Annotated in this window: 47 protein-coding genes (2 of these 47 running past the window's edge); 27 read left to right on the forward strand and 20 right to left on the reverse strand. The window is 43.7% G+C overall.

The window, feature by feature from the left end; genetic code table 11:
* The 5 genes from AC5EUN_RS14710 to AC5EUN_RS14730 all read right to left on the reverse strand — a co-directional run.
* On the reverse strand, positions 1–577 hold the 5' portion of the coding sequence (locus AC5EUN_RS14710; RefSeq protein WP_004978841.1) for an MBL fold metallo-hydrolase. 68 nt of this gene lie to the left of the window's left edge; the window shows 577 of its 645 coding nt (coding positions 1–577); the start codon lies at positions 575–577; its stop codon lies off the left edge, out of view.
* Between the two features lie 12 nt (positions 578–589).
* Positions 590–1,612, reverse strand: coding sequence for a ferrochelatase (gene hemH, locus AC5EUN_RS14715; protein WP_159152973.1), 1,023 nt, complete (start codon positions 1,610–1,612; stop codon positions 590–592).
* A 69-nt stretch (positions 1,613–1,681) separates the two neighbouring features.
* Positions 1,682–2,707, reverse strand: a complete 1,026-nt coding sequence (locus AC5EUN_RS14720) for a DUF4062 domain-containing protein (RefSeq protein ID WP_005400906.1) — start codon at positions 2,705–2,707, stop codon at positions 1,682–1,684.
* A 131-nt stretch (positions 2,708–2,838) separates the two neighbouring features.
* Positions 2,839–3,708, reverse strand: coding sequence for a glutamate racemase (gene murI / locus AC5EUN_RS14725; RefSeq protein WP_178895917.1), 870 nt, complete (start codon positions 3,706–3,708; stop codon positions 2,839–2,841).
* A gap of 47 nt (positions 3,709–3,755) precedes the next feature.
* Positions 3,756–4,367 (reverse strand): DUF1285 domain-containing protein, encoded by a 612-nt coding sequence (locus AC5EUN_RS14730; RefSeq protein WP_178895918.1) that lies wholly within the window; start codon positions 4,365–4,367, stop codon positions 3,756–3,758.
* Positions 4,368–4,558: 191 nt separating this feature from the next.
* Here AC5EUN_RS14730 and AC5EUN_RS14735 point away from each other — a divergent pair, with 191 nt between their 5' ends.
* Positions 4,559–6,271, forward strand: coding sequence for an electron transfer flavoprotein-ubiquinone oxidoreductase (locus tag AC5EUN_RS14735; RefSeq protein ID WP_004692627.1), 1,713 nt, complete (start codon positions 4,559–4,561; stop codon positions 6,269–6,271).
* A 152-nt stretch (positions 6,272–6,423) separates the two neighbouring features.
* Here the strand turns inward: AC5EUN_RS14735 and AC5EUN_RS14740 are convergent, their stop codons facing one another.
* Positions 6,424–6,951 (reverse strand): hypothetical protein, encoded by a 528-nt coding sequence (locus tag AC5EUN_RS14740; protein ID WP_159152970.1) that lies wholly within the window; start codon positions 6,949–6,951, stop codon positions 6,424–6,426.
* 72 nt (positions 6,952–7,023) lie between these two features.
* Complete coding sequence (gene tusA, locus AC5EUN_RS14745; protein WP_004692640.1) at positions 7,024–7,281, reverse strand: sulfurtransferase TusA; 258 nt, start codon at positions 7,279–7,281, stop codon at positions 7,024–7,026.
* A gap of 212 nt (positions 7,282–7,493) precedes the next feature.
* Between tusA and AC5EUN_RS14750 the strand changes: the two genes are divergently transcribed.
* Together AC5EUN_RS14750 and lnt are read left to right on the forward strand one after the other, a co-directional pair.
* Complete coding sequence (locus AC5EUN_RS14750) at positions 7,494–8,333, forward strand: CorC family transporter (protein WP_004978829.1); 840 nt, start codon at positions 7,494–7,496, stop codon at positions 8,331–8,333.
* On the forward strand, positions 8,330–9,889 hold the full coding sequence (gene lnt, locus AC5EUN_RS14755; RefSeq protein WP_125274167.1) for an apolipoprotein N-acyltransferase: 1,560 nt from the start codon (positions 8,330–8,332) through the stop codon (positions 9,887–9,889). The genes AC5EUN_RS14750 and lnt overlap by 4 nt, the downstream gene beginning before the upstream one ends.
* 66 nt (positions 9,890–9,955) lie before the next feature.
* On the opposite strand, the gene AC5EUN_RS14760 is transcribed toward lnt, so the two are convergent.
* From AC5EUN_RS14760 to gspF, 5 genes are all read right to left on the reverse strand, one after another.
* The gene (locus AC5EUN_RS14760; protein WP_062035119.1) at positions 9,956–10,294 is read right to left on the reverse strand and encodes a tRNA-binding protein; all 339 of its coding nucleotides are present in this window, start codon (positions 10,292–10,294) and stop codon (positions 9,956–9,958) included.
* Between the two features lie 198 nt (positions 10,295–10,492).
* Positions 10,493–11,425, reverse strand: coding sequence for an IS5-like element ISAjo1 family transposase (locus AC5EUN_RS14765; protein WP_125274168.1), 933 nt, complete (start codon positions 11,423–11,425; stop codon positions 10,493–10,495).
* Between the two features lie 77 nt (positions 11,426–11,502).
* Complete coding sequence (locus AC5EUN_RS14770) at positions 11,503–11,838, reverse strand: hypothetical protein (protein WP_125274169.1); 336 nt, start codon at positions 11,836–11,838, stop codon at positions 11,503–11,505.
* A gap of 283 nt (positions 11,839–12,121) precedes the next feature.
* The gene (gspG, locus tag AC5EUN_RS14775) at positions 12,122–12,559 is read right to left on the reverse strand and encodes a type II secretion system major pseudopilin GspG (RefSeq protein WP_125274170.1); all 438 of its coding nucleotides are present in this window, start codon (positions 12,557–12,559) and stop codon (positions 12,122–12,124) included.
* Between the two features lie 33 nt (positions 12,560–12,592).
* Positions 12,593–13,798, reverse strand: a complete 1,206-nt coding sequence (gene gspF / locus AC5EUN_RS14780; RefSeq protein WP_058868820.1) for a type II secretion system inner membrane protein GspF — start codon at positions 13,796–13,798, stop codon at positions 12,593–12,595.
* A gap of 152 nt (positions 13,799–13,950) precedes the next feature.
* On the opposite strand from gspF, the gene AC5EUN_RS14785 reads away from it, so the two are divergent.
* From AC5EUN_RS14785 to AC5EUN_RS14815, 7 genes are all read left to right on the forward strand, one after another.
* Positions 13,951–16,173: a primosomal protein N' gene (locus tag AC5EUN_RS14785; RefSeq protein WP_159152969.1), complete on the forward strand. Its 2,223-nt coding sequence runs from the start codon at positions 13,951–13,953 to the stop codon at positions 16,171–16,173.
* An 82-nt stretch (positions 16,174–16,255) separates the two neighbouring features.
* Complete coding sequence (locus AC5EUN_RS14790) at positions 16,256–18,097, forward strand: monovalent cation:proton antiporter-2 (CPA2) family protein (protein ID WP_159152968.1); 1,842 nt, start codon at positions 16,256–16,258, stop codon at positions 18,095–18,097.
* Between the two features lie 50 nt (positions 18,098–18,147).
* Positions 18,148–19,023: an Hsp33 family molecular chaperone HslO gene (hslO, locus tag AC5EUN_RS14795; protein ID WP_159152967.1), complete on the forward strand. Its 876-nt coding sequence runs from the start codon at positions 18,148–18,150 to the stop codon at positions 19,021–19,023.
* Positions 19,024–19,222: 199 nt separating this feature from the next.
* A complete protein-coding gene (locus AC5EUN_RS14800) occupies positions 19,223–19,675 on the forward strand; it encodes a DUF2147 domain-containing protein (protein WP_159152966.1) in 453 nt (150 codons plus the stop codon).
* A 144-nt stretch (positions 19,676–19,819) separates the two neighbouring features.
* Entirely contained in the window at positions 19,820–20,773 is a 954-nt protein-coding gene (locus AC5EUN_RS14805; protein WP_159152965.1) for a DnaJ C-terminal domain-containing protein, read from the forward strand.
* A gap of 10 nt (positions 20,774–20,783) precedes the next feature.
* Positions 20,784–21,140, forward strand: coding sequence for a chaperone modulator CbpM (locus AC5EUN_RS14810; RefSeq protein WP_159152964.1), 357 nt, complete (start codon positions 20,784–20,786; stop codon positions 21,138–21,140).
* Between the two features lie 72 nt (positions 21,141–21,212).
* Complete coding sequence (locus AC5EUN_RS14815) at positions 21,213–21,473, forward strand: HP1242/YdcH family protein (protein ID WP_004692664.1); 261 nt, start codon at positions 21,213–21,215, stop codon at positions 21,471–21,473.
* 120 nt (positions 21,474–21,593) lie between these two features.
* On the opposite strand, the gene AC5EUN_RS14820 is transcribed toward AC5EUN_RS14815, so the two are convergent.
* The 3 genes from AC5EUN_RS14820 to rpsO all read right to left on the reverse strand — a co-directional run bounded on the left by AC5EUN_RS14820 (position 21,594) and on the right by rpsO (position 25,589).
* Positions 21,594–22,829, reverse strand: a complete 1,236-nt coding sequence (locus AC5EUN_RS14820) for a magnesium transporter CorA family protein (RefSeq protein WP_493352407.1) — start codon at positions 22,827–22,829, stop codon at positions 21,594–21,596.
* A 142-nt stretch (positions 22,830–22,971) separates the two neighbouring features.
* On the reverse strand, positions 22,972–25,059 hold the full coding sequence (gene pnp, locus AC5EUN_RS14825; RefSeq protein ID WP_171054252.1) for a polyribonucleotide nucleotidyltransferase: 2,088 nt from the start codon (positions 25,057–25,059) through the stop codon (positions 22,972–22,974).
* 260 nt (positions 25,060–25,319) lie between these two features.
* On the reverse strand, positions 25,320–25,589 hold the full coding sequence (gene rpsO / locus AC5EUN_RS14830; RefSeq protein ID WP_004692669.1) for a 30S ribosomal protein S15: 270 nt from the start codon (positions 25,587–25,589) through the stop codon (positions 25,320–25,322).
* Positions 25,590–25,840: 251 nt separating this feature from the next.
* On the opposite strand from rpsO, the gene AC5EUN_RS14835 reads away from it, so the two are divergent.
* A complete protein-coding gene (locus AC5EUN_RS14835) occupies positions 25,841–27,139 on the forward strand; it encodes a serine hydrolase domain-containing protein (protein WP_159152962.1) in 1,299 nt (432 codons plus the stop codon).
* 698 nt (positions 27,140–27,837) lie between these two features.
* Here the strand turns inward: AC5EUN_RS14835 and recD are convergent.
* Genes recD through AC5EUN_RS14850 form a run of 3 tightly spaced genes read right to left on the reverse strand, consistent with a single transcriptional unit; the run spans position 27,838 to position 37,095 of the window.
* A complete protein-coding gene (gene recD, locus AC5EUN_RS14840) occupies positions 27,838–29,622 on the reverse strand; it encodes an exodeoxyribonuclease V subunit alpha (RefSeq protein WP_178895921.1) in 1,785 nt (594 codons plus the stop codon).
* A gap of 39 nt (positions 29,623–29,661) precedes the next feature.
* The gene (locus tag AC5EUN_RS14845) at positions 29,662–33,411 is read right to left on the reverse strand and encodes a UvrD-helicase domain-containing protein (RefSeq protein WP_178895922.1); all 3,750 of its coding nucleotides are present in this window, start codon (positions 33,409–33,411) and stop codon (positions 29,662–29,664) included.
* A 3-nt stretch (positions 33,412–33,414) separates the two neighbouring features.
* The gene (locus AC5EUN_RS14850; protein WP_493352408.1) at positions 33,415–37,095 is read right to left on the reverse strand and encodes an exodeoxyribonuclease V subunit gamma; all 3,681 of its coding nucleotides are present in this window, start codon (positions 37,093–37,095) and stop codon (positions 33,415–33,417) included.
* Positions 37,096–37,273: 178 nt separating this feature from the next.
* Between AC5EUN_RS14850 and AC5EUN_RS14855 the strand changes: the two genes are divergently transcribed.
* Complete coding sequence (locus AC5EUN_RS14855; RefSeq protein WP_004692676.1) at positions 37,274–37,816, forward strand: hypothetical protein; 543 nt, start codon at positions 37,274–37,276, stop codon at positions 37,814–37,816.
* 53 nt (positions 37,817–37,869) lie between these two features.
* Here the strand turns inward: AC5EUN_RS14855 and pap are convergent, their stop codons facing one another.
* Positions 37,870–39,297 (reverse strand): polyphosphate:AMP phosphotransferase, encoded by a 1,428-nt coding sequence (gene pap / locus AC5EUN_RS14860; RefSeq protein ID WP_078425732.1) that lies wholly within the window; start codon positions 39,295–39,297, stop codon positions 37,870–37,872.
* 195 nt (positions 39,298–39,492) lie between these two features.
* Here pap and AC5EUN_RS14865 point away from each other — a divergent pair, with 195 nt between their 5' ends.
* The 15 genes from AC5EUN_RS14865 (at position 39,493) to AC5EUN_RS14935 (ending at position 56,892) form a co-directional block, all read left to right on the forward strand.
* Positions 39,493–40,197 (forward strand): DUF8198 family protein, encoded by a 705-nt coding sequence (locus tag AC5EUN_RS14865; RefSeq protein ID WP_159152958.1) that lies wholly within the window; start codon positions 39,493–39,495, stop codon positions 40,195–40,197.
* 167 nt (positions 40,198–40,364) lie between these two features.
* Positions 40,365–41,309, forward strand: a complete 945-nt coding sequence (gene ubiE / locus AC5EUN_RS14870; protein ID WP_159152957.1) for a bifunctional demethylmenaquinone methyltransferase/2-methoxy-6-polyprenyl-1,4-benzoquinol methylase UbiE — start codon at positions 40,365–40,367, stop codon at positions 41,307–41,309.
* 23 nt (positions 41,310–41,332) lie between these two features.
* The gene (locus tag AC5EUN_RS14875; protein ID WP_159152956.1) at positions 41,333–42,004 is read left to right on the forward strand and encodes a ubiquinone biosynthesis accessory factor UbiJ; all 672 of its coding nucleotides are present in this window, start codon (positions 41,333–41,335) and stop codon (positions 42,002–42,004) included.
* A 12-nt stretch (positions 42,005–42,016) separates the two neighbouring features.
* Entirely contained in the window at positions 42,017–43,636 is a 1,620-nt protein-coding gene (locus tag AC5EUN_RS14880) for an ABC1 kinase family protein (protein WP_004692684.1), read from the forward strand.
* A 161-nt stretch (positions 43,637–43,797) separates the two neighbouring features.
* Positions 43,798–44,874: a patatin-like phospholipase family protein gene (locus AC5EUN_RS14885; RefSeq protein WP_178895924.1), complete on the forward strand. Its 1,077-nt coding sequence runs from the start codon at positions 43,798–43,800 to the stop codon at positions 44,872–44,874.
* Between the two features lie 259 nt (positions 44,875–45,133).
* Positions 45,134–46,420, forward strand: a complete 1,287-nt coding sequence (locus tag AC5EUN_RS14890; protein ID WP_493352409.1) for an FAD-dependent oxidoreductase — start codon at positions 45,134–45,136, stop codon at positions 46,418–46,420.
* A 189-nt stretch (positions 46,421–46,609) separates the two neighbouring features.
* Positions 46,610–47,392: a bifunctional phosphoribosyl-AMP cyclohydrolase/phosphoribosyl-ATP diphosphatase HisIE gene (hisIE, locus tag AC5EUN_RS14895; RefSeq protein WP_279689893.1), complete on the forward strand. Its 783-nt coding sequence runs from the start codon at positions 46,610–46,612 to the stop codon at positions 47,390–47,392.
* An 11-nt stretch (positions 47,393–47,403) separates the two neighbouring features.
* Positions 47,404–48,906 carry an AAA family ATPase gene (locus tag AC5EUN_RS14900; protein ID WP_078388536.1) on the forward strand — a complete coding sequence of 501 codons (1,503 nt, stop codon included), beginning with the start codon at positions 47,404–47,406 and terminating at the stop codon, positions 48,904–48,906.
* Positions 48,907–48,944: 38 nt separating this feature from the next.
* A complete protein-coding gene (locus AC5EUN_RS14905) occupies positions 48,945–50,309 on the forward strand; it encodes an ATP-binding protein (protein ID WP_159152953.1) in 1,365 nt (454 codons plus the stop codon).
* Between the two features lie 361 nt (positions 50,310–50,670).
* Positions 50,671–53,511: a monovalent cation/H+ antiporter subunit A gene (locus AC5EUN_RS14910; protein ID WP_159152952.1), complete on the forward strand. Its 2,841-nt coding sequence runs from the start codon at positions 50,671–50,673 to the stop codon at positions 53,509–53,511.
* A gap of 1 nt (position 53,512) precedes the next feature.
* The gene (locus AC5EUN_RS14915) at positions 53,513–53,878 is read left to right on the forward strand and encodes a Na+/H+ antiporter subunit C (RefSeq protein WP_159152951.1); all 366 of its coding nucleotides are present in this window, start codon (positions 53,513–53,515) and stop codon (positions 53,876–53,878) included.
* A complete protein-coding gene (locus AC5EUN_RS14920; RefSeq protein ID WP_493352410.1) occupies positions 53,878–55,686 on the forward strand; it encodes a monovalent cation/H+ antiporter subunit D in 1,809 nt (602 codons plus the stop codon). Before AC5EUN_RS14915 ends, AC5EUN_RS14920 begins: the two co-directional genes overlap by 1 nt.
* Before the next feature lie 2 nt (positions 55,687–55,688).
* A complete protein-coding gene (locus tag AC5EUN_RS14925; RefSeq protein ID WP_159152949.1) occupies positions 55,689–56,210 on the forward strand; it encodes a Na+/H+ antiporter subunit E in 522 nt (173 codons plus the stop codon).
* Positions 56,207–56,482, forward strand: coding sequence for a monovalent cation/H+ antiporter subunit F (locus tag AC5EUN_RS14930; RefSeq protein WP_004692700.1), 276 nt, complete (start codon positions 56,207–56,209; stop codon positions 56,480–56,482). Before AC5EUN_RS14925 ends, AC5EUN_RS14930 begins: the two co-directional genes overlap by 4 nt.
* Positions 56,483–56,493: 11 nt before the next feature.
* A complete protein-coding gene (locus AC5EUN_RS14935; RefSeq protein WP_004692702.1) occupies positions 56,494–56,892 on the forward strand; it encodes a Na+/H+ antiporter subunit G in 399 nt (132 codons plus the stop codon).
* Positions 56,893–57,292: 400 nt separating this feature from the next.
* On the opposite strand, the gene AC5EUN_RS14940 is transcribed toward AC5EUN_RS14935, so the two are convergent.
* On the reverse strand, positions 57,293–57,671 hold the 3' portion of the coding sequence (locus tag AC5EUN_RS14940; protein WP_108675601.1) for a ribosome-binding factor A. The gene runs 26 nt beyond the window's last position; the window shows 379 of its 405 coding nt (coding positions 27–405); the start codon falls outside the window, past its right edge — the gene reads right to left on this strand; the stop codon is at positions 57,293–57,295.

Genomic DNA, 57,671 nt, shown 5'->3' on the forward strand with positions numbered 1-57,671 from the left:
GTCCTGAAATGAACTGCGTCTCATCGGGTAAGCTAAAGCATTCACGCTGAATAGAGTCAATCAGCTGCTGATGATTGCCACGCGGAAAGTCAGTACGACCAATTGAGCCTTTAAACAACACGTCGCCAGTCCAAAGCAAACCATAGTTTTTGTTATAAAACATCACATGACCCGGAGTATGTCCAGGGGCAAAACGTACTTCAAACGCTTCATTGCCCAGTTTAAGTACTTCACCACCTTCTAGCCATGTCGTGACATCTACCTTTTCAGGAATGGGAAAACCATAACGCTGCGAGACTTCTTGGATCATATCCAACCAAAAGGCATCTTCTTTATGCGGGCCAATCACAGGGACATCCCACAGTTTTTTTAATGCCCCGACTGCTCCAGCATGATCTAAATGCCCGTGCGTCAACCACAGCGCTTTTACCGTCAAACCCAACGCTTCGATTTCTGCTTTAAGCTTCTCAGGCTCTCCACCTGCATCAATTAAAATTGCTTCTTTACTGTCACTGTCCCAAACAATGGAACAGTTCTGCTGAAATGCCGTTACAGGCACAATTTTAACTTGCAACATAGAGTGTCAACCTCAATTCGTTTTGCTGGCTAATGTCTGTTTTAAGGCATCAAGATTAGCCTGAACCAGCGTATTGAGCAATTGCAAATGATCTCCGCGGCTGTTCAAGGCTGGAATATATTGATACCGCTCTCCACCTTGAGACAAAAACAATTCAGCATTCTGAATCGCCAGTTCCTCTAAAGTTTCTAAGCAATCCGCTGAAAACGCTGGACTCATAATTTGCACCGATTTTACCCCCTGCGCCGCCCATTCGGTCAGTAAGGCATCGGTATAGGGTTTCACCCACTCTTGTTTCCCAAAGCGGGACTGGAAACTGATTGCCCATTCATTCTCCGCTAGGCCTAATTCGGCTGCCACCAACTGTCCTGTGATACGGCAACGGTCTGCGTAGGGATCACCTTTATCGGCATAAGGCTGTGGAATACCATGAAAAGACATTAACAGCTTCTCAGTCACCCCATGTTCAGCACGGAAATCACGCACACTTTGCGCCAAAGCCTGAATGTATAAAGGGTGCTGATAATAATCACGAATAATGCTCAGCCCCGGCAAATTACGCTGCTTTGGAATCCACTTCGCAAAAGCATCATATAAAGGCGCGCTGGATGTTGCCGAGTATTGCGGAAACAAAGGAAAAAGTACAATATGATCTTGCGGGTTTTGACTCAACTCAGCAAGCAAGGGCTGAATGCCTGGATTGCCATAGGTCATCGCAGGGACGATATTCAGCTCAAACTCAGGGTATTGCAAAATCAACTGCTGTTGTAACGCGGCCACTTGAGTCAGCAAAATTTCTCGCATTGGAGAATCGCTGCCCCACACCATCTCATACGCATGGGCAACGCGTTTTGGGCGAAACGGCAAAATAAATAAACGGAGAATAATCTGCCAAAGCGGTTTGGGAATTTCAATCACTCGCTGGTCTGACAAAAACTGATCCAAAAAGCGACGCACTGCTGAAGCTGTCGGTGCATCAGGCGTTCCCAAATTTGCCAAAATAACAGTAACTTTTGCTTTTGTTGCAGTAGACATTCAGCCCTCGTGGCTCGTTTTCGAATGTCTCTACTGTAACAGTTTTCAGTTCATTATCTAAATGGATAACTACGAAGATTGAAATTGAAAAGGCCGATCCTTTTCCAATAAATTACTATCCAAAAGTTTAGTCGCCTTCGGGGTCAACTGCCAAAGCATGCGCTGACGATCATCTCGACCCGACTGAACAATCCAATCATTTTGACGCATTTGCATTTTAATACTGTGCAAAGCACGAATATTAATTTGCGAGCGTGCAACAGCATGGGCACGAGGCATTTCTAGACGCGCATCATTCAAACCAGTTTCGTTTAAATACTCATTTATGCGTTTGGAGAAATACTCTTCAGGAGTGGGGTGAATAAAGGTTGTCCCCAAAACCGACAGTAATTGCGCCCAAGTCATCTGCTTTTGAATTTTTAACTCTTTGAAGTTGCCATCTTGATAGGCATGCATCCGATAATCAAAGGCAAAAAATTCATGCATAGCCACTTTGGGTAAAGACAAAAATGGATCGACTTCACGTTTACCCGCTTCAGTTTCCAGTTGCACCAATTTGGCTTTGAGTTTATCAATTTCGTCATGCAACACTTGGGTATTCTGCGGACGTACCCAACCGGACACAGGATAGCGCTCCAGCATCTGCGTCATATTCAAGCGAACGGCCATTTCCAAGTCACGCATGGTGCGATAAGTGAAAACCTGATCGACTTCGTTTTGGAGTAGTTTTCTAAACTCTTTGAATTTTTCACGCAGCTCAGCTTTGTCGTCATGTAAACATAACTCACGTGCATCAGGATCATCATGCATAAATACAATAATCGGCTTTTGTTTGGTGACCGCATAAATGTATTCAAGGTGCATATATCCCACCCCTGACACGGACTGTTCGCCATATTTGCTGCCCAGCAACAATATGACGTAGTCACAGTCATCAATCTGACGACGTGCAAAAGCCGTTGAAAGTGGTGTCCGTTGTTCTAATCCCCAAGAAAAAAATCCCATGCCCACTAAAGTTTGGGCCAAAATGATCCGCTCTGGTTGCATCTCGCTTCCAGACGTGGTTATAAACACTTGATAACGCTTATCGAGCATCGGTTATCCTCATTATTCTTCGCAGCATCCCATCCCCCAAATTCCATTAGATAGACACTGCGACTAACTCAAGCATATTAGGTTGCAATTTTTGACTATATATCAAAATACTCGATTTATTTGTTTAAAAATTAATCAGATATGTTTGAAATAGTCCAATTTAGTTCTGGTTCAAGCAAAAGTTGTAAGATAGGTCTCAAACTTTCTGCATTATTTCCACTGACATAACATTTAATTCGAACATCACCATCATGATTTTGTTCAAATAATAACTCATTTTTGATTAAAATACGGGCTGTTTGTCGTGCAACTGCCAGTCCAGAGTCAATTAATGTCAGTTTCTGACCAAAAATAGATTGTATCGCTATTTTCAAAAAAGGGTAATGGGTACAGCCTAAAACTAAGTAATCTGCACCCTGATCAACAACGGGTTGTAAAATATCTTTTAACGTGGCTAAACATGCCGCACTCATCTGCGCGCCGCTCTCAACAAAAGGCACTAAATCTAAGCAGGTCACTGGAATCACCGTGACTCCCGAAGGCTGTGCGAATTTATCAACGACGTCTTTAATCAACTGCCCGCGAAAGGTCGCAGGAGTGGCTAGAACAGCCACGGTTTTGGATTTGCTTTGCAATACCGCAGGTTTTAGGGCAGGAACAAGGCCGATAATCGGGAAGTTGTCGCCATAGTGCTCGCGTAAATAATCCAAACTAAAGGCTGAAGCGGTATTACAGGCCACAACTGCAACTTTACAGCCTTTGCGGTAAAGCCACTCAATCGCTTGCGCAGTCAATTCTCGAATATTTTGATCATCGCGCGGCCCATAAGGCACATGTGCGGTATCGGCAAAATAAATGAATCGTTCATGTGGTAAATGCTTGGCAATTTCTTGAGCGATGGATAAACCGCCTATTCCCGAATCAAATATCCCGATTGGCGCATCGGCTGTCGCTTTTGGCATGGGGTTGATCAGAGGAAATAAGGGCTGAATGGCACTCATGAGGACTCGTTGCAGTATAAAGTTAAAAGATCAATCAAGCTTAAACCTCAGGTGCCTAATTGCAATAGCAAATCACCACTTTGTAAGCTCAGTTTGGCTTGACCTTCCGCATCGTCCCTTAGCTCACCCATTTCCACCAAATGAAAAAAAGCAGCACGCTGAATCAGTGCATTGATGCCAAAACGAACATGCACATAAGGACGTAGCTCCCCTTGGAAGGCACGCATAAAAATGGGATGGTCTTCATCAACAATCACCACATCATGCGTGGTCGTGGTCAGTTGTAGGTAGATTTTTCCTGCAATTTCGACTTGATCGACCTGATTGACAAATAAAGGCTCATCTTCAACCTCGATTTCAATCTGCTCGACCGGAGTTTTGAGATAAAACTTATCTTCTTCTTTCCAAAGTACCGTTGCAAACAGCTCAATCATGGCTTGGCGTTTGATCAATTGACCTTCGTGCCACCATTCTCCATTGGCTAAAACCTTCAAATCCATTGTGCCACAATGCTTTGGGTGCCATTGATCTAAAGGGGGGATTGACCTTTTGTGACCGGACTGTCCACCTTTTATGTATTGTGCAATATCCGTTAAGTTTTTATTATCAGCAATAGCTACTTTTTTCGTCGGATTTGCTGAGTTGTGCTGCTTATCCATAAAATTCATGCCTGTCTGACGGAAAAATAATATGATTCAGCCAATTGGCTAGAACTCGGTTTAAACCTATACTAGCTCACAATATAAAAGACACGATGATAAATTTTGTGTCTGGGAACTAAGAACACTCATGGCAGCACCGTTCTTTGAGTCAAAACGGTTGCCACCTTTAACCATATGAGGAGTCCTACATGGAACACATCGAACGTGAATCGATGGAGTTTGACGTAGTCATCGTTGGCGCAGGCCCTGCTGGCCTTTCTGCTGCGATTAAAATTCGTCAACTTGCAATTGAAAACAACCTTAATGATCTGTCCGTTTGTGTCGTAGAAAAAGGCTCTGAAGTTGGTGCGCATATCCTTTCAGGTGCTGTGCTCGAACCGCGTGCGATCAATGAGTTGTTCCCTAACTGGAAAGAAGAAGGCGCGCCTTTAAATGTTCCAGTAACTGAAGATAAAACATATTTCTTAATGTCTGCTGAAAAGTCACAAGAAGCGCCACACTGGATGGTTCCTAAAACCATGCATAATGATGGCAACTATGTGATTTCACTCGGTAATGTGGTGCGTTGGTTAGGCCAAAAAGCTGAAGAATTAGAAGTTTCTATTTTCCCAGGTTTTGCTGCATCTGAAATTCTTTATCATGCCGATGGTACCGTTAAAGGCATCCAAACCGGTGATATGGGGATTGGTAAAGATGGTGAACCAACACATAACTTTACCCCGGGCTATGAACTACATGCCAAATACACGATTTTTGCGGAAGGCTGTCGTGGTCATTTAGGTAAGCGCCTGATTGCCAAGTTTGATCTCGATAAAGATGCAGACCCTCAACACTATGGTATCGGCATCAAAGAACTATGGGAAATTGACCCTGCAAAACACAAACCAGGTTTGGTGATGCACGGTGCAGGTTGGCCTCTAGCTGAAACCGGTTCTTCTGGTGGTTGGTGGTTATATCACGCTGAAAACAACCAAGTTACTTTGGGTATGATCGTAGATTTATCTTACGAAAACCCACACATGTATCCATTTGCAGAAATGCAACGCTGGAAAACGCATCCACTGATTAAGCAATATCTTGAAGGCGGTAAGCGTATTTCTTATGGCGCACGTGCTGTTGTCAAAGGCGGTTTCAACTCTCTGCCGAAGTTCACCTTCCCAGGTGGTTCTTTAATTGGTGATGATGCAGGCTTCCTAAACTTCGCTAAAATTAAAGGCTCTCACACTGCCATGAAATCTGGCATGTTGTGTGGCGAAGCGGTATTCGAAGCGATTCAAGCTGGCGTTGAAAAAGGTGGTGACCTTGCCATTGCACGTGTGCTTGAAGGTGAAGACTTCTTTGCAAAAGAGTTAACCGCTTACACAGACAAGTTCAACAACAGCTGGTTAAAAGAAGAGTTATATCGTTCTCGTAACTTTGGTCCAGCAATGCACAAATTTGGCACGTTCGGTGGTGGTGCATTTAACTTCATCGACCAAAATGTGTTTAAAGTCCCGTTTACACTGCATGACTTAGTGCCTGACTTCAGCACACTGAAAACTGTAGATGCAGCAACAGTGAAACCGAACTATCCAAAACCAGATGGTAAGTTGACCTTTGACCGTTTATCTTCAGTATTTGTATCGAATACCGTGCATGAAGAAAATCAGCCAGCACACTTGAAACTGACTGATGCTTCTATTCCTGTAAATGTAAACTTACCAAAATGGGACGAGCCAGCTCAGCGCTACTGCCCTGCTGGTGTTTATGAAATTATGGAAGAGAATGATGGTTCTAAGCGTTTCCAAATTAACGCGGCTAACTGTGTGCACTGTAAAACGTGTGATATTAAAGATCCATCTCAGAACATTACTTGGGTAACTCCTGAAGGTGGTGGTGGTCCGAATTACCCGAATATGTAATTCCTTACGACACGGCAAAGCGGTTGCTTTGCTAACCGTGTCTCATACCCGAATATGTAATGTTAAAACGGGCTTGCGCTGAGGCGCATTTTCGAGTAAGTGATCTCTTTTAGATTAAAAAAATCCCTTCAGCACTGAAGGGATTTTTTTAATTAATAGGCATCTGACTTTCTGCTAAAAACCATCACCGTTGGCCCTATCGCAGTATGCCCAACCCCATGATCTTGATAAATTTCAATCCGATAATCGTCACACTGATAGACATATTTATTTTCAGCTTGTTTCCAGCCGTTTTGCGCCACCTGAAAGCGTTTTAATACTCGACTTTTAAAAACATCTAAATCCGTTTCATACGTCGCAAGCGGCCCATCTAGAAAACTTAAACTGTATGAAATAATCATTTTAGAATGCGGATCGTAACGAATATGCTGAACCCAGCTCACACCTGCTTTTTTAATTTGTGTATCCACACCTTGTGCAAATTCAAACTGATAATTATCGCCCCCTAAAATAACCGTTTTTGCGGTGGGATGATGCTGTTGAAATTCACGAATATGCTGTCCAATTTTTAAACCTGCAACATTCATCGTGCCTACAGGAACTTCACAAGATTTTGCCCAAGAAATTGAACAAAATAATGCAAAAATATGAGCCCATAAGAACATATTTATTCTTTTCATTCTGATTTCCTTGGATGAACTTGATTTCTTTTTCTTTACTCAAGTACATTTTAAAAGGCTAAGACAAATGTCCTAACCCTTTTTAACTAAATAATGAAATTCTTTATTGCCATTTTCGTCTAAGCGCTCTTCTTGCAGCAAAAGTTCATGCCCAAGATGCATACAAAATTTAGGAATATCCCATGAAGTTGAATTGTCCGTTGCAAACACCTCCACTACATCTCCCGATTTAGACTTGCGAATGGCTTGATGCAACATCATCACAGGCTCTGGACAGCGTAAACCACGGGTGTTTAATTGGATGCTTGGGCTCACTTCCAAATCAGACATATATAAACTCAAAAATTTAAAAACTTGCCAATTTTAACACAACTGCCCATTTCGCATATCTGTTTGCATAGCTTGATGGCAGATGAACCTCGTATTTAAAAGTATTGATCTAATCATTCATGCAATCACTGCTTAATTACAATAGACAACTGTGTTTTCTACGGTATGATAAAATTAAGTTTTTTAGATATTAAGAGTCTTTAGGAAAGATCATGCACGAGGAATCAGGCCCGTCGTGGGGAATGCGTGGCTTACGCAAATGGTTAGGTACCGCGCCAGAAACTCGCGATGAACTGTTAAAGTTAGTTCAAGATTCACGTCGTTTTTTAGAACCCGACACTGTTGCGATGTTAGAAGGCGTATTAGACCTTCCAGCAACCAAAGTCCGCGAGGTCATGACACCGCGTACATCGATGATCAGCCTACAAGAAGATGATGAGTTACTCGACATTTTGCATACCTTGGTTGAGTCGGCACATTCACGTTTCCCTGTCTTTTCATCAGATCAACCAGACAATGTCGTTGGCATTTTATTGGCCAAAGACTTATTGCCTTTCTTGACTGAACCAAACAATAAAGTGGATATACGTGCGCTGATGCGCCAACCTTTATATGTACCTGAAAGCGCACGCTCAGACCAAGTGCTTCGCATGTTGAAAAACACCCAAACGCACATTGCGGTGGTGATTGATGAATATGGCACGACCTCAGGTTTAGTGACGTTAGAAGATATTTTGGAAGAGATCGTCGGTGAAATTGAAGATGAACACGACAAGATCGATGAAGAAGCGGAATATATTATTCCCGACAATGACCCTACGACAGCAAATACGTGGCTGGTTCAAGCACTTACACCAATCGAACACTTTAACAATCTTTTAGATGCAGACTTTTCTGATGATGAGGTTGAAACTGTGGGCGGTTTATTGCTTCAAGAAATTGGTTTAGTGAGTGATTTACAAGGTCAGGTGATTGATCTTGAAAATTGGGAATTTACCATTGTAGAAGCAGATGCACGTTCTATTCATCTGATTCGAGCCGTTCGTAAATGAGAGCTTACTTTGACAAACTGTTAACCCCCAATCCACAACAAAAACAGTTACCTTTAATTTATCCGCTTCTAATTGCCTTATTTTCAGGGGCTGTCTTTAGTTTTGCACTCGCCCCTTATCATTATTGGTGGTTGGCAATCTTATCCCCTGCACTGCTCTATGCGACTTTACGCAGGCGCAGTGCAAAGCAGGCCTTTGGTATTGGTTGGGCCTATGGTTTTGGCCTATGGTTCGTGGGGGCTTTTTGGCTCTACACTTCCATCCATGTCTATGGCGATACCAACAGTGCCTTAAGTGTCGGTATGATCGGCATTATGGCCTTGGTCATGGGCTTATTCACGGCTGTCCAAAGCTTTATTTACCGCCGTTTTTTCCCTGAAACGCCACTAACATTCGCTCCGCTTTGGGTGCTTTTTGAATGGGCAAAAACCTGGGTCTTCACAGGCTTCCCATGGCTGTTTGCAGGCTATGCCTTTACCGAACGTTTACTGGATAGTTATGCACCATTATTTGGTATCTTCGGGGTATCGTTTGTAGTCTTGGTGTTGGCCTGCGCACTGGTCGAAGTTTTAAACCGCCGCGTCTTCTGGATCATCCCCTCTGCTTTATTGGTCCTTGGCGCATGGGGCGCATCAAAAATTGAATTCGTCTCCGCAAAAAATACCCCACCATTATCGGTTTCTTTAATTCAGGGCAATATCCCACAAGACTTAAAATGGCTCACTGAGTATCAACTAAAAACACTTGGAATCTATGCTGATTTAACCAAAACAGAATGGGGACGAGACCTCATTGTTTGGCCTGAATCCTCTATTCCGATGTTCCAGAGTGATATCGAACCCTTTTTAGCTGCAATGACGGCACAAGCCAAGAAAACCAACACAGCATGGGTCACCGGTATTCCATACTGGGATATTTCAGGCTCTGAAGCGGCAGGTCGACCACTGTACTACAACAGTATTATGGCCAATGGTGCTGAATCCGAAGGACTCTATAAAAAGCAACGTTTAGTGCCTTTTGGTGAATATATTCCACTATCCGGTTTACTGAAATGGGTGTTGCCTGCCATGCAGAATGATCCGTCGATGAGTGGTTTTTCACGTGGTGAACAACAGCAACAACCGCTTTCTATTCATCAGCAGCATTTAGGCGCGGCCATTTGCTATGAAGTAGCTTATCCAAACTTAACACGTCGTAATGCCAGCCAAAGTGATTTCTTGGTGACAGTTTCCAACGATGCATGGTTTACGGGAACTGCAGGCCCTTTACAACATTTACAGATGGTTCAAATGCGTGCCAAAGAAAATGGACGCTGGTTTATCCGTGCCACCAATACAGGCGTGACGGCGTTTATTGACCATCAAGGGCATATCGTAAAACGTGCCCCACAAGATGTGGCAACCGTGCTTCGCGGCGAACTGCCTGCTATGCAAGGTCAAACGCTATATACCCGTTTAAGTGACTGGCCAATTTTAGGTTTCTCAGTTTTTTTACTGATCTTGGGCTGGATCTATCGTCCACGTAAAGTCGATGTATCGTTTAAGTCTCGTCGATAGTTGCTATTGTTGGATCAGACTGTTCCAAAGAAAAACCCAAGCTGAGCTTGGGTTTTTCTTTTTCAATTATAGTAGCTTGGTACCTACTGGAACATCTGTATCAGGCACACAAAGTACCACGCCTGCGTCTGAATCATGAAAGCCAGTCACTAAGCACTCAGACTGGATGGGACCAATTTGTTTGTTTGGAAAGTTAACCACTGCCACCACCAATTTACCCAATAACAGTTCAGGTTGATAACGCTCAGTAATCTGCGCACTCGATTTCTTAATGCCAATTTCATGACCAAAGTCGACATGTAAAATATAAGCGGGCTTACGTGCTTGCCCAAACACTTCGGCCTGAATAATACGCCCGACTCGGAGCTCGACTTTTAAAAAATCCGCCCAATCAATCTGTTCCATATTTCACTCTATATTTATATTTTCTACAGTATAGGGAGCGAACACGAGGATCACATACAACGAAACAGACAAGCGATCCTATCTTTCCGCCATTCTTCATGACGCAATAAAAAACCGAGCGTATGTGCTCGGTTTTTTATCACAACGGCTTTGTTGCATAAAGATTTAAAAGTTAAATTTACCCTGTTCTACTCAAATTCAAGTGACAACTTGGGTGAGAGGTCGACCTAACTCCCTAAATTTATTTAATACTGCCACACGTGCATGCATTTCATTGACTTGGCTTTGAAAGTTTCTCGCACTGAGTTTATCCCCCAATAATTTGATGCAATGCATCTTGGTTTCGACCAAACTCCGCCGATGATAGCCTGACCATTTTTTCCATAGTGTCCTGCCGAAACGTTTAACTGTTCGAAGTAATTCATTTCGCTCTCGCGAATGAACTTTGTTATCTTTCCAAGGCTTTGCATTTTTTCTGGGTGGAATCACTGCATACGCTTGCCGATCTGCAATGACCTGACGGCATTGTTTTGTGTCATAAGCCCCGTCTGTATAGACTGAATCAATCTGCTCATCCAATGGGATTTGATCAAGTAAATCTCCAAGGACTTGCGAATCACTGACATTATTTGTTGTCAGCTGTACAGCTCGTATTTGCAAGGTTCTAGCATCTATACCAATATGCAATTTACGCCATTGCCGACGATATTCAGGCTGATGTTTCTTACGTTTCCATTCACCTTCGCCTAAAAACTTAAGGCCAGTTGAGTCTATCAATAGATGTAATCCTTCATGACTTTTTTGATAGCTGATCGCAATATCAATCTGCTTTTGTCGTCTGCAAAGTGTGGAATAATCTGGTGCTGTCCAACTTAACCCACTGAGCTGAATTAGGCTTTGCACAAAGCCTGTGACCATACGCAAAGAAAGTCGAAAGATAGATTTGATCATCAAACAGCACTGAATTGCTATATCAGAATAAGTTTGATTTCTTCCATGCTTAGCCTGTGGCTGAGCATACCATTTAGTCTGAGGATCGAACCAAGTTGAAATATTTCCTCGCTTGATTAGAGCTTGGTTATAAGAGGACCAATTCGTTGTGCGATAAATTTTAGATGCAGGCTTCTTCATTTGGAAATTATATTGCTGAAGAAGCCTTTAAGAATAGCTTTGTGCAACAAAGCCTATCACAACTATAAATGTCAGTATTAAATTTGACCGACCAAATAGGACACCATACCGGCTAAAAAGAGCATCGGGGTATAACGGTAGAACATGACCACTTTTTGTTCTAATGCTGTAATCTGTACTTGATCGAGTGTGAGTACGGTTGCTTTTAACGCAGACCAAAAGCTCAAAACCGCCCATGTGCTGAACAGACTGATTGCAAAGAAACCCACCATAATTTGGCTGCTGCCTTCAGTCGACTGCCACACACTTAAAACACCTTGAGCAACAGGAAGCATACTCAAAATCAAAAGAACAGATTTGAGCATCGACCAATGGAATTGGCTCATTTCATCCAACAAGGTTAATGCTTTCATTCTATTCTCCTCAGGCAAATCAGTTGCCATTGAGAACATTATGCAAGGATTTAAATAAATAAAAAGCCTATTTTTATCCATAATTTACATTATTTGTAATCAACAAATATGGGAATAATTCTTATTATAAATCTCAGCTGATGCTTATTATATTTAATAATTTAAAATCATAATCTTAGATATTAATTTTAAATTAAGATGTATTATCATTACAGTCCACATTGACATAACCTATGCACTGTAATGATATATTCAATTAAACCCAATATATAATAATTCTCAATTAAGGTTGATACTGAATATCAGCATCGGCTTCTTCACCACCTTGCTGTCCATCTGCGCCAAAAGAATATAAATCAAATGGTCGTCCATCAGTCCCAGGTGCAACATATTGAATGTCATTATCCCAACTGTCTTTCGGATATCCACCTTTCACATAACCGCCTGGCAACCAATTTTTTGCAGACTCAGGCTTATTCACCAAAGCGTCGAGTCCACCCTCTTGCATCGAAGGATATTTACCATTGTCCAATTTATATTGATCCAATGCCGCAGCAACACCCTTGAGGGTTATGACAGTAGTATCAACTTTGGCTTTTTCACCGCGTCCCATCACATTGGGTACAATTAAGGCTGCCAACACACCTAAAATAACAATCACCACCATGACTTCAATTAAGGTAAAGCCTGAAGCTTGGCGTCTATAGATTTTTGATTGCATGTGAATTTTCTCTTCCATCTTATATTTTTAAAATTAAATCATGTTGTTCATGTTGACGATCGGTAGCATCACGGCGATCACAATCACCAAGACAATGCTTGCCATCAGAACCAACATCAGTGGCTCCAGTAAAGCCAGCAAGGTCGATATGAGCGTTGTCACTTCTCGGTCTTGCATGGTCGATGCGCGCTCCAACATCCGATCCAATTCACCCGATGTTTCACCACTTTTAATCATTTGTACCATCATCGGTGGGAAATAACCACTGCGCTCCAACTGGGTCGCAAGGTTTCCACCTTCGGTCACTTTTTCTGCGGCATGATTGACCGCATCGCGAATCACCCAGTTATTACTCACCGCCGCGCCAATTTTTAATGCATCCACCAAGGGCACACCCGACTGGGTCAAAATCGACAAGGTACTGGCAAAACGTGCGGCATTTATACCACGTGAAAGTTTACCGAATAATGGCAATTTGAGCGTTAAACGATCAAAGGCATAATGCCCTGCGGTGGTTCTTAAAAATCGCAGTAATAAGCCGATGCCGAGTACACTGCCTACCAATAAAAATGGCCATGCCACTCGAATAAAATCACTGGCTTTCATTAGTGCAACCGTAATCCATGGCAAGGCATCTTTGCTTTGGTCAAAGGTTTTGACAATGTCAGGCACCACATAGGTCATAAGTCCCATCACGATGGCAAAAGACATCAGCATTAAAATAATCGGATAAATCATCGCGCCTTGGATTTTCTTTTGCATCGCAAAGCGATTTTCGGTGTAATCTGCCAGCTGATCTAAAATTAAGTCTAAATGCCCTGAACGCTCACCAGCAGCAATCGTGGCAATGTACAACTCTGGAAAACGTCCAGATTGCTGTAAACCCTGCGCCAATGAGTGACCTTCCAATACTTTAGAACGTACTGACATCAATAGATTTTGTACATGTGTTTTTTCTGACTGCTTTCCAACCGCACGAATGGCTTCTTCCAACGGAATGGCTGCCGCCACAAGTACCGAAAGTTGACGTGTCAATAAAGCCAAATCATAGGCGGTAATTTGTTTTTGAAACCATGTTTTACTGCTGTGCTTATCTTTTTGTTCAACAGGATCAACCGAGACTGGAATCAGCGCTTTATCACGAAGTTGTTGCCGAATTTGACGCGCTGAATCCCCTTCGAGCACGCCTTTTTGCTGCTTTCCTGCGGCATCTAGTGCGGTAAATTGATATGCTGGCATGTTTACGCTTTCTAATTGTCCATTTAGTCATTTGGCGCTGTTGCATGTCGGCACCAAAATCATTCATATTCTAAGTTATAAATTATGTCATCACTCTAACACAACTCATTCATCGCACAACGACAATTTCATCAGGACATTTTGAGCTTTTTATGCCAGAAAATACACTTTCCACAACACCAAGCTACCGTATTCGTGTGGCTGTTCCCGTTTATCTATATGACTGTTTTGACTATAGTTTAACGGCTGAACAATACCACCAAGCTGAAGTGGGTGCACGTGTGGCTGTCTCATTTGGTCGCCAAAATGTGGTCGGTGTCATTGTTGAGAAGCTCACTGATGAGAAACCACTCGATTTAGGCTTTAAACTTAAAGCCATAACTGAGTTGCTCGATGACAGCGCTATTCTAGATGCTAAAGTTTTAAGTTTATTGACATGGTCAGCGCAATATTACCAATTTCCCATTGGTGAAGTGATGCATGCTGCTTTGCCCAGCTTTTTACGCCAAGGTAAACCCTATAATTTACTGGCGCGGATGTGGAAGCTGATTGATGATCATGCCGAAGACAAATTAAAGCGTTCTGAAAAACAACAAGATGCCTATAAAATTTTAAAGCTGCATCCCACAGGAACGTCTGAAAACATTTTAAATTTGGCTGGCATTGAAACTGCGACCTTAAAAGCCTTAGAAAAAAAGCAAATCACCCAGTGCATACTTGAAGCCCAAGACTTTAAACCGCAAACCATGACACTGGCGCAAATGCCTCTCACGCCCAATGATGAACAAAAGCGAGCCATTCAAAACATTCTCAAAGCTCGTCATAGCTATCACGCTTTCTTACTGGATGGTTTAACCGGTAGTGGCAAAACTGAAGTCTATTTGCAAGTCATGCAAGAGGTTTTAAAACAAGGCAAACAAGTCTTGGTATTAGTGCCTGAAATTGGTCTCACCCCACAAACAGTGAGCCGTTTTCAGTCACGTTTTCACTGTCATATTGCGCTACTACATTCAGGTTTAAATGATTCTAAGCGCCTGCAAGCCTGGCAAAGTGCACAAGCGGGAAAAGCTTCGATTGTGATTGGTACACGTTCTGCCATCTATACGCCCCTTCCGCATTTGGGTTTGATTGTCTTAGATGAAGAACATGACTTATCTTTCAAGCAACAAGAAGGCTTCCGCTACCACGCTCGTGATGTGGCTTTATACCGTGCGCACTTAGAAAACTGTCCGATTATCCTCGGTTCTGCAACGCCAAGTATCGACAGTTATGCATTGGTCGAACAAGGTAAAATGACTCGTTTGGAGTTGGACCAACGTGCAGGTGTGGCCGTGATGCCGAAAATGCATGTGATCGATCTGAAAGTAGCACAAAAACAAAATGGCATTAGCCAACAGCTGATTCATGAAGTACAAAAGCGCTTAGACAAAAAAGAACAAGTGCTGATTTTCTTAAACCGTCGCGGCTATGCGCCTGTGTTGATTTGTGAAAGTTGTGGATGGCAGGCCAAGTGCCCCCACTGCGATGCCAATTTTACCGTACATCGACAGCCCTATCAGCATTTGCACTGTCACCACTGCGGCACCATCCATCGCATGCCTGAACACTGCCCACAATGTCAGCATAGCGAACTAAAACCAATTGGTTTAGGCACCGCAAAAGTTGAAGAAAACCTACAAGAACTGTTCCCCAACTTTGACGTAATTCGGGTTGATCGTGACTCGACCAGTCGGGTCGGCAGCTGGCAAAAAATCTATAACAAGATTCAGAAAAGTGAACCCATCATTTTGCTCGGCACCCAAATGCTGGCCAAAGGACATCACTTTCCTTATGTGACTTTGGTGGCGATTTTAGACATTGACTCAGGCTTACTCAGTGTTGACTTTCGTGCCACAGAACGTACTGCACAGCTCATCATCCAAGTCGCTGGACGTGCTGGGCGTGGCGAGAAAAAAGGCGAAGTCTATTTACAAACTCTACGTCCAGATCATCCTTTGCTGAATACCCTGCTGGAATCGGGCTATCGCAGCTTTGCCAAGCAAACGTTGAAAGAGCGTAAAGCTGCATGGATGCCACCTTATCGCTATGCGGCTTTATTGCGCTGTGAATCCAAAGACCAAGAACTGAACCAAAGCTTTTTACAAGAGCATGCACAAGCACTGCGCCAAGCCTCAGAAAACAGTATTGATATTTGGGGGCCCATTCCTGCGCCGATGGAACGTAAAGCAGGACGCTATCAAGCACATATGGTGCTACTGTCCAAAGACCGTGCGCGTATGCATTTTTATATTCATCAGTGGTGGCAAAATGTCTGGCATAACAAACCACATGGTATGAAATTGAGCCTTGATATTGATCCACAAGAGTTAAGTTAAGACTTGACGTGAATAAGGTTTAGACCTGAGTCGCGTTCTCCCTTAAACTTCCAACATAAAGAAAAAAATTTAGGACAGGGCAATGTCTCTACTGCTTCAAATCACCCTCTTTTTGGCTGCGGCACTGATGATCGTTCCATTGGCCAAACGGCTGGGGATTGCCACGGTACTCGGCTATTTATTTACAGGCATCTTACTCGGCCCCAGTGTATTCAATGTCGTCCATGACCCTGAAGACATTCATAAACTCGCTGAATACGGCGTGATTTTCTTGATGTTCATTATTGGACTCGAACTTCGCCCACAACGCTTATGGGAAATGCGTAAATCCATTTTTGTGATGGGCAGTTTACAAGTGATGCTCTGCGGTGTGCTACTGGCGTGCATTGTCTTTTTTGCCCTGCAACAACAGATTGCAGCCAGTGTCGTGATTGGTTTTGCCCTTGCCCTTTCTTCTACCGCTTTTGTGCTACAGCTTTTAAGCGAAAAACAGCAGCTCAATACCACTTTTGGTCAGCAGTCCTTTTCCATTTTACTCTTTCAAGATATTGCCGCGATTCCGCTGATTGCGATCATTCCCCTTCTTGCAGGGACAAGCTCAACCCATCATGGCGTTGCCTACTTTGCAGCGATTGTTGCCACCTTTACAGGCTTGTTTTTATTTAGCCGCTATCTCATGCGCCCTTTTTTCCGCTTTGTGGCCAAAAGTGGCGCACATGAACTGATTACCGCAGTCGGTTTGTTTATTGTCTTAGGCGTGGTCGCTCTGATGGATGTCTTAGGCATCAGCACCACCTTGGGCGCATTTTTAACTGGGGTACTTCTAGCTGACTCTGAATTCCGTCATGAACTGGAAGCCAGTATTGCCCCATTTAAAGGTCTACTTCTCGGTCTATTTTTCATGACCGTCGGGATGAGTACGCAATTTTCGCTCCTGTGGGAAAGCCCAAGTCTGATTATTGGCGGTGCATTATTGCTGATGTTGGTCAAACTGCTGGCCTTAACGGCCATCGCTCGCTACTTCGAGTTTTCATGGCGCAATAGTTTGATGCTGGCCACCTGTTTGGCACAAGGCGGTGAGTTTGCTTTTGTGGTGCTCAATGTTGCCATGAGTGAACACGTGATTACGCAGGCCATTTTAGAGCCGATCAATTTAATCGTGACGTTGTCGATGATTCTGACGCCTATTCTATACTGGCTGATGAGTTCGTGGGTGGTACCACTATTCGAAAAAGAAACTACACCTGTCTATGATGAGATTCCTGAACAGCATAACCCGATGATCATTGCTGGCTTTGGCCGTGTCGGACAAATTGTGGCACGACTGGTTCACTTACAGCACCAAACCTTCACGGCGATTGACAGCAATATCGACAAGGTCGATTTCGTTCGCAACTATGGCGGCAAACTCTACTATGGTGATGCCACTCAACCCGATATCCTGCGTGCAGCCGGTATCGAACATGCCAAAGTGTTTGTACTAGCCATCGATGATATTGAAGACTCCATGAATGTGGCACGCCATATTCGACTCAATTATCCAGACTTAAACTTGCTGGTCCGTGCCCGTGATCGACATCATGTGCATTTGTTACGTGACTTGGGGGTGGAACATATTTGGCGTGAAACCTATTTATCGTCTTTAGGGATGGCCTATTTTGCCCTACGTAATTTAGGCATTGCAGAACAAGATGCTTATAAGAGCATTGAGTTATTTCGCGATTATGATGAAAAACTGCTCGCGCAGCAGCAAAGTATTTATAACGATGAACAGAAAGTGTATGAAACACATCGTAATGCTCTGGCCGAATTAGAGCACTTATTTGAAAGTGATACGCAGCTCCGTCAAAGTCCTGTCGGCGTTGACCTACAACGTGAGTTACAACATGACCGAATAGATGTCACACGGGATGAAGTAAAATGACTTGTGTTTTACAATATCGTCACCATTAAGACAGGATATTGGAGAAATTTATGTCTGATTTGCGTCAACGCTTTTATATTGAAGATAGTCCTGTTCGTGGTGAAGTGGTTCATCTAGAAGAAACCCTACAAACCATCTTGGCGCAGCGTGATTATGCACCTGCAGTCCAAGTGCTGTTAGGTGAAATGCTTAGTGCCACGGCATTACTTGCCAGTACTTTAAAAATTAAAGGCCGTATTAGTTTACAAATTCAGGCTTCAGGTAGTTTCAAATGGGCTATGGCTGAATGTAATCACCTTGGTGAAGTACGTGCCTTGGCGGATTATGAAGCAGATCCACGCTTTAATGCTGCCGACAGCAGCAGTACGGTATTGAGCACCCTCATTAGCCCTGTACTCTTTATTAATATTGAGCCCGAATTTGGTGAGCGTTATCAAGGGATTGTGGCTTTAGACAAGCCAAATCTTGCGGGTTGTTTAATGCAGTACTATGACCTGTCTGCCCAAATTCCAACGCGTATTGTTTTGGCCAGTTCATCCCAGCGTGCTGGCGGTTTACTCATTCAGCTGTTACCACGTAACAGTGAAGAAGAACAAGAACGTGTCGACCAAGACTTATGGCCACGTCTGACCATGTTGACTGAAACGCTCAAAATCGAAGAGTTAACCGATTTAGAGTCCAGTGAAATTCTTTACCGTTTGTACAACGAAGAAGAAGTACGCTTACCTGAAGTTGAAATGCTAAAATTTGGCTGTACCTGTTCGAAAGAACGTTGTGCTCAAGCACTTGAACAAATTGGCGCAGAAGCCGTTCGTGAAACGCTAGAACATCAAAACCCGATTACCATGGACTGCCAGTTCTGTAACACGCAATACAGCTTTAGTGCAGAAGAAGCCTTGGGTTTATTTGGTGAACACTTAAGCTAAGCGCATCATGTGCAATAAAAAAAGAGCAACTGAATTGCTCTTTTTTTATGCCTTTGTTCTCAAAAAAACAAGATAATTCAAATGATTCATCACTTTTATTCATAGATATTTCACTGGTCACACCGCTTAAATTTCGTTATAAATAAACCCATAATTTTTATATGTCTTTATTTTTCTCTTCCATTGGGGTTTTGCCATCATGAAATTTTCTTGCAGTCTTTTCGTACTCAGCAGTTTATGCGCCTTCTCCTGTTTTGCAGCTACCGATCCTTTGGTCGGAAAATGGAAAACTATCGATGATAAAACAGGATACTCTCTCAGTGACGTCTTGATTGAAAAAGACAAAAACAATAGCTATAAAGCAGTCATCGTAAGTACGCGCGAAATTCCAGGTGCGGTAAAAATAGAAAACTGTAGCAAGTGTGATGGTGTCAATAAAAATCAACCCATTGTCGGCATGACAACGCTCAGCCATTTGCAGTTAGACAATGCCAAAGATTCGACCTATAGCCATGGACAGCTCCTCGACCCTTTCACAGGGCTACGTTATGACGCACATGCACGACTCAGCAACAATGGTAAGCACTTACGAATTCGAGGAACTTCGACTGAAAATGGCGGTGGGCGCAACATCACATGGGTCAAATATTAAGTATCCCTCATCCATCAAAGCTCCTTTCATCGGGGGCTTTTTTCTTGTCATGTTTTGAAACAATAAGGAACATATCTTTACTGTTGAAATCTGCTGAAAGACTGAATAATGATTAAAACTTAATCATTTTATTTAATCTTATTTATGCCGAAGAACCATTATGAAATACTCGGTTTAACGCGAGATGCGACCGCCGAACAAATTAAAAAAGCCTATCGAAAATTGGCACGTAAGTATCATCCCGATGTCAGTAAGGAGCCTGATGCTGAAACGCGGATGCAAGAATTGAATGTCGCCTATGACACCTTAAGTGATGAAACAAAAAAAGCTGAATATGACTTTGAACTCGATCATCCACAAGGCTCACAGCAATTCAACCCCAATACAGGCTTTGGCGGTTTTGAAGAGGCATTTCGGAATGCCCAAGGCGGACAACAGGCACATGATTTTTCAGGGTTTGAAGACTTATTTGGGCGTTTTGGTTCAGGTTTTGGAGGATCAAACTATCAATATCAACGCCAAAATAGTACTCGCCATAAAGGCGAAGACCAACATGCGCGTTTAGAGGTCGATCTTGAGGTTGGATTCCACGGTACCACCCAAACCATTACCTTACAGATTCCCACTTTAAATGCCTATGGTGAAGCGGAAATTCAGCGCAAAACGCTGGAAGTTAAAATTCCCAAAGGCATGAAAGAAGGGCAACAAATTCGCTTAAGTGGTCAAGGACAGTCAGGTATTCAGGGCGGTGAAAATGGCGACCTGTATATCGAAATTTATTACAAAGATACGGAGACCACACGCGTTGAAGGAGTTGATGTCTATCACCAACTCAACATTAGTCCCTGGGAAGCCGCTTTGGGGCAAAGCATTACCGCCGCGCTACCCAATGGTCGGACATTACAAATTCAAATTCCGAAAAATGCCAAAACGGGACAGCAACTCCGTTTAAAAGATCAGGGGATTCCAGCCAAAACGGCAGGACATTTATATTTAATTTTAAACATTGTTCAACCTCCTGCGCAGAGTGAGCAAGAACAGCAAGCCTACCAAGCCTTTGCTGAAGCCTTCCCTCACTTTAAGCCGCGTCAGTCTTAAGGAGAAAATTATGACGACTATTCAATATCGTGAAATTATTTTAGACGGATGTCGACACGCTGAAATTGTTGATGAACAACATAGCTTTGATTTAAAGCATTTTGCTGAAGCCTGCGGACAAAGTCCTGAATGGATTTTACAGCTGTTGGAATATGACATTCTGCCTAACCGACCCGATAACCGCATTCACCAATTTTTTGGTGATGATGTCTCACGTGCACGGCGAGCCTATCGCTTACAACGTGACTTTGATGCCAGCTTTACTGCAGTCGCAATGATGCTGGATCTGATTGAGGAAGTTCAAAAACTTCGTCGTGAAGTAAAACATTTACATCTCACTGACCCAGTTCATACGACTCAACACTAGTTCTATAAAGAAAGATTGGCGCATGCCTTTCTTTCTTTTTTTATTTTTGAATAAGAGGATTAGACGGCAACCATGAAACTCAAAGTTTGTAATAAAAAGACTAAGCTCATGTTTCCTGAATACCGAGACATGATTCAACAGCTTAGAGAAGACAATCCGCATTTTTCTAAAATGTTTGACGACCATGAAGCTCTCGATCAGGAAATTTGTTTACTCGAACAAGACCCTGTCAGGATTCATCGTGGAGAGATTGAGCCCCTCAAACGCAAAAAGTTGTTCATTAAAGATCAGCTTTACCGGATTTTAAAAGGAGCCCAGTTAAAAACCTCTTAAATTAAATCTCCCTGCGACGCCCACATATCCGAATAATAAATTGAACAAGGATAGCGTCAGCATGTAAAGAAACACCTTAAAGCCCATTTGCTTTAATGGTCTATGTGGAAAATCACCGAATTATTTTAATTTGGTGATTTTCTCTAAATCTTTGATGGTGCCCTTCACAGTTTGCTTGATCGGCTCATAATCGATGAACCAAAATAAATTCATATGTTGATCCGCATGCTGCTGTGCCAACATATCAATGACACTTTTTTCGCCACGCCCGACCAAATGACGTCGATAAAAATAATACAGTAAGATCAATGTCGTCATTAACATGATGCCCAACATGATCCAAAACCCTGTTGGAGACTTCAGCCCCGGAATAAACTCGAAGTTCATACCATACACCCCTGTCAACAAGGTTAGCGGCGCAAAAATCGCGGTAATAATGGCTAAAATCCGCATGTTTTCATTAGTTTGATTGGCAATGGCTGAAAAATGTAGATCAATAGCTGCTTGCACTGCATTTCTCAAGCGAATGGTATGCTTTTGAATACGTTCAATATGACTGGTTAAATCATCGACACGTACCAGCATGATATCTTGTTTTTCGCTACGCTTTTTCCCTTTCAAGTGCGAATAATTATCGACAATTTCATCACGCAATTCCTGCAAAGTTTCGATTTGTTCTTCGCACAAATTTTCCACTTGTTGGAAAGCCATATTCTCTTGCAAAAGTTGATGCCACTTGGTAAAACGACGATGGCCTTGTAAAAGCTCTTGCTGCCAAAACTCCACTCGACGCGTAAGAGGAACACGTAAATCAAGATAACCATCCACCATGTTATTGAGCAGTCTCAAGGTCAAATCTAAAGGCGTTGCGGGTAGTTTTCGGGGTTTATTATGCTCTTCAATCGGACGGCTCAACACCGTTTCCATACGCTGAATATAGCTTTCAACTTCTTTATTGCCCTGCTCTCTAACCGTAATCAAGACTTGCGGCGTGAGCATAAAACTAATCGGAGTCGTCGCCAGACCAAAAACCCGTTCATGTTTTTCAGCCGCTTGAGTATCAAGCTTGATTTTATCATCAGGTGTGATCAGCTTACGAAAGATCAGCAAGTCGTAATCTTCCAAAGTGTCAAAGGCACAAGGATGTTCTAAATTTAGAATGTCACGCAGATGATATTCATTCATCCACAGTCCCGTTGCCGCATAAATGTCCTGCTGCCAATGTTCTGCCCGATTGACCACATCGTCACGGCTACACTCCACCCAAATAAACTCAGCTTCCTGCTCTGCAATTGGCTGTTTCCGCACATAAGTATGCTGCGCGGTGGGATGTTGATAGAAATAATAGCTTTGCATATCTCATTTATTATTGTCTGTCTTAGCCAGCATGATGCCATAAAAAAAGCCCTGAGCAAGCCAAAGTTTAAATTGGCCAAGCTCAAGGCTTTTCTAAGACAACTCAATTCACATGGCAAACACCATGTGAATTGACAAGAGATTAAACTTGTTCGATGTCTTTCATCGTCAATTTGATACGACCACGGTTGTCTACATCCGCAACTTGTACCTTAATTTCTTGACCTTCTTTCAACACGTCTGCCACGTTTGCAATACGCTCGTTCGAGATTTGTGAAATGTGAAGTAAGCCATCAGTACCTGGAAGGATGTTTACAAACGCACCGAATTCAACGATACGAATGACTTTACCGACGTAAATTGTACCCGGCTCAATTTCAGCAGTAAGTGCTTGGATTTTTGCAACCGCAGCAGCAGCAGCAGCTTTGGTTTCACCAAATACACGAACAGTACCGTTGTCTTCAATATCAATTGCAGCTTTGGTTTCTTCAGTGATTGCACGAATCGTCGCACCACCTTTACCGATTACATCACGGATCTTGTCTGGGTTGATGTTGATCACTTGGAATGTCGGTGCATGCATTGAAATTTCAGGGCGAGCACGTGAAATCACTTGGTTCATTTCGTTCAAGATATGCATACGACCCGCATACGCTTGGTTCAATGCCGCTTCCATGATTTCTTCAGTGATACCTTCAATCTTGATATCCATTTGAAGTGCAGTAATACCGTTCGCAGAACCGGCTACTTTAAAGTCCATGTCACCTAAGTGATCTTCGTCACCCAAGATGTCAGAAAGAACTGCGAAACGCTCGCCTTCTTTCACTAGACCCATTGCAATACCTGCAACTGGCGCTTTCAATGGAACACCTGCATCCATAAGTGATAATGAAGCACCACATACAGAAGCCATTGAAGATGAACCGTTTGATTCAGTAATATCCGATACGATACGAATCACGTACGGGAAGCGGTCAGCTGCAGGAAGAACCGCTTGAACACCACGACGCGCCAAACGACCGTGACCGATTTCACGACGCTTAGGACCAGATTCACGACCTGTTTCACCGACAGAGTATGCAGGGAAGTTGTAGTGCAACATGAAGTTGTCAGTTTTAGTACCAGCTAGGGTATCAACCATCAACGCATCACGGGTATTACCTAAAGTGGTAGTTACCAATGCTTGAGTTTCACCACGTGTGAATAATGCAGAACCGTGTGCACGGCCTAATACGCCCACTTGAACATCAATGGCACGAACAGTTTTCGTGTCACGACCATCAATACGTGGTTTACCAGACAAGATGTTGTCACGTACCGTACGGTATTTCAAATCTTCGAATAATTCGTCAACTTCAGCAGCAATGCCAGTTTCATCATTTTCAGGAACGAACTGAGCAACAGCTTCTACGTGAAGTGCATCTAATGCTGCGTAACGGTCTTGCTTAACAGCAATGGTATACGCTTCAGAGATTTTCGCTTCAAATGCATCTTTCAATTTGCCAAGAAGCTCTTCATTTTTAACTGGCGCAACCCAAGTTGATTCAACCGCACCCGCAGCAGCAGCAAATTCTTTAATCGCTTGAATTGCGATTTGCATTTCGTCATGACCGAAAAGTACAGCGCCTAACATTTGGTCTTCAGAAAGTTCTTTCGCTTCAGATTCAACCATCAATACAGCAGCTTCAGTACCTGCAACCACAAGGTCAAGATCAGATTCTTTAAGCTGTTCTAAAGTTGGGTTAAGGATGTATTCACCGTTGATTAAACCAACACGTGCGCCTGCGATTGGGCCTGCAAATGGAACACCAGCAATAGACATCGCAGCTGAAGCACCCAACATTGCAGCGATATCACCTTCCATGGTTTTGTCAGAAGAAATAACAGTCGCTGTTACTTGGATTTCGTTGTAGAAACCTTCTGGGAACAATGGACGGATTGGACGGTCAATAAGACGTGAAATTAAAGTTTCAGCTTCAGACTGACGACCTTCACGCTTACCGTAACCACCTGGGATACGACCTGCAGCATATTGTTTTTCTTGGTAGTTAACAGTCAACGGGAAGAAGTCTTGGCCTGCTTTTGCTTTTGGTTGAGCAACGATTGCAACAAGAACCTGTACACCACCCATGGTGATCACAACAGTGTTTGCTTGACGAGCAACACGACCAGTTTCTAAAACAACCGTGTGTTGACCATATTGGAATTCTTTACGAATAATATTAAACATAGACATGTATTTTTCTTTCCTGATTTTTATTCTAGTGGAGACCCCTAAGGTTTGGCATTCACATCGCCATTTCAGGCAACTGTATAAATGACAAAGCTTAGAAGCCGACCTCACCAGAGACTAAAAACATGATTTTAAGACACAAAGAAGGAGCGAAACATTCGCCCCTTCCCCATTACCTCACAGAAGCAAGGTAGACTTTCTTTTCCAGTAATAAAGCATTCAAAATGCGATAGTCCGAAAATAAAAGTTTAATCGAATTAACGACGTAAACCTAAAGCAGCAATCAAGTCGCTGTAACGAGTAGCGTCTTTACCTTTAAGGTAATCAAGAAGCTTACGACGTTGGTTAACCATACGGATAAGACCGCGACGGCTATGGTGGTCGTGTTTGTGCTCTTTGAAGTGACCTTGTAAATCATTGATTTGAGCAGTTAAAAGAGCTACTTGAACTTCTGGTGAACCAGTGTCGTTTTCAGCGCGAGCAAATTTAGCAATGATCTCTGCGCGATCTGCGTTTGTTAAAGCCATTCGATTTCTCCGAGATGCTTATAAGTTACATTTGATACAAATCAAATTGATTCTTCAAAACCAAGTTGACTGCCGTGCATCACTACAGCAAGGCATTATTTTAAGGGATCTAGCGCTATATTGCAAAAATGTTTTATGTTCGCAGTCAATTCGGCAACTGACGGCTTTGCACAAATCATGCACAATCATGACAATTCTGATTTTCAGTATCAGACTCAAATCCAATAAAAACGAAAAATAGAGAGAAATTTGTGAAAATTTTATCTGCCAATACCTGTTATGTCCCCCATGACCTCAACCACGTGATTCGTTCTAAGGATGAGGTCTCCGCTACCTTGGGTGGTATGAAGGACGCGCAAATTCAAAGCATTTGGGCCAGTGTAGAGTCCCTATATAAAACAGGAAACTACCCGTTCATCAGCCTCTGCTTACGTCGTCAGGGACAAATATTGTTAAACCGCAGCATTGGTTATGCGCAAGGTAACTCGCCCGATGGTTTAGCGGCAGATGCGAAAATTGGCACACCCGATACCCCAGTTTGTTTATTTTCCGCCTCTAAAATCGTTACAGCCATGCTGATTCATATGTTGGATGAACGCGGTGATCTGAATTTACTCGATCCGATTAGCCACTATATTCCCGAATATGGCGTAAACGGTAAACGTCGTGCCACCATTTTTCATTTACTCGCTCATCGTGGTGGCATTCCTCGCATTGACAGCAAAGTCACGCCTGAACTGTTGTTTAATCAAGATCAAATTTTAGAACATCTTTATGCGGCACAACCCGTTTCAGCTTCGGGCACGCATCTGGCGTATCATGCCGTGACGTCAGGTTATATTTTAGGGGAAATTATCAAACGGGTAACAGGTCAAACAGCCCGTGAATTTCTTGCCGAAAATATCGAAAAACCCATGGGCTTAGATTACTTTAACTATGGCCTAAAACCTGAGTATCGAGCGGATGTCGCTTTAAACTATGCCACAGGTCTACATCCACGTTTAGGCACAGACCATTATCTCAATCGGGTACTGGGTGGTGGTTTACAGTTGGCGGTCGATGTGACCAATGATGCGCGCTTTATGGACACGATTTGCCCAGCGGGCAACATTTATACCAGCGCCGAACAAGCTGGACGTTTCTTTGAAATGCTCTTGAGTGGTGGCGAATACCAAGGCAAACAAATCATGAGTGCCCAAACGGTATTTCGCTCGACATTGGCCACGTCAGGAGTCAGTTTAGATCGGACATTATTAGTCCCGATGCGTTATGCCTTAGGCCCAATGTTAGGGAGTAATCCTATTGGGTTATTTGGACCCATGACTGGGCAAGCCTTTGGACATCTCGGGTTTTCCAATATTCTCTGCTGGGCCGATCCAGAACGTGATATTAGCGTATCGCTATTAACCACAGGAAAATCTGTCGTCGGGACCCACTTACCTGCTTTAGCGAAAACGCTTTATCAAATCTCAAAGCATTGTCCCAAAATCTTAAAGCACCAACGTCGCTCATTATTTGCAACCGATCGAAGCGAAACAGACTTAGTCTGAGCATAAAAAAAAAGCCCAAGTAAACTTGGGCTTTTTTGCGCTGTAGTGTTCTTTTATTTTTGTTCTTGTTGTTTTGGTTATCATTATAATAATGCGCTTTTCCGCGTCTTGTATTAAACATTCCATGTTTAATCATTTACATCCTTATGTGACATATTTTGCCACATCACACAGAAGAAAAAAGTCGCATTTCACTCATCTTCATGTAAGCGATTGCTTACATAAACTCCTCATTTTCTCCATTATTCAACTTAAATTTCTCTAAAAAATGCAATAGTAAAAATTTAATTTATTAAAAACAAATACTTAAATACATAAGAGCTAAATTTAAAAAAGCATAAGCAGTGCAATACTGAGACAGTATCTCTTCAATATTTAATCTATAACTGTATTTATGCTTCGAGGAATGAATGGCTATTTTTTGTCACATTTTGCCAATTTATCAGATATAAAAAAGCCTTGTAGTCTCTCCCAAAACTACAAGGCTTAGCGGCTGTAAGTTTCCTCTTTCACCTACTTCACTGTAAGTTCGCTGTCTACTGACGTTATTATTATCTTTTTGCGATTATACTCAACATTCCGTGTTGAGCTCTTTATGTGAAGCCATCTTCTCAAAATCCTCAGCAAAGCTCTATGCGCAAATCTCCTGAATCCATGTAAGCCATTTCGTACAAAACTCCTATTTGTTTATTAAATCTTCACAATTGAATTTGTTGATTAATTTTTCTTGATAGACCACTTTCTCGGGTGGTTCGAGTCACCATAGCATGTACGAATGCATCAGCATCGACCAGTAAACTGACCACTTTTTTCGCCCGCGTAATTGCGGTATAAATCAACTCTTTACTGAGTAATTTTTCAGCCTGCCGATCTAAAACCACCGCGGTATGGGTGAACTCAGAGCCTTGAGATTTGTGAATGGTCAGTGCAAAAGCCGTTTCAATATTTTTGGGTAACCGTGTCGCGGCCACCCATTTATCCAAACTAGGGAAATACACCTCAAACTGCAACTTACCTTGTTGTATACGCTGTAAACACAGGCCAATATCGCCATTCGACACCCCCAACTGATAGTCGTTATAGGTCATCATCACAGGGCGTCCTAAATACCACTCACCCTGCTTGATTTGTTTTGATTGCTCTAATAGACGTTGCTCGATTTGCAGATTGAGCTGTTTTAAGCCGAAATGGCCGTGACGTATGGCGGCTAAAATACGGTAATCATCAAAATATTGAATCACTTTGGGTACGAGAGACTCATTAGGATTTTGCTGATATTGCTTTAAAGCCTCAACATAGCCCTGAAAGCCAAGCATCAGCAGATCATAATAATGCTGTAACTGCTCTACAGATAAAGCCTGCTCGGGCAACAATTCGAGCTGTAAATAATCGACCTTGACCTGATCCAACTCAACCGCCTTCAACGTCGTAGCATTTACCACTTGTTGTTGAAAAGTGTTCAATACGCTCTGTTTTTCGGCAGGATGCGTCATTGAGTCAAAACAAGTTTGCTGTTGAATAAATTGTGCCAACTTTCCAATCCGTGCATCTGAGTTGAAACGACGGCTATTGACCAAATTGACTCTATTTTCAGCCAAAGCTGGAACCTGTTGTAAATCGGCGAGCACAGAGCCAACATCGACAGAAGCCAACTGATCGGCATCTCCCAATAAAATCAAACGGGCTTGATTCGGCATGGCAGCAAAGAGCATCTGCGCCAAATTTAAATCCAGCATTGACGCTTCATCAACAACAATCACATCATAAGGTAAAGGTTGTCTGCTATGAAAACGCGGTTGCTGCGTATTCCCAAGACCCAAAAGTCGATGTAACGTCACAGGGTTTAAGTTTTTCAAATCTGGGGTAATGAAGTCTTGTAACTTTTCATCTTGAAAAGAGTTTTGCAGGGCTTCTTTCATGCGCTGCGCCGCCTTACCTGTCGGTGCAGCCATCGCAATACGAATATCAGGCAGACTTTGCTTGAGAACCGCAATAATACGCGCCAAGGTATAGGTTTTCCCTGTGCCCGGACCACCTGTAATGATCGAGAGCGCCTGCTCAGCCACCATAGCCAAAGCCTGTTTTTGGTGTGGATCTTCAAGTAAATGGGCATAAGCTGAAATATCAACTTGCGTTAAGTTTTGTAGTTTTAACCGCGCCACTTGCTGGGCCAAGGACTGCTCTAAAGCCCAATAACGATACAGATATAATTGCTGCTGATCGTAAACAAACGGCGCTTTTTGTTGCTGTGCCTGCTGTTCATCCATCACCAAATCATCTAAGACTGTGACGGCTTCAGCTGCAACCGAGATACAACTCTCACCGCGTAGCATTGCTTCAAGGACCTGTTGAATCATTTCACTTCGGGTTTCGGTGAACCCTGTTTTACTTAGCGGTGACTGTTGAATAAACTGACTCCAACGTGTTAACCATGTGTCTACCACGGTAGCCTGATCAATACTGGCTTGATGAACATTTTCCACACGGTTATCCTCAAAGTTATCCACAGCTTAATTGTTTGTTTATGAGTGACTAATTTCACTTAATTCAGAAGTTTTGCCTACATGATTTTCACTATAAGTATCCTCAGCAAAATAACCCAAAATCGCATCTAATCTTAAAATAAACTCTGGGCTAGCACGCCAACTTAAAACCCCTTGATCAGGCTGCCCATTCATCCCTCTCAAATAGAGATAACTCGCCTGTCCCAGATGTTTTTCAATGTCATAGTCCAGCAAATTCACTTTTAAATAGCGATGCAAAGCCACCAAATACAAACCCGCCTGCAACCAATAACTGGCATGTGACATATTCAATTGGATTGCGTCATAATTGTAGCTCTGCTGATCCGCCCCTAAGAAGTTACTTTTATAATCGGCAATGTGATAACGCTGACCATCAAAATAAACCAAGTCTATCGAACCTGTCAGATAACGAGCAGAATTGGCTTCATTTAAGTCGAGTAGATCAATGCCGTATTCTTGAAACAATGTCTGTATGCGTTTAATCGCCAGTACATGATCGGACAATGACAAATAAAAAGGAAATTCGGCCAAGTGTTCATCGGCTTTCAGTTGCTTCAACTGAAAACCTGCATGCAAAGGCGTTTCTAGTACATCTGCTAACCACGCTTGCATCCACAGCACCAATTGAGTTTCATCATCCTGTCCAAACTCATTTTGATATTTGCCCAATAACTCTTGCCACAGTAAGGGACTATCATTTTTAAAACGACGATGAATTTCCAGTCCCCAGTCACCCGAGTCCTGAAAGTCAATATGCTCGAAAATTTCGTGCAGGAAGGTTCCCGCAGTCGTCCCCATTGGAAACTGCCGTTTAATCCACGCCAAAGGCTGACTCAGCTCCACATCAAGCACAGGATGATTAATCTCGTCATCCGCACTACCCACTTTCTCGCTCAAAACCGCTAAGGCATCCATTGCCTCTTTGCGACTCAAATGCTGTGCCAACGCACTAAAACTGGTTTTGGAACGTGGATAAAAACGCTGTTCAGGAAAAGCCAAAGCTTGCAGTTGAATGATCTCTTGCTGCTTGGCTGGTTGTAAACGGATCGGCTTTTCAGTCAGCAGCTCCTCATTACCACTGGCAGGATGTTCAAACAGATTACCTGCTTGGCCACGCCAAAATGCCAATGCCGTATTTGATTTATATTCCTGATCTTGCAGTAAGGCATACACGCGGTGGCTGGCGCGGGTCAGTGCGACGTACCATAAGCGATGCTGTTCTGCTTCGGCTCGCTCATTGTGTTGATCAATCGCGGCTGGGTCTAACAGGTTGGCATCATTTACCGCTACGATGCGCTGTAACTCGCTCTGCCCTGTCGTCGGATTGATCTGTTCCAGCGTTGAAAAGTTTAAGGTTTTATTCATTTCCTTAAAGTCTTTGTCGGCACCCAGCAAGAACACAATTTTAAACTCTAAACCCTTGGATTGATGAATAGTCATCAGTTGTACACCTGTGGCGCTGGAAAGTTTACGCTCTAACTCCCATTCACGTTCTGCAGGCAAATGTAACTGTTTGAGATACCAATGATACAGTTTCTGCGCGCCTTGAAACTGTTCACTATGTTGGCTCAATAACTCAGTCAAATGCCGTAGATTGACCACAGTCCGTTCGTTGTCTCGGCTTTGGTAAGCCACCAAGTTTTTCCACACTTTAAACAGGTTTAAAGCGTATTGCCATGCACTTAAAAAGCCTTTATTGATCCACATGTCGCGGATGTCATCAAAATCCGCCATAAACTGGCTCAGACCGTTGGCTTGCTTTTCCAGTTCCAGTAATTGTTTTAAATCAATCGCCAACAGCCGGCTCAAAAGCGCGCGGCGAACTTTGGCTTCATCAAAAGGATGCATCATTGCAGTCAATAGCGCACCAACATCTTTCGCGACCTGACTTTCAAACACACTACGTTTAGACGGACGGTTGACCAAAATTCCCAAATGCTCTAGTTCAAACTGAACTTTGTCCAAGCCATCATGGTTTTTCGACAACACCGCGATATCATTTGCCCCCATAAACTGTGGCGGATCATCTGCCACATACAGCTGCTGTTGAATGCCTTGGTTGATTAAATCACGAATTTTCCATGCCACTTGTTGAGCTTCATTTTTCTTGTCTTCAAGTAACAGCCAACGCAGCGATACATGGTTTTCACCCTGTGCATCGACCAAAGCGGGATGTGGTCGAGTCCCTGCTTCTACAGGCTGGTAATAGACCTGCTCACCAAAGTCCTGTTGGCGTTGAAATAAAGCATCCACCACCTGTACCAGTTTTTGTACAGAACGATGATTATATTTCAAACTATACTGCCGACCTTGCTTTGCCAAAACATCTAAACGTGCCTTGTTATAGGTCAGCATGTCACCACCACGAAAGCCATAAATAGCTTGTTTTGGGTCACCGACCATAATCATACAGCCTTGGTGATAACGTTGTGCATCACGCCAAATTCGCGCCAACATATCATCTTGGTCTTGGTTGGTGTCTTGAAACTCATCCACTAAAATGAGTGGATAGCGTGCCTGCACAAACTGGGCAAAGCGCCGGCCTTGTTCGCCCTGTAAGGCTTCTGACAAGGTACGGATTTGCTGGGCAAAAGTCGTTTCACTCTTTTGCTGCAAGACTTGTGGTAATCGCTTTTTCACCTCAGAACTTAAGTGATATTTTAAATACGCATCCAGCACATCCAAATTGAGCTCTAGCTCTGCCAATGCGTCTAAGAAAATGCGGACCTGTCGCCACACAGGATGCTGCTCAAACTGTTCCAACACATCTACAGCACATTTGTTTAAGACTTTTTTCGTTGCAAGGTCAGTCAGGTGCTTTAAGGTTTTTTCAAAATGTGGCGCAAATAAGGCATAAGCCCGCTGCTCTTTCAGTGCAGTCAAAAAAGCAGGTAAGTCCTGACATAGAATGCGTTGCATCAAAGCATCGGTACGCCATTTTTTCCCCAGCACTGCATGGTATTGCCCTTCAGGGGCATAATAGTCTTTCAAGCGTTCAATCTGCGCCACATCCAGCGCGGTAAATTGATCAATGGCCTGCTCAAATTGCGTCAAATCAAGTGCAGGTTTTTCCACCTGTTGAAACTGTGCCGATGCAAAGTTCAAACTATTTTCAACAATCGGCACATAAGCCTGTTCAGTTTTTAATTTTTGTTTTAATAGTAAATAATTCACTACAGGCTGCGGCTGTGCCTGAATCCACTCGCGTAATACGTCATGAATAAGCTGTTGAGTATAACTCTGCGCATCATCGGTGATATCTGCACGCTCAATCTTGCCACTTTCAAAAGAAAACTCACGCAATAACTTTTGACTAAAACTGTCCAATGTCCCGACGAACAGCTCATCTAACTGATCAATCACCAACTTCAAACGCTCTTGGGCAAAACCGACCCGCTGTGCATAGTCTATGAGTACCTTGGTAAACAGCGGATCTTGTTCAACAGCTATTTTGGCCTGTATTTCTCGCTCGGTCAGACTCTGACAACCTTCAAAATAACGTAAAGTTTCAATCAAACGTGCCCGAACGCGACTTTTCAGCTCCGCAGCGGCAGCACGGGTGAAGGTGGTTGCAATGACCTGATTCGGCAAATAGGCCCCGAGAAAAATGCGTACCATCAAACTGGATAAAGTAAAAGTCTTGCCTGTGCCTGCTGAAGCTTCAATCCAATGTAAGCCCTGAAAACTCATATCGGCAATGGGTTGATAAGACATGTTCGATGTAGTGACCTGAGACTGTGCTTTCATGACTTAGTCCTCAAGGCTTTGCTGATGCAAAAATATCGGATGATATAGTTCATAAGAAAACTGCTCGCAGGCATGGGCAAGTAATGCTTTGGCATCCTGCTCTTGTAGAATAAACTGCCAGTCGCGGTGTGCTTTATTGGCTTCATTTTCAGTCATTGAAAAACCACTAAAGCGACCATCTTCTTCCCACACTTTATAAATGGCGTCCATGTCCGCAATCACCATCTGTTCCTGATCATTCAGTTGCCATTCATGCGTTTTATCTTTCTCTGCAATTTTCAGTAACAAGGCCGCAGGTAAAACCAAAGGCTGAGTTTGTGCATACTCCCATGCTTTCAACCAAGGTTTAAGCCATTCACGCGCCTGATTTGAACTCACACCAGTGCATAAAATGGTTCGGTCACTAAACACCACGATGCGTTGATACTGCTGTCCGCCCTCACCCAAATTGACATAAGCCAGCCACAGTAAATACTCTAACCAAACTTTGGCACGGCGCTTTGCTCTGGCACTGGATGCTTCTACACTGACCCATTTTTCAGCACTGTATTTAGCTAGGGTGATATTGATCTGTAAATGTTCATTCACTTTCCAGACTTGTTGGGTCGTGGCTGTAGCCTCGGGTGCATAGCGTTGTAAACGTGCCAGCAAGCGCTGCTGCTCAAGCACGCTCATTTGCCAGACCCCATCTTGCACTTTACCAATCGGCAGTTGATCCATCAGAAGATTGGCATCTGCCGCTGCCTCATGTTGTTGTAAAAAATGACGAATGGCATAACGTCCTAAACCATCGAGCAGTAACGGTTCTTGCGTTGCAGGAACCTCTTCTGGTTTTAAGTTTTCCACGCCTAAAGTCTTGAGATACAGCCTTGCAGGGAAAGTGATGTCCTGAATCCACTGCTGACTATCAAGAACTTGAATATCTTGCTCTAATTTTGGATAAGGCGTATTGACCCAACTGCTCCGTTGTCCCGATGCATGTTGCAATTGTTTCGCGACTTGAAACCATTGGTCTTGAAAACGGATACTGTGCTCAGACTCAAAACCACGCGGATCAAAAGGCAATAAAGGATGGACATGATACAGCGATGCCAACTGTGCAGGGACAGTCACACCATGCTGATCAACCGTTGCATTGGCACTCTTGGTCTGTGTGTCAGGCTGCACAATAAAGGCCATATGCTGAATCAGTTCTTGCAATACCGTAGACGGATCACGGACTTCACCATCGTTGATATCAAAGCCATTATAAAATAACCATAAGTTCTCTTGTGCCAACAACAACGCATCTAGAAAAGCCCCTTGATCATCTTCCAAACGGGAACGATCCCCCAGTTGTGGTTTCAGTAAATCCATTAGGTCAAAAGGCAAATGCGCACTACGGTTGGGAAACTTGCCACTGTCCAAGCCCAACATCACGATCAACTTATACGGCACAGGTCGAATCTGACCAATTTGACTAAACGTGATCTGCCCCGTGGGTTCTGCATAGTCCAGTTGCGCTTCTAAGGTCTTTTGGATTTCTTCTAATACATAAGGCAAAGGTAAACTTAAACTGCGCAGTGCATGATGGTCGTGTTCGTCATAGAAACTCGCCAAGGTCAGCATACGTTCTTGTTTTTTGACCATCTTATACACTGCGGCCAAAGACTCGACACCCGCAGCTTCAAACTCGCGAATATCTTCCATCAAACGATTCAGCCAAGTTTCCGCAGTTGTCCGTTGTCCAGTTTCATGCGCGATCATCCACTCGGAACGGTGTTTGAAATCCTGATAAATTTTAATTAAAACACCAATCAGCTCAAAATCACTCGACTGTACTTGGGCATAGCTCAAGGTCTCATGAAACAGCACATGCTCTGGTACAGCGACGCCTAAAGCCAAACGATCTAAGGCAAACTTCAGACTATAACGATAGTCTTCATCCCCTTCGGCCAAACTGCGTTTTAAATGTTCAGCATCCAATCCACGCTTAAAGCCCGCGTTGATCAACAGCTCCGTCATCCGCTCAATCATATTCATGTCTAAGCTGTAACGTTGCTGCGTTGCATTTAAACTGAGCCAATCGGCAAAGTCCTCAATACTGAAACGCCCCCGTACCAAGACCATCCGTCCCAGCACAGCACGCCATGCATTTAAGGCATCGAGCTGAGTCACGCCAGCTAGCTTAATCGGCAAATAAATACTGTCTTTACTCAGTTGATGGCCCTTTTGCAAAGCCTCACGCTCATGGGGAGGAGGTGCAAAAACACTGCGAATAAAAGGCTCTAACTCAGTCAAACTAGGTGTCAACACTAAAATATCACTTGGACGTCGCGGTGCATCAGCCGTGCCCTGAGCCAACCAATGCGTCAGTTGATCTTTGAGGACTTCAAGCTGTCTGAGGCTGGAGTGACAGACATGAATCTGTATCGAATCATCTTGTTCAGCCAAGGCATAATGATGCTGTTCAGGTTCTACCAAATAAAGGACATCAGACTGAATTTTACCAAGTAAAGTTTCTGGATATTCATCGACAAAGATATCGGCCCACACCCCATCCTCACCTGAAGAAAGACTGGAAAGTAAAGAGAAATGATCCCGTGCCTGTTTACCAAATCGGGTCAGTAAAGGATGGCGAGACTCTCGGGTTTCTGCATTAAAATGGAGGGTAAACTCATCAAAAAACTGCTGAATCTCTGCATCATTGGCATTTGGATTTTTTTCAATAAAACGCTGCTTTACCCGTGCGTCATAACGCGCTTTCCAATTGGGATCGACACTGTCCGCCCAATATTCTTGCGATGGGTTATAGTGAAAAATAAAGATCTCGAGGTATTGCCCCAATCGATGTAAAAACTCCAATTGCTTTGGCGGTAAATCTAAGACAGTAAACACCACCAACTGTGCAGGCAATTTTTTCAGTGCAGCATCTCGGGTCTCTGCTTGATCGAGTAAGTCCCAAAATGCAGTATCAATACGCTGAATTTGTTCAAAGTCAGCATGGAACACCACTTGCCAGAGCCAACGCTGCCACGCTTCCAGCTCATGCGCTTGATTGAGCTGAAAAGCACTGAGTTCTTGCTGAGTTTTAAAAAACATCTGCTCCAAATCGAGCGGCTGGTTTTTACCCCACGCTTGTAACCAATTGGTCTGGCAACGACAATTTTGCGGTGGACAACCTTTGGTGCAATGTCCACGATAATCCATATAAAAACTAAATAACCGTGAAACCTGCTCCGCGACCCAATACAACATGCTTTGCTTTTTCAGCTGTTTATCGATGCCTTGTTGCAAACGGTCAGCGCTGGCATAGATCCGCTGAATAATCGGATACAACGGATGGGCAACCTCTAAAGGATTCAGCTCGGCTTGTATAAATTCTTTTAAGGCTTGGAAGACGCGCCATTTAATAATCAATCGCGGAATATTCGCTTTACGGACTTCATCTTTTTGGTCGACCAAAACCCACTGATAAGCCGACCATTGAAAACCACGAATACGATGATGAAACTGCGTGTTAGCACTGATGCCCTGCTGCTCAGCCAACTTTTGCGTTAGCCACGCCTCAACCGCAGGTGAAGGTACAATAAAGTGCTGTGCTTGCAGCACTTGAAAGGGATTTTTGGCCGGTTTAAAGACGGTTTTTTGCATGGCTTGCAACAGAACATCAATACGCTGACTTTGTATTACGTGTATCGCCATGTTTCCCCTCAAATGACCGTCTTATGAAAAATCTACAAAAGCACACAGATTATTGACTATACTTCTGGTTCTGTCTATGTCACTTTGATGACATATTTCTATTTAAAATTTGCTTTAAAATACGCACTTTAAGCAAAACTAGAATCAATGTGAATCAGGATATTTTAGGGTTTAGAAGATGAAATTAGAGCATATTCCAGAAAAAATTGATCCCTCTTTAAATTTAGAACAAATCCGCGAAGAGTGTTTGGATTTAGTCAAAAAGCGCGCCTATTTTTCCGCAGGTGCTGCGGTTATTCCAGTCCCCTTCCTCGATGTGGTGATTGATGTGGGCATATTGTCGCAGTTGATTCCCGAAATTAACGCCCGCTTTGGCCTAACCCCTGAGCAAGTCAGTGTCTACGACCCAGAAACCAAGCAAATACATTGGTCAGAACTGCGTAAACGTGGCGTGGAGTTCTCTGGACTGGTGGTGGCACGTACAGCCGTGAAGAAATCCCTCAATAACATGGCAGCCAAATACATCACCAAACAAGTCACTAAATTCATTCCTCTTGGTGGGCAGATGATTGCGGCTAGCTTGGGTTATGTCGTGATGAAAAAAATTGCGGAAACTCATGTGGAAGAATCGTATAAGCTCGCCAAAGGCATTCAACTGAAACAAGCCGCTGAACAAGGTGTTCCTGTTGCAGCGCCAGTGACCCAAATTCCCTTAAGTTAAAGAACTAAATCCGCCTCTATAAAAAACGGTCAAATGACCGTTTTTTATGCTTTTTAATCTGTATCGCGATCCGCTTTGAGCTGTTTTAAAATTGCCCTTAAGACTTCAATTCTGGCCTGTTGTTTATCATTGGTAGAAATAATATACCAAGGCGCATAACCCGTATCGGTATGTGCAAACATATCCGCGGCTGCCTTTAAATAGTCATCCCATTTGTCGCGATTGCGCCAATCTTCTTCGGTAATTTTAAAGCGTTTATGCGGAGTACTTTCGCGGGCTTTAAAACGCGCTGCTTGTTCATCTTTATCAATCGCCAGCCAAAACTTAATCAGCACGGTTTGGCTGTTACTGAGGTTTTTTTCAAAACGATTGATTTCCGCATAAGCGCGTTGCCACTCCACCTCGGTTGCGAAGCCTTCTATCCTCTCTACCAAAACGCGTCCATACCATGTCCGATCAAAAATAGTGATGTCATCCGACTGCAATTTGCTCCAAAAACGCCACAGATAAGGACGGCGTAACTCATATTTTTCAGGTGCGGCAATGGTATGAATTTCATATTCTCGTGGGTCAAGCTTTTTCACAATACGCTTAATCGCCCCCCCTTTACCCGCAGCATCCATACCTTCAAAAGCGATCACCACTTTACGGTCATCACAGCGGATGGCATCGGCCACTTGTTTGGTGAGTTTTTTTAACTCTGCTTTATAGTTTGCATCCTCAGCTTGAGGGGCTTCAAACTGAGTCAGAATATCCGGTATCGGTGCTTGCTGCCATTTTAATGCGGCCTTTTTTTCATGCTCTGGACAGTGACGCAGCGCTGTTAAAATCGCTTGTGCAAAATTGTGATTACGCAAATCTTCATCTTCACCATCAATGATTTGCCAGTCGTCAGTGAAACGCGTACGCAGCTTTTGCAAGGTGTCATATTGTTTTTTATTGCGCCAGTCTAGCCCATGCAACTTATGCCAATGTACTTCGCTCGGGTCCATGTCATCCAAACGCTTTTGCAAAGACTTCCACGACAAATCGAACCAAACTTTTAAGACATCTACGTTGTTGTTTTTTAAGTCCTGTTCAAAAGCCCGCATATTGCTGACGTATTCATCAAACAAAGTGTCGTCCAAAGGCTTTGAAGCATGCATGGCCGTAGCCAACAAGTCCCCATACCAGTTACCAAACCACACCATAATTTGCCCTTCGGCAGGTACAAATCGAGTATAGGGCTGCCAAAAAGGCTGTTTTAGATTAAACAGGTGCGGTGGATCGGCTTTGACATATAAAAAACGTGGATCGACCCATTCGCGCAGCTGTTTCACCGCTTCACCTTTACCCGCAAGTTCAATTCCACTGACCAAAATCACTAAACTTTTTGCATTGCTCTGATCACGGGTATTCATCAATGCATATTGCGCTTCAATTAAGTCCAGTGAAAGCTGTTCTTCGTTCAGCACTGCACTGGCGATCGTTTCTGTATCCATTGCCCCTCCTTTTTTCTATTTAATCAAATCACTAGATCCTAAAAAATGATGATCTAGATGATTTTCACACGCGTCTTTTGACTACTTCTACATCAAACTGACCACAAATAAATAGTTTTTTTGTCACTTTGTCATAGCGAGTTCCGTCATCACGCACTAAGATTTAGCTATCTTTAAATAGAACTGAGACAGCAAATGTCCAAACTCGCCGCCCTCGATGAGCTTTTAGAACAGTATTACCAATTGCATTATCATCAAGATTCGGTGCTCTTCCAACGTTTACAAGATGTGCAATTCTGGCAAAAGCAACGGATGCAACGCACGCATAACCGTGCTTTCTCAGAAAAACAGAACCTCTTGATGGCCGAGTATTTTATCAACCGTTTATATGGTGGCCCAGATTTTGACGCTTTGGCAGGACAAATTGCACGCTTGAGCAAATATGCGCACAAAGCGGAGAAATTAATTCCTGAAAATGCCATTAAAACAGGTACCTCTGGGGTTGAGTTGGCGATTTTGGCGGTGCGACTTGATGAACAAGTGGCGATGCAATTACTGAAAGATCACCATCCCTCCGAAGCCTTAAGCGATGATTTGATGCGCCAAGCCTACTTAAAACTAGAACAAGGCGAAGAACGCTTGAAACAGTTGTATTTACTCGATCAATTGGGTAAGAATCTCGATAAATACATGCGCTCTTTTATGGTCTATACCGCTTTTAAGATGTGTAAAGGGACTGCCAACAAATATAACTTCAATGTCATGTATGAATTTATGCAGGATGGCTTTTTAGCCATGAAACCGCTAAAGTCGGCAGAGAAATTTGTGAAAGACTTTACTGCGGTGGAACGTCAAATTATTGATAAAGTCCATGCAGGGCATTTGTATCCTTTTCAGTAAATTTCAACGAATGACTTGATAAAAATAAGCCAGCAGCAGCTTTGCTCTGCTGTTTTTCTGTATATTATTCAGCACAATTGCATGATGGTTACTGTACAACGTCCTAGAATCTGTCATCATGCATGCACTGCAACATTTACCCTATTGCTATGTTAGGAGTGACTCCCATGTCGAATGAAAATCAAACGCCTACCGCTACTCAAGAGTCGGCACAAAACACAGACAAAGTGAGTCCATTTTTAACTGAACCATTACCCCAAGGCACAGCGCAAGGTCAGCAAAAATCATTACAACAACAGTTGACTGATAGCCCTATAACGGGTTCTGTACCCAAATACAATCTTCCTCGCGGTGCCAACACAGGTAACGTCGGCAGTACCACACACTTTGGTTACCAGACGGTAAGCAGTGATGACAAAGCCCAAAAAGTGGCGGAAGTTTTCCACTCGGTTGCCAGCAAATACGACATTATGAATGACTTGATGTCTTTTGGTATTCACCGTCTATGGAAACGTTTTGCGATCAACATGTCAGGGGTTCGTCGTGGTCAACGCGTATTAGATATTGCTGGTGGGACAGGCGACTTGGCTAAAGTGTTTAGCCGCGAAGTTGGCCCTACAGGTCATGTAGTACTTTCAGACATTAATGAATCGATGTTGAATGTGGGTCGAGATCGTTTAATTGATGCAGGCTGTACCAATGTTGACTTCGTATTAGCTAATGCTGAAACCCTCGAGCCATTTGAAGACAACAGCTTTGACCTACTTACGATCTCGTTTGGTCTACGTAATGTGACCGATAAAGATGCAGCACTTGCAGCGATGTACCGCGTGCTTAAGCCAGGTGGTCGCCTACTGGTATTAGAGTTTTCTAAACCTGTGTTTGAGCCTTTTTCAAAACTGTACGATCTATATTCGTTCACCGCACTGCCGATCATGGGCAAAATTATTGCCAATGACTCAGAAAGCTATAAATATTTAGCCGAGTCCATTCGTATGCACCCAGACCAACGCACGCTAAAAGGCATGATGGAAAATGCAGGCTTCCAAAACTGTGACTATCACAACCTGACAGGCGGTATCGTTGCTGTACACCGTGGTTTTAAACTTTAAAATTAAACGTTTAAGGGCAAATTATGTGGTCGATTCTGGCACTCGGTGCAATTGAACGATTAATTCATCATGTGATTAATTTGGATGCGATCACTCGCATCCAGCTCAATGAACTACAAGGCAAGATGTTACGTGTGGTGATCGCATCCCCGCAACTGTCTGTAGATGTGTTCTTTGACCAAGCCAAAGTGCGCTTAGAACCTACCGTTACAGGGCATAGTGAAACAGCGTCCATTTTCGAACAACGCCCTTTTGACCAAGCTCAATCTCACACCCCAGCAACCGCAACTTTAACGGTGGCCAATGTGGTTGAGCTGCTCAAGCTATTACTGGCGGATGATGTCGGCAATATCCCGCTCCAAGGTGATTATCACCTTCTACAGGATATTCAACGGATTATGCAACACGCTGAGCCTGACTTGGCTGCGCATTTAAGCCCATGGATTGGCCCAAGTTTGGCGCATGAATTGGCTAAAATTCAGCTGGCACCAAAACACATCAAACAGGCCTTACAAAGTCATTTGTTTTTTGCTGAAGATACCTTAAAAGAAGACAGTGGTCTATTTGCCCCACGTTGGCAAATGGATGATCTGCATCAAGACACCCGCATTTTTAATCAAAACTTAGATCGTGCCGAAGCCAAAATTCAACAGCTTCAAGCACAGATTGACACTCAAGACTCAACTCAAAACTAGGTATTTACATATATGATTCCGCACGTTTCACGTTTACTCGAACTTTGGCGCATTGCCGCGCACTATAGACTCGACACGTTGTTTCCTGCGGAAGAATTGCCTGAAAAAGCGCGCCATGCGTTGGGTGTAATTCGTATGCACCCTGCGGCATGGTCCAGTCGTGAACGTAAAAACCCACTGAAGCTCAAACAAGCTTTAGAGGAAATGGGACCACTGGCGATTAAAATGGGACAGTTGCTGTCTACTCGTCGTGACCTAATTCCACCTGAAGTACTACAACAACTGGTTCTACTCCAAGACCGTGTCAAACCCTTTGGTTCTGATGTCGCGAAAATGCGTATTCAAGACTCATTGAAAGCCGATGTAAATACGCTGTTTGCACGCTTCGACGAACAACCCTTGGCAGCAGCCTCAATTGCTCAAGTACATACAGCCGCTTTACATGATGGTCGCGAAGTGGTGGTGAAAGTCACCCGTCCCGCTATTCGTAGTCAAATTTTACAAGACTTTGAAATTTTAGAATGGTTGGGCGATTTTCTTGAAAAACGCCTAGAAGCCGCGCGTGCACTACACTTATCTGAAATTATTCAGGACTATCGTCAGGTCATCTTAAATGAACTGGATTTGACCTTAGAAGCCGACAATACCCGTCGTATGCGCCATTACTTTACAGGCTCAAGCATGATGTATGTGCCTGAAGTCTATATGGATAGCAAAGACGTGATGGTGGCTGAACGCATTACGGGCGTTCCCATTTCAGACATTGAAACCTTTGAAAAGCTGGGGATGGATCGTAAAGATCTGGCGGAAAAAGGCTTAACCATTTTCTTTACCCAAGTCTTCCGTGACAACTTTTTCCATGCCGACATGCATCCGGGCAATGTCTTCGTTGAAACCCTAAACCCAAGCCAACCCCGCTATATTGCACTAGACTGTGCCATTATGGGTGAGTTGTCGAAGCACGACCAAATGACCGTGGCACGTATGCTGCTTGCGGTCATGAACAGCGACTTTATGCAACTGATTCAAATCGTGCATCAAGCTGGTTGGATTCCACCGGGCACAGACCAAGATGCACTAGCACGTGAAATGCGTCGCACGGTCGGGCCAATGGTGTCCAAACCCATGCATGAATTGGACTTCGCGGGCATTTTGATTCAGGTAATGGATATTGCACGACGCTTCCATTTGGAAATTCCACCACAGCTGATGCTGCTGCTTAAAACCCTCGTGCATGTTGAGGGTTTAGGTACAGACCTTTACCCAGAGCTGGACATTTGGAGTTTGGCAAAGCCAATCCTGACCGATTGGATCAAAGCGCAAATGAATCCACAGAAGAACCTAAAAGAGCTGGGACAAAAAATTCCTGACTTACTTTTAGGGGCACAAGACTTCCCGACGCTGTTGGTCGATAGCTTAAATGGTCTCAAAAACCAATCAGCTTGGCATGCTAAACAGCTCAATGAACTACAAAGCATGCGCCTGCAAATGGAACATCAGCAAAAGCGCAGTTGGATTTTTGGCAGTCTCATGGCCATTTTGCTGTCGATTGCGATTATCTCGCCTTGGTTTATTTCAGTGATTTTAATTGTACTCACCAGCTTACTGGCGGTGTGGCGCGTGTTTAAATAGACGCTTTCTGCTGTATTAAAAGCCTGAGTCTCTCAGGCTTTTTTATGTTTAACGTCTATGTAGGAAGTGACTCCTAAGTCATTCTTGGATCACTTTTGCCAATGCACTCATTCACTCGCCAGTTAAAATGACAATACATATTGTCTTTTTGAATGATCACGATGACTCAAATCCTGCAGAAACACCCTCCCGCTTTAAGCATTCGTGCAGGTAAATTAGCACGTCAACTGATTCAAAGCGAAGGCTTACAAGCGGAACAGGTCGATATTGTACCCGGTGCCGCAGGTGGGCCCAAAGGCATCGGGATTCAAGGTTTAGACCAAGCCATTTTTGGTGAATTCTTTGCTCGTGCACCGCAAAGACGGACTTTGATTGGTTCGTCCATTGGCAGCTGGCGCTTTGCCAGCATCTTAGCGCACGGTGCAAAAGCAGGTACCGAACGTTTAGGTGAACTCTATACCAACCTCTATTTTGATAAAAAAATGCAACGCCAAGAAGTCAGTGATATTTGCAGGGGCATGCTGCTCGACTTGGTGCAAGGTAAGGAAGAGGAACTAGTAGATCATCCCGATTACCACCTCACGGTACTTTCGATTAAGGCTCAACACATCTTCCAAAGTGACCAAGTTCTGCCGCTCTTGGCCTCTGTGGCAGGTATCATCGGTACAACCGCTGTTTCGCGAAAGCATAGTCGCCACTTTATGCAACGGGTGATTAGTCAGCCCAGCAATGGTAAACAATTTAAAGTAGAAGATGATTTTCTCACTCATTATCACAGTCTCACCGCTGCAAACGTTCTGCCTTGGTTGATTGCCTCAGCCTCTATTCCAGGCGTGATGGCCGCAATTCGCGATATTCCAGATGCACCACAAGGCAGTTATCGCGATGGGGGTCTGATTGACTATCACATCGATCTGCCTTTTGAGAGTCAAGGCATTGTGCTTTATCCGCACTTTACGGACAGCATTACGCCAGGTTGGTTTGATAAACTGTTTAAACGTCGCGCCAATCCTGAAAATCAAGCCCGTACGCTGCTCCTGTCTCCATCCCAAGACTATTTACGGAGCTTACCTTTAGGACGCCTGCCCGATCGTAAAGATTTCACCCTCAAAGGGCTCGACCAAAAACAGCGCATTCAAATGTGGAACCAATGTATTTCTGAAAGTCAGCGCTTAGGTGATGAATTCTTGGAAATGTTGGAAAAACAGCATTTTGCACAGGCGATACAAGATTTATAAACAAAATTTGCGCATGAATGTAATCTTGTTTAATCTGACCAAATTAAGAAAAATCGAGATTACATTTTTTCTATGCTAACAATAATTTTAAGTGAACAAGAAATGTATGGTCAAATCATTGAATTACAAAATGAATCTTGCGAAAGAAATGTGATTGCAAGCTCGTTAGAGGATTTCATTCAAATCAACATCGACCAATTAAAAAACCTGACGATATTCGTTACGCATTCATTTAAACAATGGTTAAATCATTCGGTCTATGATTTCTAATCACTCCCCCCACTTCGCCATCATCGGTGCAGGAACCGCAGGATTAGCCACTGCGATTTTACTGGCTCGCCAAAATATGCAAGTCAGTATTTTAGAGAAAGCCACAGAACTTGAACCTGTCGGAGCAGGACTGTTACTACAGCCCTCTGGTTTAGCTGTTTTTGAGCATTTAGGCCTTTTAGATGAAGTTTTAAGACTGGGTGCAAAAGTCACTGGGCTCAAAGGTCAGTTACCGAGTGGAAATTTACTGGTCAATAGTCATTATCAACAAGCGCATCCTGATTTTTATGGTGTAGGTATCCATCGAGCAACGTTATGTCATGTTTTAGAAAATAAATGCCGTGAATATCCTGAACTCATTACGTGGTATATGAATACCGACATTCAAAAATTAGAAGAAACATCCAATCAAGTTCGGGTTTTGGGTAGTAAAGATGGTGAATCATTTGATCAAGCATTTGATGCTGTGATCATTGCCAATGGCGCACGCAGCCTTTTAAGACCGAAAGAATGGGTGAAGGTTGATCAAGCTTATCCTTGGGGAGCGAAATGGACAATTGTTCCCGAATGTCTTGAATTAGATACAGAAATTTTACATCAGTTCCATGATCGCTCTAAAATCATGATGGGAATCTTACCGACCGGTACAGTACCACATGAACCCAAGCAAAGGCTATCGAGTGTGTTTTGGAGTCTTCCCAGCCATCAGCTGAATAACTTTCTACACAATTCACAAGCTCACTCAGACTGGTTAAACCAAGTGTCTAAGCGTTGGAAACCTGCTGCGGATTGGTTAGAACAAGTCATTGCCCAGCCTGAACAAAAATCACAATGGTTGACTGCAAATTATCGTGATGTGGTACTGTCTAAGTTTGGTGAGGGTCGTATCGGTGTCATGGGTGATGCAGCACATGCGATGAGTCCACAACTTGGGCAAGGTGCAAATATGGCCCTTTTAGATGCATGGGCTTTGGGGCAAGCGGTTCAAAGTGCAAGAAAAAATGAAGCCATTGATTATGTTCAACTCTGGCAAACTTACCATCAACACCGTCAAAGTTCGACAGCTTTCTATCAATTTTTAAGTCGTTTACTCACACCACTTTACCAATCTGACCTATGGTGGGCAGGTGGTTTACGTGATTTTAGCTTTGCTTGGATGTATCGAATTCCCTATTTCCGTAAAGAAATGGCGGTGACGATTTCAGGTTTAAAATTAGGCATGTTCAGTCAAATGAACTATCGGGATATTGCAAAACAAAACAATCATTCTGTGTAGAATGCGACGACAATCATCGTCATCCGCTTTGGATGGGTGACTGATAGTTGAATTTCTAAAATACATCAATTAAGCCACTGTGAGATAACTGTAGAAAGTTTCTCCTCTATTCTGTTTAAATCACGTAGACTATAGCGCGCTACGTTAACATCGTAACACTCTCAATATTTATTCGCTTGGTGAAATCTTATGAACAATTTGCAATGGCTCGATGAAGTAAAATTTAACGAACAAGGTTTAGTCCCTGCCATTGCACAGCATCATCAAACGGGACGTGTCTTGATGGTTGCATGGATGAACCGTGAAGCTTTGGCTTTGACGGCTGAGAAAAACCAAGCCGTGTATTTCTCTCGTTCACGCAACAAGTTATGGCACAAAGGCGAAGAATCTGGGCATTTCCAGACCGTACACGAAATTCGTCTCGACTGCGATGCCGATGTAATCGTGCTACAAATTGAACAGCACGGCGGAATTGCTTGTCACACAGGTCGCGAATCATGCTTCTACCGTAAACTCACGCCAAATGGCTGGGAAATTGTGGATGCACAGCTCAAAGACCCGAGCGCGATTTATGGTGAAAAATCAATCAACCCACACACATTGGCGATGAATGCCTCAACGGCGCAGTCTGAGCAAGTTGAAGTTTTGTCCTACCTCGGTCAAATGATGGCTGAGCGTAAAGCAGCGGATCCAGACTCGTCTTATGTCGCGAAGCTGTATCACAAAGGTCTCAACAAAATTTTAGAAAAAGTCGGTGAAGAAGCGGTTGAAACCATTATCGCAGCTAAAGATTTTAAATCTGAAGCCAATGAAGACCATAAAAATGATTTGATCTATGAAGTGGCAGATCTTTGGTTCCATACGATTGTGGTTTTAGGTTATTTCGACTTAGACCCTCAAGTGGTTCTTAATGAATTGGCACGTCGTCAAGGGCTTTCTGGTTTGCTTGAAAAAGCCAACCGCAGCCACTAAGTTTATTGCCTGTGTCGAATATCATCAAACCGAGCGCGACTTATGAGCAAGCCATTGCCATTGATAACGCGCGTCTGGGCAAATCGTTTAAAGTAATTGCTTATGCAGGCACAGGTAAAACCACCACACTGCAAATGATTAGCGATGCCATGCCACAAAGACGTGGCATGTATTTAGCGTTCAACAAAGCCATTGCCAGCGAAGCGCAAACGAAGTTTCATGGCAATGTCGACTGCCGAACCTTCCACTCGCTTGCTTTTCGCAGTGTTCCACGTGGAGTGACGGACAAACTTCGTCTGCCTCGTTTAAGTCCGAGTTTTATTGCCAAAGAATATCGCCTAGAACCGATTACCTTAAGACGGATGATGGGTGGACGTTATGAAAAATATGTATTGATGCCATCACGCTTGGCCAGCCTTGTGGCGAATGCCGTGAGTCACTTCTGCTCAACCAGTTCTCAGTACCCAGCACCGCGACATTTACAAGCACCGAGCTGGTTACATCCCGATGATATCGATTCACTACAAAAGCACCTCTACCCTGCCATTGAACGTCGTTGGTTAGAGTCCATCGATCCCAACCATCAGGCTGGGATTGGTCACGATATTTATTTAAAACTGTGGGCGTTGTCTGAACCCAATATCCCAAGTGACTATGTGTTGTTTGATGAAGCACAAGATGCCGATCCGCTGATGTTGGGCATCTTACTGAAGCAGCGTAATACACAAGTGATCTATGTCGGAGATGCACACCAACAGATTTATGCATGGCGCGGCGCAGTCAATGCTATGCAACAACTGCCTTTGCCTGAGTCACGCCTCACCACCTCATTCCGTTTTGGTGAAGAGATTGCATTGCATGCCAATGCCATTTTAGGCGCCTTGAATGAAACCGTACCGCTCATGGGCAATCCTCTACTCAACTCCAAAGTGGTCAACAAACCTCATACCAAAATGCGCGATGCGATTTTATGTCGCACCAATGCGCGCGCTATGGAACTGTTGCTCTCAGGATTGGTCCATGGCGACAAAGTCAGCTTACAAGCCGACCATGTCAAACTGAACCGCTTTGTCGATGCTGCCGCAATGCTGAAACAAGGCAAGCGCGTCACCGATGTGCCTGAACTGGCCTGGTTTAATTCTTGGCATGATGTACATGAATATTGCGAAACCAATGACGGCAGTGACATCAAGCCTTTAGTAAAATTGGTGGATGATCATGGCACCGATCCACTCAAAAAAGCCCTCGCGAAGATTACGCCGATTGAACAAGCCGATTATATTATTTCCACTGCACACAAAGCCAAGGGCTTAGAGTGGAATCGCGTTCACATCGAAGATGATTATCAGTTTAAGGTCAACGACAAAGACCATAAAATTAGTGATGAAGAGTTAAGACTGCTTTACGTGGCCTGTACACGTGCTAAAGTAAGTTTAAATATCCATCACATTTACGATCTGATGCAACAGCTGAAAAAACAAATGCCAAGCTCATTACGTAAAGTTGCTGGATAGTCGAATGTAAAAATAGTCACAACCGCTGCGGGTGTTCTATGAAAATTCAATCGATTCACCTGAAACACATCCTGCATTTTGCTGACCTTGAAGTCGATTTTTCTTATCACGATAAACCCGTCACTTTAATTTTAGGCGATCAAGCCTCAGGCAAGACCTCGATTTTACGTTTTAGCTATCAGGCTCTGACTTGGTTTGCGGCCCGTTATAAAGATTTACGCTCTGCAGGTGTGGTGATGTTAGATCACGACATTATGCTGAACCGCCTTCAGTCCAAAATTGATATTCAAGTTGCTGTGCCCGCTGAGCTGTATGCTCTCAAACCTACGGCAGCCGATACTGCGCCCGAACCCTATGCATGGCAACTCTATAAAACTTTAAACCAACAAGGGATTGGCATCAGTCGAGTAGAAACGTTGGAACTCGAACAACTGGTGAATTTATATCAGCAGGCAACGTTACAAGATCCGCTGCAAGGTTTGCCGTTGATTGCGTATTATCCTGCGGAACGTTTTGTCAATGAGATGAATATTCTCAGCAAGAACAATCCCCTGATTTTCCAACATGCACATGCCTATGAAATTTCAGCTATTCCCTATACCACCTTTGCGCGCTTCTTTGAGTGGTTTCGTGAAATCAGCGATATTGAAAATGCGCAAACTGCACAGTTTTTACAAACGATATTGCATCAGCCCAAAAGCATGTCACCCGATATTCCCTTAAGCTATAAACTGGCTCAGGCTCAAGCACACATCCAGTCGCCCAGCCTACAAGCGCTTAAGCAAGCGTTAGCAACCGTTCTGCCCGAAATCGAAGATCTTTATCTGCAATATCACCCCAAGTTACAACTGATGGTGCGCTACCATGGCAACAGCATGCTCTATCAACAGCTGTCCAATAGTATCCGCAACTGGGTGGCGCTCGTTGGCGATATTGTGCGACGTTTATGCCTACTAAATCCTGAAAGCCTGTTCCCCTGTTTAGAAGGTGACGGCGTACTGTTGATTGACGCGATTGATCATCAATTGGATCAAAATATGGCGCAAGTCATTTTAAAACGTTTAAATCAGGCTTTTCCTCGACTACAAATTATCGTTTCAGGCAACCGAAGTGAGTTGCTGGAACAAGCCTGTGAGTTTCAATGCCTCAAACTGGAAAATAAGCAATTAAGTCCTATCCAACTCGAACCACTGCAACATCAGTTCGATGTGATTTACCAAAACCTTGCCAATCATGAAGCGACGAGTGGAACTATCGAACCGATTGCGGCTGAACCCCAAGATTTAAGTGTGGCTGAATTATTCACACAGATTCAACAGCAACTCTCTCCCGAACAGCAACAGCATTTGATTGCTTTACTCAGTGCTGAAGATGATGCTTCATCGGCAAATCCATTAACTTAGCCTGCTTCATAAGCATATCTATTTCAACCCTCAAAAACAGGCGACCAATGGTCGCTTTTTTACATTTCTTGCACTGAGAAAGTACCTGCCATCCACCAAGAAACAACCATCACGCGTATAATGTTTTGCGTCAGCGCAAAAAAGATTGATGTTGTTTTAGTCATGTTATATGATCGGTTTTACTTGCAAATTTCTAACTGAAATCGGATTTTGCTATAACGCTTCATGAGTTGCGCAACACAACTTCATTATTTTTAAATTTCACATTGGCTTTCAAGATTGAGACTCTTGGGCTGCTCTTTGCAGTCCTGTAATCCTTGAAAGATGAGATTCACCAATAGGTTTTGACCTATTCACGACAATGGAAACGAGTGTGCTACCGATTATTATATTGTTACCGTTAATACTTGGCACAACCCTTGTCTCATTACTGAAGCAGAGCTCACGCAGGCTAACCGCCTTCGCAGCTGTTGGGGTCAGTATGACAAGTTTAGGCTTATTACTGACCCAAGCACGAGAGGTGTTTAATGGCGCTGTCATTACGCAATCGTGGTCATGGTTGCCGCAGCTTGGAATTGACTTCAGCTTCCGTCTAGACGCATTAGGCCTCCTCTTTGCCTTACTGATTAGTGGCATCGGGACGCTCATTTATATTTATGCCTATTTTTATTTAGGCCCAAAAAATTCTCTCAACAAACTCTATCTACTGCTCATGTTGTTCATGGCAGCCATGCTCGGAATTTCACTCTCCAATAATTTAATATTACTCCTCGTTTTTTGGGAGTTGACCAGTATCTCCTCATTTCTGTTGGTCGGTTATTGGAGCAATTACGACGCGGCGCAACGTGGCTCACGCATGGCATTGACCATTACGGGTATGGGCGGATTAGCCATGCTAGGTGGTTTCATCTTGCTCGGCCAAATCACAGGCACCTACGAGATTGATCAAATCTTGACGATGACAGCGCAGATTCAAAGCCATGCTTTATTTGTTCCTACGCTGCTGCTGATTTTACTCGGTGCTTTTACCAAAAGTGCGCAATTTCCATTCCATTTTTGGCTACCCAACGCGATGGCAGCTCCGACCCCCGTGTCTGCTTATTTGCACTCAGCAACCATGGTAAAAGCGGGCATTTTCTTGGTGGCACGACTGTTACCCATTTTTGCAGGTGCGGCACTGTTCCATAATTTGGTCACCTTTATTGGCCTATTTACCCTGTGTATGGCTGCATTTTTTGCCATCTTTAAAGAAGACCTGAAAGGTTTATTGGCCTATTCAACCATCAGCCATCTCGGCTTGATCATGTGTCTCTTGGGGATCGGATCACCATTAGCTGTGGCTGCGGCTATTTTCCATATTATTAACCATGCCACCTTTAAAGCAGCGCTGTTCATGATCGCAGGTATTATCGATCATGAGTCAGGCACACGTGATTTACGCAAGCTTAGTGGGTTATGGCAACTGTTACCTTATACGGCCACTTTGACGATGGTCACTGCAGCATCAATGGCCGGCGTGCCCTTGACCAACGGTTTCTTATCTAAGGAAATGTTCTTTACTGAGCTGCTTAGCAATCTATCTGGCCCTGTGCTCATCTGCTCCGCAATTGTCGCGACACTGGCGGGGATTTTTGCAGTGGCTTACTCTGTGCGTTTGGTGCATGGGGTTTTCTTCGATGGCCCAGTGGGCAAACAAGTTCCGAACAAAGATGCACATGAACCGCCGTTTGGCATGCGTGCACCAGCTACTTTACTAGCGTTTCTGTGTATTTTAGTCGGCTTATTCCCTGCCCTATTGGTTGAAAAGATAGTCAACAGTACAGCACGTGCCAGCACCCAAGTGATGAATTTTGAAGGCACACATCTTGCTCTATGGCATGGTTTTAACATGCCATTGTTGATGAGTGCTATTGCCTTGGTCGGCGGTCTGATTTTCTATTTTAGTCTGGCTAAAGGTGGCAAAATTCGAGAAATTGATCTCGATCCATACCTAGGTCGTCTACAAGGTCGAGTTGCCTTTGACTTATTCCTTAAGTCACTCCTGCTCAACTCGCGCAAATTTAAACGATTTACTGAAAACGGTAAATTACAAAGCTATATTCTTTGGATTGTGATCTTCAGTATTGCCATAGTCTCACTTCCTTTTTTAGGACAAGGGCTGACCACAGGTACCCGTGAACTCACCCATGCCCCTGCTTTAGCAGTCGTACTATGGCTACTGTTATTCTCTTCGTGCTGGATGATGTTATGGTTCCACCACGAACGGATTAAAGCTGTATTGATCAGTGGCGCGATTGGTTTAGTCGTGACTATGGTCTTTATCTGCTTCTCTGCACCTGATTTGGCCTTGACACAAATCACCGTCGACGTGGTCACCACCGTACTGTTATTAATGAGTTTATCGCTCTTACCGCAACTCACTCCCTATGAGTCGAGTGTCTCACGTCGTTGGCGAGATGCCCTCATTGCAATAGGCGGCGGGCTCGGCATCGCATGGATCACATGGCTCATCTTGACCCGTGATCACAACTCCATTTCATGGTTCTTCATGCAGCAGTCGATTCCATTAGGCGGCGGTACCAACGTGGTCAACGTGATTTTGGTCGATTTCCGTGGTTTCGATACCTTCGGTGAAATTACAGTCCTCGGCATTGCAGGCATTGGCGCGCTGTGCCTAATGGATGGTATGCGTACCCACGGCACGACCATGACCCAAGGTCTCAGTTACCGTTTTAATCCCTCTCCGTTGATGCTTCGCATTACTGCGTCTTGGATTTTACCGATTGCCTTGGTGGTCAGTCTGTATATCTTCCTGCGTGGACACAATCTGCCTGGGGGCGGGTTTATCGCGGGTTTGATTACCGCTTTGGCCTTGATTATTCAGTACATGGCACTCGGTCAAGATCATGCAGAACAACTGCTCAAAGCCAAGTCAGGTCGTTTGTATGAAATCTGGATTGGAACCGGTCTGGTCATTGCAGGATTAACAGGCTTAGGCGCATGGTTCTGGGGACGTCCCTTCCTCACCAGTGCACACTTTTATGTGTCGCCACCGATCTTAGGCGAAATGCACCTAGCGACAGCTGCACTGTTCGATGTCGGGGTCTATATCACGGTCGTAGGTGCGACCATGCTACTTATTTCAGTACTCGGGGACTCGCGTCACTCTAGTATGTCTGGTCCAATACCAAAGGGGGATTAATATGATTAGTTTAGAACTGTTACTTGCCTCCGCTATTGGTCTGTTGATTGCCACAGGCATCTATCTGATTTTACGTGCCCGTACCTTCCCTGTGGTACTTGGCTTGGCCATGATTGGTTATGCCGTCAATTTATTTTTATTTGCCATGGGGCGACTTCAACTTAATGCACCCGCGGTACTCACGGAAGCCAGCAAAGCCACTGACCCTTTGCCACAAGCCTTGGTGTTAACCGCGATTGTGATTGGCTTTGCTACCACAGCGTTTATTGTACAACTGGCTTTACGCAGTCGTTATGAAACAGGAACCGACCACGTTGACTCTAAAGAAGAAATACCACAAATTGACCCACGTGAGGATGAGCCATAATGAATGACTTCATCCAATTTTGGACCGAACACACCCCAATTTTTAGTATTTTAATTCCTGCCATTACTGCCTTTATTTTGGTATTACTGGGTAATCCGGGATCAGGTTCTTTAGCACAAGACTGGCGACAACCTTGGCGTCGAGGCATCAGTTATATCTCTGGCCTGTTGGGCTTATTTACAGCGGTCAACTATCTGATCTTTGCCAGCTCAGGGCAAATCAGTGTTTATAACCTGAGTGAATGGGCAGCGCCATTTGGCATTGTTTTGGTCCTCGATCAACTGTCTGCCCTGATGCTGGTTTTAACCTACGGCTTAGCTGTGCCAGTGATGTGGTTTGCCAGCAAAGAATGGGATGAACGTGGCCGTTATTTCCATGCCATGTGCCATTTCCTACTGATGGGTTTAACTGGTGCCTTCCTGACAGGCGACTTATTTAACCTGTTCGTATTCTTTGAAATTTTGTTGATGGCCTCTTATGTCCTGTTACTGCATGGCCAAGGCAAAGCGCGTTTTCAACTCGGCATTCACTATGTCACCATTAACTTGTTGGCATCAGCCCTGTTTCTGATTGGTCTGGGCATGATTTATGGTAGCGTCGGTAGCCTCAATATGGCGGATGTTGCACGTCTGATGCCATTGTTAGAAGGCGATCAACATCGTATCGCCGTTGCTGGTGGGCTATTGTTATTTACAGTCTTTGGCATTAAAGCAGCCATGCTACCTGTCGGTTTTTGGCTACCAAAAACCTATGCGGTCGCAACCACTCCTGTAGCAGCCCTGTTCACCATCATGACCAAAGTCGGTATTTATGCCATTTTACGTGTTAATGGCACCGTATTTGACGATGCAATTAGCCGTGAAATCCTGCAATACATTTTATTGCCGATTGGTTTAATTACCTCAGTCTATGGTGTGATTGGTGCAATGGGTGCGGAACGCTTACGTCGTTTCAGTGGCTTTATGATTTTGTCTTCTGTGGGCACGATTTTAATCGCCATTTCCCTGTTCAATACCTTGGCATGGGCGGCGGCACTGTATTATTTGGTGCACAGTACCATTATTGCGGCAGCTTTCTACATTTTAAGTGGTTGGATTACCTCTCAACGTGGTGAGTTTAAAGACCACTTTAAAATTGCACCGCAAATGAAACAGCATAAGGTGGTGGCGTTAACCTATTTCACCATTGCCTTGATGATGGCAGGTTTACCACCCTTTAGTGGTTTCTTAGGCAAAGTGTTTATTCTTCAAGCCACCGCACACTCACCGTATCAATTGCTGATTATTGTGACCGTTTTAGTGGTGAGCTTATTGAGTATTATTGCGTTTACACGTGTGGGTTTCGTGATTTTTTGGCGCGCAACTAAACCAGAAGACAACCCGGATGAAGCTGCTTATGCCGCTTACCAAGCTTTGCCTGAACAAGCACCTAAGCGCAATGACAAAACCATTTATCTATTGTTGGTCGGTTTAATGGCTTATATGGTGTTTGCAGGTCCGATTCAAAAGTACACTTACCAAACGGCTGAGCAAATCCAAAATAATGTGCTCTATGAACAGACTTTGCTCAAAACTGATGAGCATGGGCAAACCATTAGCGTACAACCTTTCGACAGTGAAAATTTACCCGAGACCAAATATGGTGGCGAACGCGTAGATCCGAATGCACATTTGATTCCATATTTAATTTCAGAGGAAACACTGGAAGGCGAACATATTTCCGAATACAAAAAACGCCAAATGCAACAGCAACAACAGGCTGAAGTGAATCCCGATGCTGAAAGCCTACAACCCATGGTGGAGCCTTAAACATGAAAAAAACGTCGTTTTTGGAGCGTTGGTTACCCCACCCTTTTGTCTCGGTGATTGTTGCGCTGAGCTGGGTGATGTTGGCACATAGTGTCGACGCAGCCAGCTTAGTGATGGCATTTTTACTGGCCGTTTTTATTCCTCGTCTGATCAGACCATTCATTACTTACACCCCAAATATTGAATGGAAAGTGGCGGTGAAACTATTTTTTGTGGTGTTATACGACATTGTGGTGTCGAATATTCAAGTGGCTAAATTGGTCCTCGGCCCAATTGATCATCTACAACCCAAGTGGTTTCGCGTTCCGCTGGAAACACAACATGAGGAAGTAAACACCTTACTGGCGATGATTATTACCACCACACCAGGCACTGTTTCAGCAGGCATCGATCAAGATCGTGGGGACATTTTAGTTCACGCCCTCAGCACCGATGATGAAAATGCCGAGATTAAAAATATCAAAGCGCGTTATGAAAAACCATTGATGCAAATTTTTGGTGTCGAAGCAGGAGACAAAGCATGACCATTTTGCCTTATGCCCTCGGGATTTGTTTAATCGCCGTCACCATTTCAATGTTGCTGTGCTTAATTCGCTTAATCATCGGTCCATCGATTGTAGACCGACTCTTAGCACTCGATACACTCTTTTTAAATGCAATCTGCCTCATTATTATTTTAGGCATTTACTGGGCCAGCACTTCATTATTTGAAGGTGCTCTTTTGGTAGCGATGCTCGGCTTTGTCTCTACAGCCGCTTTAGCACGCTACTTCACCTCAGGTCATGTGATTGACTAGGAGCGAGATCGATGCAACTTACGATGGAAATTTTAGTCTCCATTTTTCTCATGATCGGCACTTTCTTCATGCTGGTCGGAGGGATTGGAATGGTGCGCCTGCCCGATTTATTCATGCGCCTGCACGCTCCAACCAAGTCAAGTACCTTAGGCTTAGGGAGCTTCTTGATCGCGGCAATGATCTATTCTGCATTTCAAGGACGCTTTGGTTTTGCTGAGCTGTTATTAACGCTGTTTGCCTTCTTAACTGCACCTGTATCGGCAAATTTAATGGCGCAAGCGGCTTTGCACTTACGCTTACGCTCACTAAGTGGTGACGTTCCAGAAGCACTCAATCGTCCACTGCCTTGGCAACGTACTCGTCGCAGAGCTTTTAGCAATAAGCATGAAGACACTGAACATCGTCTTTAAACGTTTGTATCCTTAAAGATATAAAAATAAATACATTTCTAGCGCTTCAGCACTGACATGGTGGTGTTGCGCTAATCTGTATATTGTACTAATGATAAGGTTCAAACGTATTAGATAGTGTCGCATCCATTACACTGACCAACACAGGTAGACTGATCAAGCTAATTGATACTCAATCCACTCAAAAATTAAAATGATCAAAGTGTCCCGCTAGTAAATCATTGCCCATATCAATCCAGTCCACAGCAACTTGATGGTCAAAATAATCCCTAAAAGCTCAACCCTCTATTCCCCTATCATAATCCTATGCAATATCCCCCTAAGTCTTGCTCTAGCTTCAACCATTACTCCGCATAAAAAAAGCCACCCGAAGGTGACTTTTTGATTCAGTTAGACTGAATTATTCATCATCTTTTTTTGCTTCGTCAGCGGGTAAATCCTTTACTGCTTCAGCAATCAGACCAAACATATAGTTACCATATGCATTGGTTTTATCGTAATGGAAACGCAAACGCGGTGTAATACGTGTCTTAATACGACGGCCGAGTTCGTGACGCAAGAAACCAGATGCTTTGTTCAGCACATCTAGCGTTTCTTTATTGGCTGCTTCACTTTGCTCATCGCCAAGCTCACGGCCCATCACAGTCACATATACTTCAGCATAACCTAAGTCTGGACTAACCTTCACCGCAGAGATGGTCACAAGACCACCTAAGCGTGGATCTTTCAACTCCTGGCGAATGAGTTCAGACAACTCACGTTGCACTGTATCCGCCATG

This window comes from Acinetobacter sp. CAU_H_S170_2 (genome assembly GCF_058890445.1).

Bases quoted from the DNA above. Each gene is read 5' to 3' on its own strand.
- AC5EUN_RS14880 (WP_004692684.1), top strand. From the start codon at position 42,017: ATGATTCCGCACGTTTCACGTTTACTCGAACTTTGGCGCATTGCCGCG.
- AC5EUN_RS14920 (WP_493352410.1), top strand. From the start codon at position 53,878: ATGAATGACTTCATCCAATTTTGGACCGAACACACCCCAATTTTTAGT.
- AC5EUN_RS14875 (WP_159152956.1), top strand. From the start codon at position 41,333: ATGTGGTCGATTCTGGCACTCGGTGCAATTGAACGATTAATTCATCAT.
- AC5EUN_RS14790 (WP_159152968.1), top strand. From the start codon at position 16,256: ATGTCTCTACTGCTTCAAATCACCCTCTTTTTGGCTGCGGCACTGATG.
- gspF (WP_058868820.1), bottom strand. From the start codon at position 13,798: ATGCCAGCATATCAATTTACCGCACTAGATGCCGCAGGAAAGCAGCAA.
- AC5EUN_RS14800 (WP_159152966.1), top strand. From the start codon at position 19,223: ATGAAATTTTCTTGCAGTCTTTTCGTACTCAGCAGTTTATGCGCCTTC.
- AC5EUN_RS14910 (WP_159152952.1), top strand. From the start codon at position 50,671: ATGGAAACGAGTGTGCTACCGATTATTATATTGTTACCGTTAATACTT.
- AC5EUN_RS14905 (WP_159152953.1), top strand. From the start codon at position 48,945: ATGAAAATTCAATCGATTCACCTGAAACACATCCTGCATTTTGCTGAC.
- murI (WP_178895917.1), bottom strand. From the start codon at position 3,708: ATGAGTGCCATTCAGCCCTTATTTCCTCTGATCAACCCCATGCCAAAA.
- AC5EUN_RS14925 (WP_159152949.1), top strand. From the start codon at position 55,689: ATGAAAAAAACGTCGTTTTTGGAGCGTTGGTTACCCCACCCTTTTGTC.
- AC5EUN_RS14930 (WP_004692700.1), top strand. From the start codon at position 56,207: ATGACCATTTTGCCTTATGCCCTCGGGATTTGTTTAATCGCCGTCACC.
- AC5EUN_RS14720 (WP_005400906.1), bottom strand. From the start codon at position 2,707: ATGCTCGATAAGCGTTATCAAGTGTTTATAACCACGTCTGGAAGCGAG.
- hemH (WP_159152973.1), bottom strand. From the start codon at position 1,612: ATGTCTACTGCAACAAAAGCAAAAGTTACTGTTATTTTGGCAAATTTG.
- AC5EUN_RS14935 (WP_004692702.1), top strand. From the start codon at position 56,494: ATGCAACTTACGATGGAAATTTTAGTCTCCATTTTTCTCATGATCGGC.
- AC5EUN_RS14865 (WP_159152958.1), top strand. From the start codon at position 39,493: ATGTCCAAACTCGCCGCCCTCGATGAGCTTTTAGAACAGTATTACCAA.
- AC5EUN_RS14915 (WP_159152951.1), top strand. From the start codon at position 53,513: ATGATTAGTTTAGAACTGTTACTTGCCTCCGCTATTGGTCTGTTGATT.
- pap (WP_078425732.1), bottom strand. From the start codon at position 39,297: ATGGATACAGAAACGATCGCCAGTGCAGTGCTGAACGAAGAACAGCTT.
- AC5EUN_RS14785 (WP_159152969.1), top strand. From the start codon at position 13,951: ATGCCAGAAAATACACTTTCCACAACACCAAGCTACCGTATTCGTGTG.
- AC5EUN_RS14740 (WP_159152970.1), bottom strand. From the start codon at position 6,951: ATGAAAAGAATAAATATGTTCTTATGGGCTCATATTTTTGCATTATTT.
- AC5EUN_RS14845 (WP_178895922.1), bottom strand. From the start codon at position 33,411: ATGAAAGCACAGTCTCAGGTCACTACATCGAACATGTCTTATCAACCC.
- ubiE (WP_159152957.1), top strand. From the start codon at position 40,365: ATGTCGAATGAAAATCAAACGCCTACCGCTACTCAAGAGTCGGCACAA.
- gspG (WP_125274170.1), bottom strand. From the start codon at position 12,559: ATGCAATCAAAAATCTATAGACGCCAAGCTTCAGGCTTTACCTTAATT.
- AC5EUN_RS14735 (WP_004692627.1), top strand. From the start codon at position 4,559: ATGGAACACATCGAACGTGAATCGATGGAGTTTGACGTAGTCATCGTT.
- AC5EUN_RS14815 (WP_004692664.1), top strand. From the start codon at position 21,213: ATGAAACTCAAAGTTTGTAATAAAAAGACTAAGCTCATGTTTCCTGAA.
- AC5EUN_RS14765 (WP_125274168.1), bottom strand. From the start codon at position 11,425: ATGAAGAAGCCTGCATCTAAAATTTATCGCACAACGAATTGGTCCTCT.
- hslO (WP_159152967.1), top strand. From the start codon at position 18,148: ATGTCTGATTTGCGTCAACGCTTTTATATTGAAGATAGTCCTGTTCGT.
- AC5EUN_RS14760 (WP_062035119.1), bottom strand. From the start codon at position 10,294: ATGGAACAGATTGATTGGGCGGATTTTTTAAAAGTCGAGCTCCGAGTC.
- pnp (WP_171054252.1), bottom strand. From the start codon at position 25,059: ATGTTTAATATTATTCGTAAAGAATTCCAATATGGTCAACACACGGTT.
- AC5EUN_RS14885 (WP_178895924.1), top strand. From the start codon at position 43,798: ATGACTCAAATCCTGCAGAAACACCCTCCCGCTTTAAGCATTCGTGCA.
- AC5EUN_RS14805 (WP_159152965.1), top strand. From the start codon at position 19,820: ATGCCGAAGAACCATTATGAAATACTCGGTTTAACGCGAGATGCGACC.
- rpsO (WP_004692669.1), bottom strand. From the start codon at position 25,589: ATGGCTTTAACAAACGCAGATCGCGCAGAGATCATTGCTAAATTTGCT.
- AC5EUN_RS14750 (WP_004978829.1), top strand. From the start codon at position 7,494: ATGCACGAGGAATCAGGCCCGTCGTGGGGAATGCGTGGCTTACGCAAA.
- tusA (WP_004692640.1), bottom strand. From the start codon at position 7,281: ATGTCTGATTTGGAAGTGAGCCCAAGCATCCAATTAAACACCCGTGGT.
- AC5EUN_RS14770 (WP_125274169.1), bottom strand. From the start codon at position 11,838: ATGAAAGCATTAACCTTGTTGGATGAAATGAGCCAATTCCATTGGTCG.
- AC5EUN_RS14855 (WP_004692676.1), top strand. From the start codon at position 37,274: ATGAAATTAGAGCATATTCCAGAAAAAATTGATCCCTCTTTAAATTTA.
- AC5EUN_RS14890 (WP_493352409.1), top strand. From the start codon at position 45,134: ATGATTTCTAATCACTCCCCCCACTTCGCCATCATCGGTGCAGGAACC.
- lnt (WP_125274167.1), top strand. From the start codon at position 8,330: ATGAGAGCTTACTTTGACAAACTGTTAACCCCCAATCCACAACAAAAA.
- AC5EUN_RS14810 (WP_159152964.1), top strand. From the start codon at position 20,784: ATGACGACTATTCAATATCGTGAAATTATTTTAGACGGATGTCGACAC.
- AC5EUN_RS14820 (WP_493352407.1), bottom strand. From the start codon at position 22,829: ATGCAAAGCTATTATTTCTATCAACATCCCACCGCGCAGCATACTTAT.
- hisIE (WP_279689893.1), top strand. From the start codon at position 46,610: ATGAACAATTTGCAATGGCTCGATGAAGTAAAATTTAACGAACAAGGT.
- AC5EUN_RS14730 (WP_178895918.1), bottom strand. From the start codon at position 4,367: ATGGATAAGCAGCACAACTCAGCAAATCCGACGAAAAAAGTAGCTATT.
- AC5EUN_RS14850 (WP_493352408.1), bottom strand. From the start codon at position 37,095: ATGGCGATACACGTAATACAAAGTCAGCGTATTGATGTTCTGTTGCAA.